The sequence below is a fragment of the Clostridium sp. AF15-41 genome (genome assembly GCF_003604095.1).
Lineage (GTDB): Bacteria > Bacillota > Clostridia > Lachnospirales > Lachnospiraceae > Coprococcus.
Genome location: NZ_QTMQ01000014.1, coordinates 1 through 57,671 on the forward strand (window position 1 = coordinate 1; position 57,671 = coordinate 57,671).

A 57,671-nucleotide genomic window follows, 5' to 3' on the forward strand; every position below is an offset into this window, starting at 1 on the left:
TTTTTATATTCAGTTGTAACACATGTATTGTAATCCTACATATGCGTAGGAGAAGGTCGATGAGAGGACTTGGCTTATAGTCGGTTCTGTGATAGAATAAATGATATCTGCGGATATTTAAAAGAATCGGCAGGAGAAATATACAGAAATGGAAAAGGCGTATCAGCCGGGGTGAGAGATGAGATTTCGTCCGTGTATCGATATACATAATGGAAAAGTAAAACAGATCGTTGGCAGCAGCCTTCAGGATGAAGGCAATACTGCGAAGGAGAATTTTGTATCTGAGTATGACGGGGCTGCATTTGCAAGGATGTATAAGGCTGCCGGGATACATGGTGGACATATCATTTTATTGAATCCTGCGGGGAGCGGGTACTACGAAGCGGACTGCCATCAGGCAGAGCTGGCGCTTGCGGAATATCCGGGAGGGCTGCAGATCGGCGGCGGAATCAATGCCGAGAATGCCGGACGGTTTCTTGATATGGGAGCATCCCATGTGATCGTCACATCCTATGTCTTTAAGAATGGTGAGATCAACTACGATAATCTGACTGCGATCAGACGGGCAGTCGGAAAGGAACATTTGGTGTTGGACTTAAGCTGTAGAAAACGCGAGGACGGATACTACATTGTGACAGACCGCTGGCAGAAGTTTACAAATGTGAAGATAACAGCAGATACATTGGACATGCTTTCCGATTATTGTGATGAATATCTGATCCATGCTGTAGATGTGGAAGGTAAGGCATCCGGTATAGAGATGCATATCGCAAAGCTTCTTGGAGATTGGGGCAGAATGCCTGTAACTTATGCAGGTGGTATTGCATCATTTGATGATCTGGATAAGCTCCGTGTGTTGGGGAAGAGCCGAATTGATTTTACGATAGGCAGTGCACTTGATATTTTTGGAGGCCATATGAAGTATCAGGATGTTTTGCAGTATTCAGATCAGTAATGAAGTGTTGAATGAACACAGAGTTATATGTACAGTTGAGAAGGAAGGTACATAGCAATATAGAAAACATGGAGGGACAATAAGACATGAGAAAAATGAAGAAGGTTGCAGTCATGTGCCTGACAGCAGCGATGACGATGTCGTTGCTTGCAGGCTGTGGCGGAGCAAAGAAGGATACCGATGGTTCGACTTCTGAGACAGAAGTGACAACAGAAGTATCAACCGAAGAAGAGACAACCGAAGCTACGACCGAAGAAGCAACAACAGAGGAGGAACTCGGGGTGTCAGACGGCGATAAGGTTATCAATATCAACTTTGATGATAAAGATACCGATGGTTTCCATACTTATACAAATGGTGGAAATGAAGAAATGACCAATGAAGATGGCGAACTTCGTATTAACATTAAGAAGACGGGAAGCGAAGACTATGCGAACCAGATCTATTATGACGGATTTCGTCTGTATCAGGGATGCGTCTATGAATATTCCTTCGATGTCCGTTCCGATCTGGAACGCACGATCGAATGGAGATTACAGATCAATGGTGGAGATTATCATGCATACACCAGTGATGTGATCACAATCGGTCCGGAGACGCAGCATATCACAGCACAGTTTACGATGGAGGAGGATTCCGATCCTGCACCAAGACTTTGCTTCAACATGGGAAAACAGGAAGGTATGACCGGAGACGAGGCAGAGCATAATATTTATTTTGATAATATTTTATTAGAGGCAGTTGACGCTTCCGGCGCACAGCAGGTAGAGGCAACGCCTGATCCTATGTCTATCAATGTGAACCAGGTGGGCTACATGACCGGTGACTCCAAGGTCGCTACTGTGATCGAAAAAAATGCTAAGTCATTTGAAGTAATTGATGTGGCATCAGGAAAATCTGTATATTCAGCAGATTTGCCGGAAGAAGCTACATACGATCCACCATCAGAGATGTTCTGTAAGCAGGCGGATTTCTCATCCGTAAAGGATGCAGGAACCTATAAGATCAAGACAGATGATGGAGAAGAATCAGTAGAATTCAAGATCGGTGACGACATTTACGGAGATCTGTATAAGGATGTCGTGCTGATGCTTTATAATCAGCGTTGCGGTGTGGAGCTTGATAGCAGCATTGCAGGTGAATTTGCACATCCTGCCTGCCATACAGGTGAAGCGGTTGTATACGGAACAGATAAGAAGATCGATGTAACAGGCGGTTGGCATGATGCCGGTGATTATGGACGCTATGTTGTATCAGGTGCAAAGACAGTACAGGATCTGTTCTTAACATATGAAGACAATGGATATAAGGCAGATGACATCGGTATTCCGGAGAGCGGAAACGGTGTGCCGGATGTCTTAGATGAAGCAAGATTTGAGCTGGACTGGATGCTTAAGATGCAGGATGCAAATGGTGGCGTATATCACAAGGTAACCTGTGATGTATTCCCTGAGACAGTTATGCCGGAAGAAGAGACAGCACAGCTGATCGCATGTCCGGTCTCAAATACAGCGACCGGAGATTTTGCGGCTGTTATGGCAAAGGCCTCAGTTCTTTATAAAGATTACGATGCGGATTTTGCAGCAAAATGTCTGGATGCATCAAAGAAAGCATATGAATACCTGAGCAGTAATATGGATGCTTACGGATTCTCAAATCCGGACGATATCGTAACAGGTGAATATCCGGATACGATCTTCCGCGATGAGACGATCTGGGCAGCGGTAGAATTATATGCAGCAACCGGAGATGCTTCTTATAAGAAAGCAGCCGATGCAATCATTGAGGGTAGTGATATCGTAAACTATGGACTTGGATGGGCAGATGTCGGATATTACGCTCTGTATGACTACATCAAATATGACGGCGGTTCTGCCAAGGCAAACGAATTGTTCTTCAATGAAGTAGATAAGACCATAGATCAGATTAAAGACAATGGTTTCGGTGTATGGGTATCACCAACCAAGACATTTGCATGGGGAAGCAATATGAATATTGCAAATAAAGGAATGTTACTTCTGATGGCAAATAAGCTTAAGCCAAATGCAGATTATGTAAAATATGCTTCATACCAAAGAGACTATCTGCTTGGAAGAAATGCAGTCGGCTACTGTTATGTAACAGGCTATGGTACAAGAACTCCGCTTCATCCGCACCACAGACCATCTCAGGTATTAGAGGTAGCAATGCCGGGTATGTTAGTAGGTGGCGCAGACAGTAATCTGGAAGATCCATATGCAAAGGCTGTTCTTCTGGGCAAAGCACCAGAGAGCAGATATGCAGACAATGCGCAGTCATTCTCCTGTAATGAGGTGACGATCTATTGGAATTCTCCGATGATCTATCTGATGTCAGGACTTGGCAACACGAAATAAACACACAAAATAACACACACATAAATAGCACAGCCGATCGGGATAACTGTTCGGCTGTAGCTGGTATAAGAGAGTTTTCATTATGGACAAAATAAAGAAGTTATTAGAAAAAGAAATTGTCAGATATGTAATAGCAGGTGGGGCAACTACGGTTGTAAATATTGTATCTTTTTATCTGCTGCGTCTGTTTACCGATTTGTCAAGAAGCGTAGCGAATATCATAGCTATATCACTGGCGATTTTATTCGCATTCTTTGCAAATAAGTTTTTTGTGTTCACAGAGAGCAGTAAAAAAGATGCAGGAACGCTGATACGGGAATTTATCTCCTTTGTCGGAACAAGGCTTCTTGCGATGCTGGTTGAAGTTGTCGGCACGAATCTGTTATGTGATTCGTTCCGCTACAATGAATTTATATCGAAGATCATTGTTCAGTTCTTTGTAGTCATAATCAATTATGTATTCGGTAAGTGCTTTGTCTTTAAGAAAGAAAAAACGTCAATCCGGATATTTATGAGAAGAAATTATCTTATCCTGCTTGCGGGAGTGATTCCTGCGTGCTTCCTTTTAGGGGTATGGATCGCGGAAAAGATCGGACCGTTTGGAGGAAACAGTCTGACGATGGTAGACAGTCTTCATCAGTATCTTCCGTTTTTCTCAGATTATTATGACAAGTTAAAGAATGAAGGCAGTCTGTTCTATACATGGGATATCGGACTTGGAAGTAATATGTTGGCGATCATCGCATATTATATTGCATGTCCGATCAATTTCCTTGTTGTATTATTCAAAAGAGAACATATCTATATAGCAATGAGTTTGTTCATCGGAATCAAGATCGTACTTTCCGGTATGTCATTTGCATATTATATGCGTGAGAAATGCAGGACTTATAAGACATATGATGCTGCAATCCTGATCTTCTCAACGGCATATGCGATCAGTAATTATGTGATCGGATATTCATGGAATCTGATGTGGATGGACTGTATCATGATCCTTCCGCTCATCATGGCAGGCTTTGAGCGTATGACAGAGAGTGGGGATTATAAGCTCTATGTTCTTTCTTTGTTCTATGCGCTGATGTGTAACTATTATATGAGTTTTATGATCTGTATCTTCCTCGTTATGGTCTTTCTGCTGACGAACCATAAGAGTGTGAAGAGATTCTTTACCGATGGCTTCCGATTTGCCGGATGCTCTCTGCTGGCAGCGGGTATGTCGGCATTTCTGTTGATCCCGGCATATCTGGGATTGAATACAACAGCGTCGGCGACCAGAGTATTTCCGAAATGGGAATGGTATGGAAGTATATGGGATCAGATCAAACAGCTGTTTTATCTGACGAAGCCGATCAAGAACCAGCAGTTTGACGGCGGCCTGAACATTTATTGCGGAACGATCTGTTTTGTTCTGGTATTTGTCTATCTGTTTAACCGGAACATTAAGCTGTGGGATAAGATAAAGAATGTGATCATTCTGGTAGTGATCTTTGCAAGCTTTAATAATAAGCTGTTGAATTATATCTGGCATGGCTTTCATGATCAGTACGGAATTCCGAACCGATTCTCATTCCTGTTCATTTTTCTGATGCTTGCCATGTGCTGTGAGGTGCTTCTGCTTCTGGATAAGAAAGATACCTTTGCGGTACTTCTGGCTGTAGCGTTTGGATATGGTTTCCTGATCTTATCCTATAAGAAGTGTACGATTGAGCGTCAGACCCTGATCTGGACTGAGATATTCCTAACGGTATATGCATTGTTAATACTGGCATTTACCCTGACAAAGGGAGTCTGGCGGAAGCTTGTCATATATGTACTGACCATAGCCTGTCTGGTAGAGACGGTCACAAATGGAATTAAGGGATATGACAGCAACGGATATGTCGATATCAGCCAGTATTTTGGCATGGAATCATCGATGAATCAGGCGATCGATACACTGGACTGTAAGGACAAGGCATATAGGGTAGAGCTGATGAATACAAAGGTCGTAGATGAGCCTACTTATTATAATCTTAAGAGCGTCTGTCTGTTCGGATCGACAGTGTCCGCTGATCTTGTCGATATGATGCATGACCTTGGATATTACACAGGCGCAAATGAATTTCTGTTCGATGGCGGTAACACCTTATCCAATTCATTACTGGGTGTGCGTTATCTGTTACAGAGAGAGGGCGAATATAATTATTTTGATGTCAACTATGTAACAGATGTAGACGGAGTGAACATATATGAAAATCCATATGCGTTAAGTCTTGGCTACATGGTAAATAATGATCTGTTAGATTATGATGGTACGATCGGTAACATGTTCGATACCTTAAATCAGTTCGTGAAGCTGTCAACCGGTGTGCCGGGTGTATTCTCACAGTTATATCCGGAAGTAACGATGTACAGTGATAACTGCGAGCTGTCACATGATAGTGATACCAGTGAGTATTATTCCTATACAAGAACGGACAACAGCAAGTGTGATTTTCAGCTGAGCTTTGATGTGACGGATGAGTCCGCAGATATCTATATTCTGGCAAACAGCTCTGGTATCAATAAGGTAAGGATCTATGTAGACGGAGAGGAACAGAATTATGAGAGACTTCAGAACCAGACTTACCATGTCGGACATCTGGTTCAGGGACAGACCGTAACGGTTGAGTATTGTTTCCAGAGTTCACAGGCGAACAGCGGAAGTGCCAGACTGGTCGTATCTTCCTTTAACTGGGATTCCTTCTTACAGGCATATGATATATTAAGTGCTCAGCAGATGCTGGTTGGTAAAATGGAAGATGGTTATGTAAAAGGATATATGACGATCGACTATCCGGGACTGCTGTTTACATCCATCCCATATGATAAGGGATGGACAGCTTATGTAGATGGCAAGAAGTATGAGATCGATACGGTAGGAAATGCTTTCATAGCTTTGAAGCTTGCGACCGGAGAGCATGTGATCGAGTTCAGGTATTTCCCACCGGGCTTGAAGCTTGGACTGATTTTTACATTTGCATGCTGGATCTTGTTCGGATTCTTATGCGGAAGAACACAGCTTCAGAATCGCCTGGAAGGTGCGGCATCCGGCAAGCGGAGACGCAGAAGTCGGTCAGGTGAAATTTCCGATGTAGAGCCATCAGATATAATAGAGGTATCAAAGGATGATGAGAGGCTTCCGGAGTCTGTACGGAATGAAGCTGAACCGTCGACAGATGATGATTATTACAAGCATGTAGATGAGATCCTTAAGGATGTATTTGACGATGACAAGAAGTAGAGATCGGGAATCTGAGCATCTGCAAGGCGACCATTTGAAGGCTGTAGATAGGATGTATAACATAGATAAAAAATGAGTGGCGTACATCCGGTAAATTTGTTTATATCTGACATATTATAAAAAGAAACAGAATAATGTTGTTAGTTATATATAGTAAAAAATATCAAAAAAGGCCTATAGATTTTATGAAAAATCTATAGGTTTTTTTATCATCTCGTTGACCTTAACATTCATTTATAATATAATAACATGTGGAGTCAAAGTATTAGATTCAAAAAAGTAGAAATAGAGGTGCATCAATGGAGAAAATTAAGGAGTTGGGTTGGAAACCGGTCGCAGCAGCCGGTGCGGTACTTGGTCTTCTGGCTGGTATCTTAGGTGTTGCAGGGGTAGGAGCGGGTGCTCTGATCGTTGGAATACTTGCTGCGATTGTAACATTTGGAGGCTTGTTTATCGTCTGCGGTGACAGTGCCGGAGGCAATGGTGGCAAGGGAGATAAATATAAGAAATTATTTATGAACCTGCCAATCGGATTTGCGCAGGCAAAGATCATAGAAGATCCTGTAAACGGAACCAGTTATCAGATCGTAGATGCAAACGAGATCTTTGGCGAGTACTTCAAACTCGATGTCAGTGATTACACCGGCAAGAACCTGAAGGAGAGCAAGATTGAAGTTCTTCAGGATATCAATGCATGGTTCACGGCATATAATAACTCCGGAACAAAAGAAGGAGATCTGATGGATGTCGAGATCACGATGGAATCACTGCAGAAGGTATTCAATACCGTAATGTATAAATCCGAAGCAGATTACATTAACATGGTCGTTATCGATATCACAGATCAGAAAGATACAGAGAACAAATTGTCCAAGGCAATTGTTGATGCGAATGCAGCCTATAAGACACAGGCTGAGTTCCTTGCAAATATGAGCCATGAGATCCGTACACCTATCAATGGTATTCTGGGTATGCTCCAGCTTACATTGATGGCAGATGATCTTCAGGCAGATTACAGAGATAATCTTGTAACCGCAAAGAACTGTGCGGATACATTGCTCCGACTGATCAATGATATTCTTGATATCAGTAAACTGGAAGCAGGAAAATACAAGATCAAAGAAGAAACATTTGATATCAAGCAGGCGATCGAGGAGACGGTTGCTGCACAGGTACCACTTGCAAATAATAAGGGGTTACAGCTCGACTGTTCATTTGGAAACAATATTCCAAAGCTGGTAAAGGGCGATGGACAGAGAATTCAGCAGGTATTAAACTGCCTGTTATCAAACGCGATCAAGTTCACCTCCGAAGGAAGTGTCCGTGTTAAGATCGCATCCATGGATATGGAAGGGGAAAATAAAGTTAAGATCCGTATGGCGGTTGCAGATACCGGAATCGGTATTTCAGAAGCAAACATGAGCAAGCTGTTCATCCGTTTCAGTCAGGTTGATTCTTCTGATACAAGAAGATACGGCGGATCAGGACTTGGACTTGTAATCACAAAGCAGATCGTTGAACTGATGGGTGGTAACATTCAGGTTCAGAGTAAAGAAGATATTGGTTCTACTTTCATCGTAGAAGTACCTATGAAGGTTGTAAAGGCATCTGATGATGCATTAGAAGAGGTTGAAAAGGAAGAAGAACCGGCAGTATTCTCAATCAATGCACACAGCAAAGCAAGAATCCTTGTAGCAGAGGATGAACCGGTTAATCAGCAGGTAATCGGTAAGCTGCTTGGTATGGCAGGCTTCTCTTATGATATTGCAGAGAATGGTCAGAAAGCAGTTGAACTCTTCAAGCAGAAGATCTACGATGCCGCTTTATTCGATGTACAGATGCCTGTTATGGATGGTATCGCAGCTACGCAGGAGATCCGTGAGATCGAGCAGAAAGAAAAGAGAAAGAGACTTCCAATTATCGCAGTAACGGCGAGAGCGATGTTCGGCGATAAGGAACGAATCCTTGAGAATAAACTGGACGATTACATAGCTAAGCCATACAATCTGAATGATGTTGTTGAGACATTAAATAAATATATTGATGATTAACGTAAGGAGGTCATTTGAAAATGGCAGGTAATTTTTTTCAGAATGCATTTGAAAAGACAAAGTCATTAGCCAATCAGGCAGTTGACAGTACAAAATGTGCTGCACAGAAGACGAAGATAAAAGGTAAGATCTCATCTGAGAATTCAAATCTTGACAGAATCTATACAGAGATCGGAAGATATTATTACAATCTGAATAAGGAAGAAGCGCCGGAGGAGATCAAGCATCTGTTCGACAGCGCTGCAAAGGGCTTAGAGAACATCGCAGCTCTGGAGAAGGAGTACAGAGAAGTAGAGGAACAGGAACACCGTATCATGAACAGTGGCAATCAGTATCAGCAGACACCACCACAGGGTATGTATAATCAGCAGATGAACGGAATGCCACCACAGGGTATGTACAATCAGCAGATGAATGGAATGCCACCACGGGGCATGTATAATCAGCAGATGAACGGAATGCCACCACAGGGCATGTATAATCAGCAGATGAATGGAATGCCACCACAGGGCATGGCACCACAGATGAACGGAATGCCGCCACAGGGCATGGCACCACAGATGAATGGAATGCCGCCACAGGGCATGGCACCACAGATGAATGGAATGCCGCCACAGGGCATGGCACCACAGATGAATGGAATGCCACCACAGGGTATGGCACCACAGATGAATGAGATGCCACCGCAGGGCATGGCACCACAGACAAATGAGATGCCGTCTCAGCAGAGTCCATCACCTGCGCCTCAGGCAGAGCCTGCTCAGGAATCGTCACCTGCGACAGCTCCGATATCCCAGCCGGAAGCAGTTCCACAGAATGAAGAAAATGCTTAAATAAACAGACATAAAAATATAGCCCCCATATAGCTAGGTTAGTTATATGGGGGCTGTGTTTGTGTGTTGAAATTTGTTTTTACTATGAAAGCGTTCCGGTTGGCGAACAGGTCAGTTTAACGGTCTTTGTGATTGTATTTATAATCTTACCACTGGAATATTTATTTGCTGTTGCGGTAGCAGTTCCATAATTAGAACAGCGGGTGCTGTATTTATTGGATATCTTCCAACTAGAATCCTTAATAGTAGTGGATATAGACGAAGATATGCATGTTGCGGTTGCGCCATTGTATGAGAAACGTGCAGTTACTGTTACAGACCAGAGAACAGTACCATTAGCATTCTTACAATAAGTTGTTTTGTAGCCGGTCTTTGTTTTTGCTGTATTTGATGCCATAGGAGAAAAAGAAGCAGTTTCTTCTATAACTGTCTCATAATATAAGGTATCATCTGCCAATGTTTCATTTGTTGCAGCCTGAGCAGTCATTATTGGTGCAAAAATTAAATGCAGACAAAGAATGATACCTGCGATAATACTTATTTTTTTCATTTGTATGTTACCTCTGTGTTTGTTAATTTGTTGTTTCTGCTGTTGAGTCTTCCGTTGGTAATACTGCATCTCCGGGAGGATTTCCATCTTCCCATTCGCAATCAGGAAGTTCCCCAATTACTGTTTCGGTATAAGCAAGCTGAGATTCATTCGCCATGCGGTATATATTATATTCATAACAAAGCCCTGCAAAGAGGAGAGTTAAGATCGCGATCATTAAGAGAACCAATGTAGATCTGATATAAGCAGAGGTTGAAAGATCTTTTTGCAGGGTCTCTCCATCCTTTGATGTAAGATAAGTGATCACTTGATCTTTGGGCTCTCCAAATTCTTGTTTTAATGTAGTTAAAGTGATAACAGCACCTGTCTCGGCATATTCCTCTATCGTAGAACGGATATCTGAAAGAAATTGTCGCTCCATTTTACGATACACAGGAAGTGTTCGTTTTATATCATGTAAATAACGCTTAACTGCATGTTGTTCCTGCTTATTCATGGATTTCCTCATCTCCTGTATAGTTTAAAATATTATTGATCGCCTCGTGTGTTTCCCGGTAATCTTTTAACAGAAGCTCTAAACGCTTTTTACCCGAAGCTTCCAGATGATAGTATACACGCATTAGACGTTTCCCGGCAGGCATCTTATAATCAGAGATCAAGCCTGCATCAATTAATTTGTATAGTGCCGGATACAGTGATCCTACAGGTATATCCATGACACCATTTGTCTGTTCTTTTAAAATCTGAGTTAATTCATATCCATAATAGTCTCTCAGACTTAACAGATACAGAACCATAAGTTCAACAGATCCCCTCCTGAAATTACTTTTGTTGTTGTCCATAGCAACACCTCGCTTATATTTGAATCTATTAATTCTTAAGGTTATGTGTTCCGAATATAGACTTATAGATTCCTAATATATTATAACATAGGATTTTTATAAGTAAAGTATTATATGATATAAAAGTTAAACTTATATATAGAAATACTTTATTTAGGAAAGCTAAAATATTGTTGACGAAGGGATAATGCAGAGTTAATATAGTGCGTGTAATGATACAGGGATTTATGAGCATGCAATTATATTATCTATCTGGTTACAGATTGGTAAGTCAAAAGAAGTGTACAATTTTAAGAATCATTGTGAAGACTTGTCAATAGTATTTAAATGAAGGAGGGAGGATAACGAAAAGCAAATTTTTTGGTAATGGGTATAGTAATATTCGTTAGACATAGAAAAATATTCAAAAAAATGTTTCAGATAAAAGAGGTAAAAACGAATAGTAATGAATTACAATACTAAAGAAAGGGGTATATGATAATTAATTTAAAATTATCATACAGTGTAAAATGAAATATAATTTAAAAGGTTTAATAACAATATTACTTGTAGTAATTCTTTTGTTTAATGTTACTGGTATAGTAAAGGCAGAAACGACAACTGATAAGAATACAATAGACTATCCATATACTATATTTGCGGAATCTGATGAGAACGGTGCTATTACAATTAATGCAGATAATTTTTGCATAAATGGCAATATAGCCACGAATGGCACAATTGTTTCTAGTGGCAATATGAATATTAATGGAAGTAAAAAAGAAAATGTTAATGAGAATGTAATTTATATTTTTGATAAAATTGAATCGCAATATTTTACTAATTGTAAAATTGAGAAATATACCGATGATTATATGGTTAAAGATCAAAATATAGATATTAACACACCTGTGGAGGTAAAGGGAGATATTACTCTTAGTGGAAATGTAAACATTAATGCGCCAATTAAAGCTTATAGGGATATTTCACTGCAGGGTGAAGTGAAAAATTCAAATGATTCTATAATTTATTCAAAATATGGAGATATTGTTATTGATAGTTTAAATGTAAATTTAAATGGATTAATTTATGCTCCGTTTGGTAATGTTGAGATTAAGGCTCAAAATCTTAATCTTAATAATATTGTTATTATTGCAAATAGTATAACATTTGAATGTTCAAGTATAAACGCTAATTATAATAAAAAAATAGCAAATTTTGTGGGGGTTAATTCAGAGAATTTTGTTATTCCATATGAAGATTATATTTATTTTTTGAAATCACGTAGTGATTTATATGATAACACAGAATGCGGTGATATTGATGTTGATAAGTTTATTCAATTAAGTGATGATATAAGCGAGTATGCAAATGTAGATATAGAATATGATGGAATGCAGGTGAAGAAATATATTACAGATTTGGATGAAATATATGGTGATAGCATTACATCCCTAACTGGTTTTAGCTATGAAGAAATTGCTAAAAAAGTACTTTCTATGCAATATGGAGTTGATAAGGGTCAAGTTGTATTGGGAAAATCTATAAATCTTTTAGATGCGAATAATATAAACACATATAAGGGCTTTAACTATGTTATAGAAGGAAATAAAGGCTATATTACAGTTGCAACACATTCAAAGGAAGCTTTAATCAAAGATGTTGTTGAGGGAGAAATTTTACCAGAAAAATATGGTGATTTATATTATTTATCATCTGGTGAATTATATTATAAAAATATAGATTATTATACATTAGATGGTGTGTGTATAGATAAAGATGAATTTTCTGAATTTTTAAGAGAAAGGAAAGAACAGTATTACAATCTTACTTTGAATTTGCTTGCTGACTTAGAGACAGAATGTGTTTATCAGTTAAATAATCTTATATATGTTGATAATTATAACTATGATGATATGTTATTGCAAAAAAGATATGATGGACAATCTGGTTCGGGATATGGTGGTATCGATAACTGTGCCAAATATTTGAAAGATAGATATGGCGGAACTATAACTAAAACATCTTCAAAATCTTTAACAATGGCAACTTTTTCACAAAGTAGTCTTGATAATGGTTCTAATTGCTCTTTAGCAGCAATAACTAGAGTGTTATATTATTATAACAAAAATGGATATACCAAAATAAGTAATGATTATAAAACTATATATAGTAAGGTTAAAAAAATTGCAAAAAAATATGGATATACATCTCGTGATGGAATTTCAGCAACAAAAATAAATAATGTCGTTAATGATGTACTTAAAGATTATGGATATAGTAAAAGTAATTGTAAAGGAATATATGTATGGAATTTTAAAAATCAGGTAAAGAAAGAAATTGATAATAATAGACCAGTAATTATGAATATAGCTAGAGGGTATTATGGTAATCACACAGTAACGGTATGTGGTTATGCAATATATAAAAGAAGTTCAAAAAAATCTAAAATCAGTTCAAATAAAACCTATAATATGATACAGGTTTATGATGGTTGGACAACATACAAAAGATTTATTGATTATTCAGCATTTGCTTATGACTTAGTAACATCAGGATTCGGTTCTTTTAATACCGTAACAATGAAAAAGTAAGGGAAAAATTATGTGGAGTTTTCATTTATTAATTATAGTGTTTATAATAATATTGATTATCACTATGGTTATGTTTTTAATAAAAAAGAAATCTGTGGGTTTAATTATGTTGATAGCAATATTAATTTTGTGTGGAGCGGGAGTAGTACTTTATAATACGGTTTTTTACAATAATTCGAAATATATTACAATTACAAATAAAAACAATAAAGAATTTACTATAAATATAAAAAACCATTTGTTGCAATATGAATACACATATGCCCAATTCAGTAGTGACGTATCTTTTGATATTCTTCAAAAAGAGTTAAAATCACATTATAATAATGCGTATTATGATGATACATTAGATCAGTATGTATTTATAGAAGATAATGTGATATATACCATTAAATATTATGAACATTCTAAGTTTTTATGGATGGACAGATATAAATATTTATTTTCGGCTAATACAATCGAAATAGAAAATGATTCAAATATTTATAAGATTTCATTTCCAAGAGAAGCAATTGCCGAAGAAGAAATATTTAGTACGCAAATGGAACTTAAATGTGGGTACGAAGAAATAAAACCATACTATAGTGCATTTACTAATGCAAAATTTATAGATAATAAAATTATATTGGACTATTATACACAAAAAATAGTACTTTCATTTAAAGATAATACTGTAAAGATTGAAATCCAGAAATAATTATAGAGTTATCTTGCGTTATATGGAGAACGGCAAACTGCAAAAGATTCGGTAGCGTGCAGCATATCTGAGGCTTTAAAAGCAAAATTTAAGATTTGATATATACCAGATGCAGAAAGATATATGCTAAAATAAGGTATCAATTTCATATTGATCACAGAGGGACATGTAAAGGCGAATTATATGAAAGGGAGAAAACATGAAAAAAGCGTTTAAATGTTTAATGAGCAGCATATTGATTTTTGCTATGGTGGTAACAACAGGTATCAGCAGTAAAGCCGCAGAGCTTAAGGATGGAACTGTTTCACAGGCTTCCGTTCAGGCATCGGAAGCAGAGTTATGTGGAAGTAATGCAAAGGGAGGCATCACGACACATTCATGGAAACGGTGGATAGCTACGAATACCACATGGCATTTTTATTCGATATATGCTGTATATGAGATACCCGATAAGCTGAAAAATGCAGAATGGACGGTATCGAATAAGCAGATTGCCAAAGTTGTAAAGACGAAGAATGGCATGGCGATCAGAACCGGTAAAAAGACAGGAACTGTAGTTGTACAGACAAAGTATAGAAGTGAGTCAGGAACGGTTGTATATAAGATAAAGATTCAGGTTGTGAAAGCACTTTCGGCATACAAGGGAAAATCTGTGAAAGCAGAGCTTGTTGAGCTTGATTCGGACTATATGATGGTTTGTTATATGCTGTATAACGGAACCAACAAAGAGCGCAGATACAACAATAACAGGAAACTCAAAAAGTATGAAAATGGCAAATGGAAGACAGTAGCAGAAAAGAATATTACATGGACAAATTGGTATGACCTGCCGGCACATAGCCGCAAATATGTTACATTCAATCTGGGAGATCATTATGATCTTTCAAAGCTGAAAAAAGGGACATATCGTTTATACGTTGGATACGGCAAAAAGTATATTACATTCAAAATCAAATAGCACAATGCGTCTATGATTCAAAATAGCACAAGTGCTGAAAATTACATATGTGTATCAGAAAAAGATCTGTTTCGGCAGGTCTTTTTTTGATGCCAGAAAATGGGTAAAGGTGAATTATCAAGGTAATGTAATGGTTTTTATCGGGAACAGATTACCGATGGAAAAATGTGCTGATTTGTGTCATGTGCGGGAATCTGTGTCAAGTTCAGAATGGTGAAATATAGTTTATTTTCTGCGTATTTACTTCGCTTTTTCAGAATGCTAACGTATGGATACGCTCTTGACGGACACGAAGATGAGTAGCTGTTCACAGGAGAAATATATAGGTCAGATGAAAGGAGGGAGAGATATCGGCAGAGATTGAGAACACAGGTATGATGCTGGTTGCGGGTATCGCAGCATTATATGACATCAGAACATGGAAGATTCCGAATTGGTTGATCCTGTTAGGACTTGAGACAGGTATTTTTATCACCGTTTGGCAGAATGGAGTTCGTACCGGAAGTATTCGTGTACTTGCAGGGATATGGATTCCAATCGGTATTCTGTATGTGATGTTTCTGGCAGGATGGCTTGGTGCGGGAGATATCAAATTATTTTCGGCTGTCGGAGCATTTTGTGGATTTATGATCTGGAAGATCGTGCTGTATGCATTTATTGCAGGTGGAATTATGTCATTGTTTTATGTGATAAATCTGCTCATCCGCAAAAAGAAACGGCGTGGTTTGGATGGCAGGGCAGAGAGACACAGGATTCATTTTTCTCTGGCTATCTGGCTGGCGTGTCTGGTGTATGTAGTATATGGATAAAGGAGGTTGCTGTATGAGACAGAGAAAGCTTGGCATCTGTGATCCGGATATCAGATATGCAGTTAGTCTGATGAACTATATTAATGCTGATATCGGAAATTCTTTTCTGGCATTTGCATTTTCAACGAGAGAGAGTCTGTCGGAATATCTTACAGGCAATCATCTGGATCTGGTACTGGTTGCAGAAGACTGGATGGCTGATGCGGCGTTCTGGGATACATACACAGAGCTGTGTGTGATAGGAATGTCGGAGCATAGTGCAGAGAATGTTATTTGTAAGTATGAAGATGCAGACAAGATCGTTCAGGATATCCTGCGCTTTTTCCGAGCCGGATGTAAGAGCCTGTCCAGTGAATTGTTTTGTTCATATGCTGTTATCTCACCGCTTGGGCGTTGTGGGAAGACAAGATTATCGAAGTGCATCTGTTATCTGGACGAGGTAAGAGGTGGTCTGTACATCGGATTTGAAGCTTATGGGCTTCCTGCAGTTATCGGAGAAGTTCAGGAGCGGTATACGATGTCGGAGCTTGCTTATCTGATCAAGACGAGGTCGGATCAGATACTTGACTATGTGGAACGGAGCGTCATTGCGGATGGGAAGATGGGGGTTATTGATTCTCCCCGATCCTATCTGGATATTCGGAATCTGGATGCGGCAGATATGTGTTGGTTCTTAGATCGGCTCTATGCATGGGGAAGATACACCACGATCGTATGTGATATTGATGGAGGCGTACTTGGTGACAGTTCGGTTCTGGAAGCATTTGACCATGTGATCGTGCCGGTGTTTGATGAAGCGTATGCGAAGGAGAAAGTGAAAGTATTCCGGAATTGCCTGAAACGGCAGGATCTTGGAAAGATCGTCAGCCGCATGAAGTGCGTAGAAGTTCCAAATGCTGAATATGACAGTGCGGAGATGATTCGTTGTGCGGGAAACCTCATGGAAGAAAATGGCAGGGAGGGTAGCAGAAGCTGTTATGGAACAGGAAATAAAGAATGAGATGAAGCAACGCATCCTTGCGGAGCTCGATATGTCACAGGAAATTGATGATATGGAAGTCAGACGGCTGGTCGATCAGTGCATTATGGAATATAAGGGAACGATAGAGCTGCCATTGCCTGCACGGATAAAACTTAGAAAGGAGCTGTTTAATACTGTAAGGCGGATGGATGTATTGTCGGAATTCCTTGAGGATGAGAGCGTGACGGAGATCATGATCAATGGCTATGACAATATCTTTATTGAGAGATCCGGCAGGGTTTATAAGGTTGATCAGACATTTGAGAATGAGGAACGCCTGGCTTCGATCATTCAGCAGATCGTTGCAGGCTGTAATCGTATTGTAAATGAGGCGGTTCCTATCGTGGATGCCAGACTGGCGGATGGTTCCCGTGTGAATGTGGTATTGCCGCCGATTTCATTAAATGGACCGACGATGACGATTCGTAAATTTCCGAAAGAGAAAATGACGATGGAACGCCTGATTGAGGTTGGGGCATTATCAGAAGATGCGGCAGAGTTCCTTAAACGGCTGGTGAAAGCCCGGTACAATATCTTTGTATCAGGAGGAACCGGAGCAGGCAAGACTACGTTTCTAAATGCATTATCTGATTATATCCCACAGCAGGAACGGGTTATTACGATCGAAGATTCTGCGGAACTACAGTTGAAGAATGTAGTAAATCTCGTTCGGCTGGAAAGTCGGAATTCAAATGTAGAGGGAACGAATGCTGTTACTATCCGGGAGCTTATTAAGTCCAGTCTTCGAATGCGGCCGGATCGTGTGATCGTAGGAGAGGTTAGGGATGCGGCTGCCATTGATATGCTTGCGGCTATGAATACCGGACATGATGGGAGCCTCTCTACCGGACATGCGAATTCTTCCGGAGATATGATCACTCGTCTGGAATCTATGGTATTGATGGGAATGGAGCTTCCGCTGGAAGCTGTTCGCAGACAGATCGCATCTGCTGTAGATGTCATTATTCATCTTGGAAGACTGAGGGATGGTTCCAGAAAGGTGCTGGAGATTGCCGAGGTGACCGGGATGCGTGAAGGACTGGTAGAACTTCATACGATATATGAGTTTGAGGAGATGGTGGCGGGAGAAGAACAGGAGGTTACAGATATGGTTTATGCGGCGGCAGGAACACTGTCGGAACAAAATGTGACAGATGGTTTTCAGCTGCAGAAGGTTACAGGCAGACTTCGGGCGCGGGCAGAACTGCTGCATCAGGAGAAGTTCCTACGTGCCGGGATAGCTTACAAGAGCGTATTATGTGCGGAGGTAAGGTCAGAAGGTGCCGGGGTGTGAGATTTTCGGAAGGATCTCCGATAAGGTTTCCGGCAGTATTTTCAGAAGGATCTCTGGTAGGGTTACCGGCGGCATTTTCGGAAGAATCTCCGGTAAGGTTACTGGCGGAAGATTTGGCAGAAAGGAAGAAAGGGATGAACAGACAGGAGGATACAAGAAGAAAAACAGATTATAGAATATACAGACTGTCTCTGCCTGAGGTGGCGGTGTGTCTGATCCTATATCTGGGGCTTGCCGGAATCATTAGTTTTCTATATTACAATTCTCCGCTTCCTATACTGATTGCAGCGCCGGGAGGTGTGGCGGCACTTCGAGTCTTTCGAAGCAGATGCATAGAGAAACGACAAAGGCAGTTGTATGTCGAGTTTAAGGATATGGTGCAGTCGCTTGTGGCAAGTATGGGAGCAGGATATGCATTTGAAAATGCATTTACGGCGGCATATGAAGAAATGCGCAAGTTATATGGAGATTCCGGTCTTATCGTGAAGGAATTGAAATGGGTGATACGTGGGCTTCGAATGCATGAAGATATAGAATATCTGCTTCAGGATATGGGAGAGCGTTCCGGAGTTCGTGAGATATCGGAATTTGCGCAGGTTGTCGGTGTGGCAAAACGAACCGGTGGCAACATGGTTCACATTATGAAAGCAACGGCGGCAGATATCAGCCGGAAGATGGAAGTGGAGCTTGAGATACAGACGATGATCGCAGCGAAAAAATATGAACAGAAGATTATGTTGATCGTTCCATTTTTCATTCTAGCATATCTGCGGATCGCAAATGGAAGCTATATACATATTTTGTATGAGAATATAGCAGGCAGACTGATTATGACAATCTGTTTGGCTGTAAGTATCCTTTCTGCTGCATGGAGTAGAAAAATGATCAGGATAGGAGTGTGACGGATGGAGTTACCGGGTGTAAGAAGATTATATAAAAGGTATGGCAGGTATCTGGATCACAGGAGGGTCAGAGCCGGTCTGCGTAAGGTTCATGTAGTATCAGAAGAACGTCTGGGACAGATATGTGAAGATTATTATACCGGGCTGATATCCAGAACTCTTATGATATTGATCTTAATGGTAGTTCTGATGATTGCCGCAGGGGTTAAAGAATTCAATCAGGAACGAAAGGTGGTGCTGGATCGCGACTCATATGGAGGAGATGAGAGCAGTATGGAATTGCAGACAGAGATCGATGGAGAACAGAAACATTTTCATGTTGCGGTACTTCCGGTCATGTATGATGCCGACAGCATAGAGCAGGCATTTGATGCGGGATTTGAATATCTGGATTCAGTGTATCTGGGAGAAAATGAGAGCGCAGATCAGGTGAAGAAGGATCTGAACCTGATTGATGAGATCGAAGACCTTGGACTTGATGTTTCGTGGGAGATAGACCGTGATGACTGTGTGGATTTTAAGGGTGCGATTCTGGATGGTGATTATCCGGAGCCGGTTCTGGTCAATCTGACGGCGACGTTATCGTATGAGGATTTTCAGGCGGTAAGGCAGTATCCGATTCGTATAACCGGGAAAGAAAAGACGAAGACGGAACAGGTTATAGATCAGCTGAAAGAGCAGATCCGATTTATGCAGCTTCAGTCAAATGACAGCCGGCAGTTAGAGCTTCCGGCTGAGTTGGACGGATATGCTATTACGACAAAAAAGAGTATTCCTTTGCCATTTATAGTGTTCTTATTATGTGTAAGCATTGGTGTTCTTCTGGTTTGCAAAGGATATTCTGATCTGCATAAGGCAGGACAGAAGCGGAATCAGGAACTGATGCAGGCATATCCATCATTTGTCGATCTGTTGTCATTGTATATGGGAGCGGGTCTGACAGTAAAAGGAGCACTTCTAAAGATCGTTACTATGACGGATAGTCGTATCCTTTCGGAGGAGATCAATTATACATTAAATGAGATCCGATCAGGCATACCGGAGACAGAAGGGTATTACAGATTGGGAAATCGACTGGAGCTTCCGGTCTATTTGAAGATGATGACGCTGCTTTCTCAGAATATCAGAAAAGGTACAAGAGATATCCTGAATATGCTTGCAGAGGAAGAGCTGTCAGCACTTCAGTTGAAACGGGAACTTGCAAAGAAGAAAGGAGAGGAGGCAGGAACCCGACTGTTGTTTCCTATGATATTACAGCTGGGCGTTGTAATGATTATCGTGATAGCGCCTGCACTGATGGGATTTTAAAGAATACCATAATTGGATCAATATTGTCGGGACTTTAAATAATGTCGGAGCAGAAAGTTCAAAACGAAAAAATAAGTTAAGTAATGAAATAAAAGAGAAGGAGGAAGGGTGCCGGATAAACCGGAACCTAAGAGAGCTATGAAGAATGTAAAACGTTTTTTAACAGATGAAAGTGGAATGGGTGTTGTAGAGATTTTGCTGATCACAGTTGTGTTGATCGCAATGGTTCTGATCTTTCAGAACAAGATTACGACGCTTGTAAATAACATATGGAAATCAATCGGTAAGAGTGCAAAGAAGATCTATTGATAAGGAGGTCAGAATGAGAAATCAGGGACAGATCACAGTATTTCTCAGTCTGATACTGATAAGTCTTCTGGTTTTGTTCCTTGCGGCTATCGGAGTGGTTGAATTTCATATGGACAGAGCAAGGGTATCGGAGGCTGCGAAAGGAGCCTCCGAGCATATCAAAGCCGATTATCAGGAGCAGATATTTGAGGAATATCATGTGCTTTTGCTGGATAAAACGTATGCAGGCAGAGGAGAGGGAGCGTTGGAAGACAGAATGCTTCGTTATCTGGATTATACACTTTCGTCATATGGATTTCAGATACAAGATGTCAGTCTTACCGGAATGAAATCTGTGATGGATTCACATTGTGCGCTGCTAAGAGAGCAGATCCGCGATTATATGACTTTGTATTTACAGGTAAAGGCAGTAAAGGATATTGGAGAATGGATGCGGTTGGATGATCGTTCGGCTGAGACTATGGCACAGGAGATTGCAACAGGGAAGCTGGAAGAAAGTGAGAAATCCGGTGACTGGCAAGGTGAAGATCCAAGAAAAGTATTACAAAGAGAGATGAAGCATGGATTGCTTGATCTGGTACTTCCGGAGAATTCCGGTGTATCAGGTGTGAAGATAGAAATGAGCGAGCTTCCGTCCCATACCGGACAAAAGGATTCGGACAGCAGACAGGATCGTGCAGATGGTGAGGATGATTGCAGCGTGGATACTTCATTTGAGGATATTGATCGTCTGGAAGCAGATATGCAGAAGATGACCCGAAGCGGCTCATCCGAGAGTGGAGAAGCCGGAAATGGTCTGTCGGAGATGACAGATGCAGGGAAAGAACTGCTATATGGGTTGACGTGCTTTGATTATTTTACAAGAACCGATGGAAAGGGACATCCGTTGCAATGCGAAGTCGAGTACCTGATCGCAGGCCGGGATAATGATTATGATAACCTGCAGGCCGTTGTAAACCGGATAGTGCTTCACAGGATGCCTGTTAATATGGCGGTATTATTGACTGACCCGGAGAAGATGGCAGAGATCGATAGTATAGCACTTACATTATCACTTGCACCGGGAATTACATATGGAGCCGCCAAATATCTGTTAGTGGCATGTCTGTCTTATGCGGAGACATTGGTGGAGATTCGCTCGTTACTTGCAGGCCATAAGATTCCGCTTGTAAAGACAGGCGCGGAGTGGACTGTAGATTTTGACAGTATCGGAAAGCTTACTGAACTTGATCGGATGGATTATTCAGGTGCGGATGGTGTTGATTACCGGACATTTTTATTCCTGTTTCTGGCAGAAAAAGGAGATGTCATATATGAGCGCATGTGTGATGTTATGCAGATGGTTGTAAGGGAAAAACAGCCGGAGTTTTTGATGAGAGACTGTATCTGTGCATACACGGCAGACCTTGATATCCGGAAGCACGGGACAAATTTCAGCATTGCTATAGAGGCTTCATATCAGGGACAGAGATAATTGCCAGAGATATGTTGAATCAAGATGTTTGCAGAGATATGTCGTATCAGGATTGGAACAAGATAGTAATGTCTTGTGACATTTGGTGATCGTTTGGACCTTGGAGAGGGTCTGAAAAAACTACTACAAAGTAAGATAAGGGGTGGTGTTATATGCTCTCTTGCTTGTCAGGCGGCATGGTTAATATGGTAGTGATACACGTAAAAAGAATAATTGTATGTATAATGTCCCCGTCTCTCCACGGAAAGTTAGATTTTGGTGCCATGCGCAGGGCAAAGAGAGTGTATAAGACCATCCCTTTAGATCAGAAACAAACAGGAAATCGGGGAAGTGCAACATTAGAAGCCATGCTGGTGTTACCGCTGTTTTTATTGGCAGCATTTGCCTGCTTCCAGATTGGGAATCTCCTTCAGACCAGAATGCTTGTATATGAAGCGATGCAGGAGACTGCACAGTATATGGCAGAGACCAAATATATGGAACTGACAGATTCAGAAGCTGACGCGAGCTTAGACGCTGTTACAGCAGGGATAGTGCTTCATACCTATATAGATGATGCGGATTTGGTTGACCGATATGTAACAGGTGGAAGTAGCGGGATACGGATAAGTCAGGCGGATTACGATACGACTGATGGATGCATCTATCTGCGGCTTGAGTATGGCTTGCAGCAGGAGATTCCATTTATCGGAATAATCAGGTGGAAGGTTTCTGAGCAGATTTGCCAGAAAGCATATGTGGGTCTGATCTTGGACGGAGCAGATAACGATGACAGTTATGTATATATTGCAGAGACAGGTGATGTCTGCCATACCAGCAGAAACTGTTATCATATCCGACTGACGATTCGACAGACAGAGTTGGAGCAGATACAGGATTCGCTATCTCCCTGCGAATTATGTGCAGAGGGAAAACATGCAGATTCTGCGGTGTATATGACAGAGACGGGTGACCGTTATCATCTATCGATAGGGTGTTCAGGACTGAAACGTACGGTGACAAGGGTTCGCAGGTCGGATGTGACTGGGCTTCCCTATTGCTCTGAATGTGGCAGATAGAAGACAGAAAGGGGATATGAATATGGAGAAGGGCAGAAAAACTCAATGTATGGCTATGAAGACTGACAAGGCGTATGAATATGGAAGTATGGTTATAGAGAATAACAGGCCGTATGAGCGTATAAAGGGTGACGCCGGTTCGATCATAGTTGAAATGTGTGTGCTTATGCCGATCGTTATCACTATTGTATTTATTGCAATTAATATGATGTTCATGCAGATCAACCGGGCAGCTGCGCGGGGAGAAGCGTATGCCATTACATACAATAAAGAAAGCTATATAGCCGGGCAGGCTGGTACAGAAGATGAGATACTGGAACAACAGATATTTCAGTCATTATCAGAATGTATGAATAATCTGGATGAATTGGAGGTCAGTGTGTCTGGGGATAAGGGCAGCAGAAGTCTGTTCTATTCTGTAGGAAAACGAAAGACTGTTGTGAAATATGAGGAAAACCATCTGGGCATAGGACTGCTGATCAATAAAAAAGTCAGTCAGAATAAAATCAAACTGGAGGAGGAGATCCGGGATACAGGGAATAATCTCAGGAGGTGGCAGCTATATGGAAAAGAATTATGACACAGATGGATTTGATGTATATATGTTGTTATCTGATGTTGTATGTCAGCCATCATATGAGATGGAGATGTTACAGAGAAATCATATAAGCGGTATTCTCGATATGCGTCTTCGCTATATAGATGGTGAGGGGTATCCCTGTTATAAGGTAAGCGGTCTTACAGAATATGTGGCCGGTATGATGGATATGGATGCAGCATTTGCATCCATGCCGGCACAGCCGACTTCGGATCCTTCGTATGCATCTATGTCGATTTCACCGGAGGAAATCATGCGGGTATTTCAGGCGGTGTTTCATGTAATATGGGAACTCAGACGTTATCTGCTGGTGATGAACGATCTGGTTCTACAGGAAGAATACATATTTTTTGATAACCATAAGAAACAATTTGTTTTTACTTATCTGCCGGGATATCAGATAAGTGTGCGGATGCAGATGCGGGTATTGATGGAACAGTACCTTGGTAGAATGGATCATACGAATCGGGTTCAGGCAGATAAAGTGTATGATCTGTATCAGAAAATAGTCGAAGAATATGTTGATCCGGAAGAGTTAGGGACAGAACTTGATCGGATCTTATCATGTGATGGTTCCTTTCAAATGTCGGGAATCGGATATGCAGAGAAAAAAGGGGGCGGATCTCAGATAGATGATGTTTGCAGGGATATGGAAGCTGTCTGGAATATGAGCAGGGAAGATTCGGAATCGGAAGATCAGGTAAGTATCGAAAAGAGTAGCCTGAGCGACTTAGGAAGCAGGGCGGGAATCAGTATGCGACATCAATGGAATATATATAAGAGCTTGATTATAGGTGGTATGATTCTGACGTTTTTAGCTGGGGTCATAATGGCTTATTTGCAATGTCGAAGATATGGACGGGTGGAACATACGAAGCCGTTATTAGGCATATGCATATTGCTGGCTGTGGAATTGCTGGCATATATAGAGCTTGATAAACGGACAGAAGATAACAGGATATACGAAGAATACCCGAAAGAACCTTTGCAGCATACAGCTTTTAGAGAACAGAAAACAGAAGACATTACGGACGATGAAATTGAGAGCGATGTAGAGAAGCTACGATTATTTGATAAATCGTGCGAGATATGTACGGACGAAAATGCAGCGGATACACAGGTGTTAAATACCGGACAGCCGTATGGGATGTTCGTCTCACTTTCCGGTTATAGTTCTCAGCCGGAAATGGTGTATGTGACCCGGATTCCGGCGTTGATCGGCAGAGGAGATATGGCAGACTGCCGACTACATGGTGAGAGTATCAGCCGGGTTCATGCGAAGCTTGCTTATGCAGATGCAAATTTTATATTGGAAGATATTGAGTCAACAAATGGAACATGTGTCAATGATTATCCATTGAAGAAGGGATATCCGGTATTGTTATTCCCCGGTGATGAGGTTTCATTTGGAAGCGAACGCTATGAGTTTCGGGTGTGTTGATTCGGGACGATTAATTATACAGACGAGGAGGAAATGATGACGCTATGAAGTTTGAAAAAGAAGAAAGAAAACGGAGAAGACGGAGGAACCGGAGAAGACGGGTGATAACAGGCATAATATGTGTGGTATTGGTATGTATATGTTTGTCGATTTATGCATTTGGCAGATCAGAAATGCTGGGTAGTTTTGCCGGTGGTGGTTTGACACTAAGACAGATAGTTATTGCAACAGGCAGTGATGCTATGGAAACGGCTGATAGTACAACGGGTGAAACCGCTGAGATGGCGTTAGCGGTACAGGCGTTACCGGAGCTCATAGAATCAGACATAGAAGAATACAGGCTTGGAAGAATGAAAGCAGAAAACAGCTGTAAGGATTACCGAATATTACGATATAAGGGCAATACTTATAGCAAACTGTTTTCTGTATATTGTGGGGACAAAGATGCACAGATGCCGTGGTATGGTGAGACGCTGGCAGATGGTGTTCATCGCAGGGGAACAAGAGCAGCCGTTTATAGTGACGATGCGGCAGATCAGTATGCACATAATGGAAGCATGTTGAATAGCAATATTCGAAAAGCATTATATCAGGGATATAAAGAGAAGAAGTCACAGACTGTTATTCAAAATCTTTTAAATTCAATCCGTCATTCTGATGCGACGATAAGTGGGACATCTCCGCTGACGCGAGCACAGGCAGAGTTGATGATCGGCGGGAAGCTTCCCGGTCCGGTAGTAACGAATATTGCACCGACATCAGCAGAAAATAGATTGAAGTATACATATAATATGAGCACAACAGAAACAGCTTATGTCAGTGATAATACCCCTGAACAGAAGCGGAAGAAAAGAACGGAGGTTATCCAGGTGTCAGGAGGAACAGAGAACGGTTTTTCAGTAAAAGTTCCTTCCGGTCAGGGCGTGACATTCTGGATATGTGTGACATGGAATGATACGGTAAAAGACAGCAAATGGAAAGCCTGTACAGGTGGAAGTACAGTGCGGTTAAAAGCGGGAGATCGATTCCTGTTTACAGCAGATATTCAGACGTCGGGAAACACTAAGATAGCAAAGACAGCAGCTGAGAAGGATGGATTTACTACATATGCGGTAGTGCCGGATAATAAAAAGATTCAGTCGTGCTTTGCAGGTGTTTTATATGAATATACATTTGCGATGACTGTTGACTGGGGAAAAAGTCTGACAGATGGTTCATTTACAGTAGAAAAGAATCCGGTAAATCCGGCAGCCGTCAGGCTTCCGTCAGATGAACCTTATTATAATATGGCAGGAATCCGCTATACTATCTATTCTGACAAAGCTTGTACGGACAAAGCGGGTTCAAACATAGTTGTATCTTATGATGGAAAGGCATATCAGGATAAGGATGGTGCAAATGTAGTATTTGACAGTGAAGCGGCAAGACAACACTATATAACAAAGTATAAATATACGCCATGCATATACTACTGGACAAAGTTGAATCTGGAAAAGGACAGTTCGTATACTTATTATTACAGAGAACGGGATACCGTTTATACCGGAGACGGTAAAGCGAGATGGTATGCGGCAAAAGGAAATACCTATGGCTATCTGGATGCAAATGTCTATCCATACGATACCGCGGGAATCGTTCATACAGGCTATCGGGTTGATTCGGAAGTTAAGAGTTTTACATTAAAAAAGAACAGCACATTTCAGGTGGATGCATCTGTCAGCGAAGATATGGAAAAGGGAAAATTGCGCCTGATAAAGACATATTTTGGAGATATATCACAGACGAAGGGAGTTCGATTCAGACTATATAAAGTTCCGAATGATAAGACTGCCTACGATGCAGAAGGAAGTTCTATATTAATAGGCGAGTATATGGTAAATGCACAGGGAAAAGGAATACCTGTCAGTCTGACATCTGAGGCAATAACACTTGGAATAAAGAGTGATTATAAGGGCGAAGACATTGACCAGTCATTATGTCGGGATATTTATGATCTTCCGCTTGGCTGGTATGTGCTGGTGGAGGATGCTGTGAGTGCAACGGAACGAGGATTCCGTCCGGCACAAGCTGTTTATCATGAGATTACAACGCAAAGTTCGGAGTACGAATTTCAGGTTCATAATTCTAAGATTAATTTATCGGTGAATAAAACGACCGATCAGTTATATGCCGCACACTCATCCGAGTATTCTTTTGCAGGAATCCGTTATCGTTTATATATGGCGGATGTGACAGGAGGTTGCTCTGTGGAGGATGCTCGATATGCAGGAGAATTTGAGATACAGGAGGATGGAAAGGGCAAGGTGACAGATATAAATAAAGGATTTGCCCCGACCGACGGAGCAACGATTGCTCTTACGAGGAAGGATGAATATACATTAGACGGACTACCGGCTGGTATCTATTATCTGGTCGAAATTTCGGGAAATGCATATTTTGAGAAAAATTTGACACCTCAAAAAGTAGATATGTCCTTAGAGAATCGTGATCCAAACGATGAGGGCAGTTATCGGTATGAGATAACCGTAGCGGATACGGCTAAGACCGGAGAATTAAGGCTTGAAAAAGTAAGCGAAGCTCCGGAGATAACAGACCATGATACCCGTTTCTCACTTGAGGGTGCTGTATATGAGGTATATATGGTAATCGGCAAAAATCAGCCGTATGATGAACGGTATAAAGTCGGAACCTTTACGACGAAACTCAGACAACAGACGAATAATGAGACATTGACAGCAATTGGAATTCCGGAGATTTTAAATTCCTGTGGTGTGGAAAATCAATTTCGTATGCCGGATGACAGTCTGGTTGCGATTTCAGCAGATCAGGAAGAATGCGTATTTTCAGGACTTCCGTTTGGATGGTATGCGGTTGTGGAGGTGAGGGAATCGGAAGGCTTTGCGCTTGATCCTGTAATATATTATAAGCACCTTACACCGGAGCATCCGGAAGAAAAAGTAAGACAGACGATACTTTCAGTAGAAACAACGACGGAGACGACAACCGAGGATACAACCGAGACAACGACCGAGAATACAACCGAGACAACGACCGAGGATACAACCGAGGATACAACCGAGATAACAACCGAAAACAGTACTGAGGTAACGACGGAGAACAGTACTGAAATTACAACCGAAAACAGCACCGAAATAACAACTGAGAATACCACGGAAGCAACCACTGAAGATACGGAAGAGCTTACTGCAGAATTGACGACTCAGACGACCGAACAGATACATGAATCAGAACCCCCGAAGACAGGTGATCAGACCAGCCTCTTATTGATTGCCTGTATCGGAGCAGGAGCTGCTCTTTTGGCAGCCATGATATTATTGATCTGTAGAAACGGAAATAAGAAACGAAAATAAATAGGATAGAAAAAGCCCAGCACCTTGAAAACTAATAATTGCTATCAATCACCATTTCGGATATAATATCTTTAGTTGTATTTTGGAGGAAATCGTCATGTCATATATGGCATTATATCGAAAATGGAGACCGGATACTTTCGAAGAAGTAAAGGGTCAGGATCATGTTGTAACGACACTTAAAAATCAGATCATAAATAACAGGATCGGACATGCATTTCTGTTCTGTGGAACCAGAGGAACCGGAAAGACATCCATAGCTAAGTTATTTGCAAAGGCAGTAAACTGTGAGCATCCGATAAATGGCAGTCCATGTAATGAGTGTACGGCATGTCGTGCGATCGCAGATGGATCATCCATGAATGTGATCGAGATTGATGCGGCATCTAACAATGGTGTAGATAATATCAGACAGATCCGTGAGGAAGTTCAGTATTCTCCATCGGAAGGAAAATATAAGGTATACATCATCGATGAGGTTCATATGCTGACACAGGGAGCGTTTAATGCTCTGTTAAAGACGTTGGAGGAACCACCGGCTTATGTCATCTTTATATTGGCAACAACAGAATCACATAAGATTCCGATTACGATATCATCAAGATGTCAGAAGTATGAATTTCGCAGGATTTCAGTAGAAACGATCAGTGATCGTCTGATGGAGCTGCTTGGCAGAGAGCAGATCGAAGCTGAGAAGAAAGCAGTTGATTATATCGCCAAAGCGGCGGATGGCTCTATGCGAGATGCACTTAGTATTCTGGATCAGTGTATAGCCTTTAATATAGGCAAAGAACTGACATACGAGAATGTTCTGGATACGATCGGTGCAGTCGATATCGATGTATTTGCCAGATTGCTTGAATGTGTGATAAAGCTTGATGTTGTCGGTGCGATCGATCTGGTAGATGAGGTCGTATGGCAGGGACGTGAGCTGTCCCGGTTTGTATCAGAATTCACATGGTTTCTTCGAAATGTACTGTTGGTGAAGGTTTCACCGGAGGCAGATCAGAAGCTTGATATGTCAGCAGAGAATCTGGAGCGGTTAAGACAGCTTGCAGCACAGATCGATACGGATGCACTCATTCGTTATATCAATATATTCTCGGATACATCGGCAAATATCAAATATGCGGTTCAGAAGCGTATCGTTCTGGAGCTTGCAGTGATCAAATTATGCAAACCGGAGATGGAGACAGATTACAGTGCACTGCTTGACCGGGTCCGAGTTCTGGAACAGAAGTTAGAGAGTGGATCTGCCGGATTAGTGGTTGCCGGGAACAATGGTATAGGAAGCTCGGTATCAGAAGGTGTTACAGCATCGGCAGGAGCAACAGTGCAGGGTGCCGGAGCAGTATCACAGGAATTGTTGGATCAGATCTGCACAAGACTGAAGCAGGAAGGAATGCAGATAGGAAATGCACCTGCAATGGGAGAAGCAGATATAGAAGCAGCATCGAAGAAACTGTCAGAACAGCTGAAGAAAGAACTGCCGGAAGCGAATTATAATGAATTAAGAGAGTTCGTAGAGCAATGGGATATCATCATGGATGGATATCAGAATATTACGAAGAAATTTTTGGAGAAAGCAAGGATCAATATTAATGAAGCCAAGGATGGTCTGTATCTGGCATATGTTCAGAATGAAGATAATAAGCAGGCAATCGCTTATTTTGAAGGAAAAGAACGAATGGCAGCATTACGGGAGCATATAGAGAAAGTGACCGGAAGACAGGTAAAGATCGAGTTGAAGGTTGTCTCAAAGAACAGTGATGCAGCACAGGAGATCGAGGCGAATGATCTTACGAAAATCAATTTTGCTATTCAGTATGAATAAAAACATAAAAAAGAGTTAAGAATCAAGGAGGACATATAAAATGGCTAAAAGAGGCGGCTATAATATGGGTATGATGCCTGGTAACATGAACAACTTAATGAAACAGGCACAGAGAATGCAGAAACAGATGGAGACAACTACCAAGGAATTAGAAGACAAGATATATGAATCTTCTGTAGGTGGCGGAGTTGTTACAGCAAAGGTTTCCGGTAAGAAGGAATTAATGGAGATCAAGCTGGATCCTGAAGTTGTTGATCCTGATGATATCGAGACATTAGAGGATCTGATCATTTCTGCTGTCAATGAAGCATTCCGTATGCAGGATGAAGATTATCAGGAGAATATGAATAAGATTTCCGGCGGTATGGGTCTTGGAGGCTTACCGTTCTAATGGATATATATGGTGGTGAAGTAAACCGTCTGATCGAAGAACTTGGCAGACTTCCGGGTATCGGAGCAAAGACAGCACAGAGACTGGCATTCCACATAATCAGTATGCCGGAGGAACGTGTGCAGGCACTGGCAGATTCAATCGTAAATGCAAAGAAGAAGATAAGATACTGCAATAACTGTTATACGATTACCGACAGTGATCTCTGTCCGATCTGTAGATCGGCAAATCGAAACCATAAGGTGATCATGGTTGTTGAGACTCCGAGGGATCTGGCAGCATATGAACGAACGAATCAGTATGATGGTGTGTATCATGTACTGCATGGAGTGATCAATCCATCTCTGGGAATCGGACCGGCAGATATCAAGATCGCAGAATTGATGAAGCGGTTACAGGGAGATGTAGATGAACTGATCATTGCAACAGGATCGGGACCGGAAGGTGAAGCAACGGCGATGTATATATCGAAGCTGGTCAAGCCGGCAGGCATCAAAGTGAGCAGGATAGCCAGTGGTGTACCGGTAGGCGGAGATCTGGAATGCATTGATGAAGTGACGCTTCTTCGGGCATTAGAAGGCAGAGTATATTTATAGGGACAATTAAATAATGTTTTACATATAAAAGACGAAAGAGGTGTTTAGGAATGTTGCGAGTTGGATTACTTACCAGTGGCGGCGATTGTCAGGCACTGAATGCAACCATGCGTGGTGTAGCAAAGGGTTTGTACGAGTTATTTGATGAAGTAGAGATTTATGGTTTCCTGAATGGATATAAGGGCTTGATGAGAGCACAGTATATCAAGATGCAGCCGGATGATTTCTCAGGCATTATGACAAAGGGTGGAACGATTCTTGGTAGTTCCAGACAGCCATTTAAACTTATGGGAGAACCGACAGAGGATGGTCTTGATAAGGTGAAATCCATGAAGGACACATACAAGAAGCTGAAGCTGGATTGTCTGTGTGTATTAGGAGGAAATGGTTCGCAGAAGACAGCAAATCTGTTAAGCGAGGAAGGTTTAAATGTAATCGGTCTTCCAAAGACGATCGATAATGATCTTTGGGGAACCGATATGACATTTGGTTTCCAGAGTGCTGTTGATGTGGCAACACAGACGATTGACTGTATTCATACGACAGCAGCATCCCATAATCGTATCTTTATTGTAGAGATTATGGGTCACAAGGTTGGATGGATCACATTACATGCAGGCATTGCGGGCGGCGCAGATGTTATCCTGATCCCTGAGATCCCATATGATATCAAGAAAGTATATGAAGCAATCGATAAGAGAACGAAGAACAATAAAGGCTTTACTATCGTTGCAGTAGCAGAAGGAGCAATCTCCAAAGAGGTTGCTGAGCTTCCAAAGAAAAAGAGAAAGGAAGTAATCGCAAATTCTCCGTATCCATCTGTTGCATATGAGATGGCAGACAAGCTTAAGGAGTTCACAACACAGGATATCCGTATCGCGATTCCCGGTCATACACAGAGAGGTGGAAGCCCATGCCCATATGACAGAGTGATCTCATCCAGATTCGGTGCAAAGGCTGCGGAGCTGATCAAGGCAAAGGATTTCGGAAAGCTCGTTGTATTCAAGGATAATATGGTAACTGCTATTCCATTATCAGAATCAGCAGGAAAGCTCAAATATGTATCTCCGGATGACGATATTGTACTGGCGGCAAAAACGCTTGGAATCTCATTTGGCGATTAAATTCAGAGAAAAACAGTTTTTCAGTAACATAAGTCTCTCTGTCTGCATATATACTAATAGTAATTAAGATTGTAGACAGGGAGATTTGTATGCAGAACGAATTCAAATACATTCCATATGACGGTAAGGATACGAATATAAGAGGATTGATAAAGAATGGAAATGTATATAGTCTGACAAGAGGTATGTCAGGTCTGCTCCTGCCGGATGATCCAAATGAAGATCTCAGCCGTGCGGAAAAGGACTGGGCATATCTGAAAGAGATGTACCCTGAACGGGTACGGCGCATCAGTGCAATGGTAGAAGAAGAATGTGATAAATTGGAATATGCCGGAAGTCCGATGTTTGCGGAATATCCGGATGCAGAGGTTATCCGTAAAATAGCAAGAGATGTCTATGCGGAACTTCCCGATCGGGATATTGATATCCACTTGGATATGGAAGCGGCACCATCAGAACCTCCGTATGTACCGAGGGGAAATGGTTGTGGTAACTGTATGATGCGTAATTTGATAGAAACATTGATCTGTAATGAATTTTACTGTAGACGTGAGCGCTACAGAAGATGTAGGAGACGATTTTACCTGTGAAGAAAATAGGAACACTTATTATGAGAATAATAGTAATGGCAGTTTTCTTTGTGATTACTATTTTTTTAGTTGATAAATTTCAGAATAGACAATATAAGAATCTGGCAATGGAAATGGAGAATGCCACATTGCCTTTAGTATATGTAGACTATGAGGGCAGATATATTAACTGCCTTCATGGTTATACAACGGTAGTTGATACCACTCTGTTCAGAGACTGCATTACCCCGGTTACAGATGATAAGAAGGTGCGGCTTGCAGTAGATGATAAGAATGGTTATGCAAAAGATTATAGCTATGAGCTTCGATCGATATCGGGTGACTCATTGATCGAGAATGGTGATCTTGAATCGGATGGGGAAGAAAACGGCTATCAGATGTTTGATATCGAGATTCGTATGGATATAAAGCCGGATACAGAATATATGCTTGTATTCAAGCTTGACGGAAAGGATGAAGAAACGGTTCGATATTATACAAGAATTGTGATCAATGATAATTATCACGCAGATGAGCTTCTTGATTTTGTACAGAAATTCAATGCTGCAACATTTGAGTTTGATACTTATGAAGAAGCATCCCTGATCTATCCGTATATGCAGGCATATAAAGGACAAGATGATGATAGCGTATCTATGGGACATATGAATCTGAACAGCAGTTATAAGGATCTGATCTGGAGCGGAATGAACCCGATTCGTATTACATCGATCATTCCACAGATTAAAGAGATTGATGTAAATTATGCCGTGATCGAATTAGACTATGTAACGATGACAGAGGATTCAAACGGAGAAACAGATTATTACTCTATCAGGGAATACTATCGTGTGAGTTACAAAGAACTGCAGCCGGATGACACGACAGTCGGTGCGGAAACCGGTGATATGACTGGTGCCGGAGCAGAGGACTCAACCGGAGATACAGGCTCCGGAGATGGCGAAGCATCTGCTGATGAGGGTACGATCTCGGTTATGAACTTTGACCGGTATGTGGATGAATATTTCAACAGAACCGGTGTCGATAATAAGAATAATGTCTATGAGATCGGTATTGTTCTGGATAAGAAATTAGACTACAAATACAGTTCAGATAATAAGAAAATCGCATTTGTAAGAAATGGACAATTGTGGTTGTATAATTATTCTGAAAATCAGATATCTATGGTATTTGGTTTCTGGATGGATGATGTAGAGAATGTTCGAAACACATATGATCATTATAATATTAACATTATATCGATGGATGATGATGGAAATATCAAGTTTGCGGTATATGGTTATATGAACCGTGGCGCACATGAAGGCAAGCTTGGAATCAGTCTGTGTTCTTATGATGCTGCAACTATGGAAGTGACTGAACTGGTATTTGCTGAATGCAATGAGCCATATGCAGCAATGAAGGATGAAGTATCCAGACTTACCTATTATGATGGTACTAACTTTTATTTTATGCTTGGAAATAAAGTGAATTGCATTAATGTGGATCAGAAACAGTTATCTTATTTTATAGATCAGGTATCACTCGATCATGTATATGTATCAGATAATATGGAAGTGATCGCATATGACAGTTCTGATAACAGTACGGATAATTCCGTTCTTACAATGGTGAATCTGAAAACCGGACAGACATATACTTTTGATTCCGGTGCAGGTAAGAGTCTGATATGTTATGGCTTTAAGAATTCAGATATGATTTATGGAATCTGTGATGTGGCAGATAATTCTATGCAGTTGGATCAGGAATCATTTGCAAAGGCGGGACTGGCAGAATCTGTATACAGCAAGATACCGTCTTATAAATTGTTTATTGTGGATGAAAATGGAGAACAGATCAAAGAGTACGAAAAGGGCGATACTTATATTGTAGATGTTCGGATTGAAGATAATCTGATCTATATGACCAGAGGAGTGAAGTCAGGAGAAAATTTTAAGCAGACAGACGATGATTTCATCACTTTCAAAGAAGATGATGCTGTAGCAAGAATACAGACTGTGACAAGAAGTTCATCCGGTGGTATATCAAAGCTTTATTTTACGGTTCCATCGAATATTTATCTGACATATGTGCCATATCTGAATATAACGAAGAATACTGTAACGAATCGTTCCTCAGATATGCTTATTACAGTTGAAGATGAGTATGCAGGATATATGGTATATGATAACCTGGGGCTGACAGGTATTTATGATAAGGCAGGAGATGCAATCAATCGGGCAACAAAGATATCGGGTATCGTAGTATCCAAAGATGGCGAAGTCGTGTACAGACAGTCAGAGACACAGGAGTATAATACGATTGCATCGTCAATCTATCATCAGAGCTCAAAAAGTGTGGAAGCTTCCATTTGGGATTGCGTTTATATGACACTGATCTATGAGGGCGTTACAGATCTGACATACGATGAGATGAAGGCATCGTATACAGATCCGGTAGAGACACTCACTGTACTCGGTAAATATCCGGGTGCAGATATCTCCGGTATTTCATTAGATCTTGTATTTGGATATATCGGCAGGGGTATTCCGGTTATCAGCAGGATAAATGACGGAAGGTATGTATTGATCGTCAGCTATAACAGTGAGGCGGTCAGATACTATGATCCTGTACTGGATGAAGAAGTGCGGGTGTCAAGAAAAGAATATGAAGCCTCTATGAGTAAGGGAAATAATGAACTTTATTCCTATGTTCAGGAGTAGAATTGAAAAGATATACAGAAGGGGTCAAAGACATTACACAAAAGGTTTGAGTTCTGCCGTATATAAAATAAAAAGAAAAGCTGCCGATTCCGGCAGCTTTTCTATATTATGATAACAACGTTCTGTGTGGATATTACTCCTCTGAAATTGTTCCAACAGGACATGAACCTGCACATGCGCCACATGAAATGCACTGTGAACCATCAATAACGAAAACACCACCGTTATCGCTAATAGCTCCAACTGGGCATGAACCTGCACATGAACCACAACCGATACATGAATCACCAATTACGAATGCCATATGATTGTCCTCCTTTTAGTAATAATAATCACATCTCGTTACCTATTCTAAATCAAAAAGTTTTTTATATCAAGTGAAATGAAGTGATTTGTAAAAAATTAGTCTGTGCTAACTTGAGTTTGCCTAGTTTTTTTTCATATAAAAGGATAGACAATTAAAATTGTGTATACTATAATAATGAAGATATTTTTGGAATCGAAAAATGTCATAAAATCAATGAAGAATACAGGAAACAGGAGGAAATATCCACATGGCAAAGATCAGTAAAGATATGCTTATAAATGATATTTTAGCGGTAGATGCAGGAAATGCTGCAATTCTTATGGCGGCAGGTATGCATTGTATCGGATGCCTTGCAGCAGCAGGAGAGACATTAGAGGAAGCAGCAGCCGTTCACGGTTTAGATGCTGCAGAGCTGGAAGTTGAGATTAATGATTATCTTGCAAAGAAAGAGGAGCAGCAGGCATAGTGATTTGTAACAGCCCGAGCAGCAGATCTGTAAAAAAGAAACCATTCCCGAAAGAGTATTGACAGGAATGGTTCTTTTTTTGTACAGAAATTCGGATGTAACAGAAAATGCTGTATCTGAATCTTTTCAATTGTAAAAATATACAGGAATCAAGCTTCCCTTGAATAAATATTTATAGAGCAGACAGTGTCTGTACTGCCTCATCTTCAATAACCATCTTATAATGTTCTTTGAAATGATAAGGTGTCGCTGACGTCATCTTTTGAGATGAACCGTATTCACCAAGTATATAGCAGACACGATTGAATTCCGGTATGGTATTCTGGTCGTTTGTGAACAGAAGATAGAAGCGCTTATCTACCGGATTCTTATATAATGTGTTGGTACTGAAATAAAAGCCAGCAATCTGCTTGGAGGCTTGGATCACAGTATTCAATGAATCAAACACGATAAGTCTTGTCAAGGCTTTCTGTGTTTCTTCTTCCTTTGATTCAGGAGTGGATGCAGGGGTATCAAAATTCGTTGTGATCTCTGCATTATTACCTGCGATACTTGATAAGCTGTTTACGAAGCCTTCCAGAGCATTAAAGATTGCTTCCGGTACCTGAGAAGAATCTCCGTTGATTCCGATATTGATCTGACCGGATATGACGTTATCGTCGTCATCGGAGGAAAAAGTAAGATCTTCGTCATCGTAATCATCTTCTTCATCGTCATAGTCGGTATCATCAGCATCCGTATCTTTTGTGAATCTTGAGAATCTGGTATCTAATTCCTCCGGATCCTCAACCTTGGTTACGATCAATATAAGGCATTCTGATGAGATTGGGATGGCCTCGATCATCAGAGGTATATCATCAACTTCAAATCCGAGTTCGTTGGATGCTTGCTGCATCATTTCGCGAAACAGCTCCTTTGCCTTTGGAGAACCATATGCGAGTTCGGATATTTTTAATTGTTTGTCTGCTAAATCTGCTTTATTCAATGTGCATCTGATCTGATTTTCACTTAAGCGTTCAATTTTCAATAGGATCACCCCATTTCTGATAGTTACCCGGATGGGTAGAAAACAAGTCATGCAATTGTGTATTAAAACGCACCTATAGTTTACCATATTTGACGAACAAGTAAATAGGGTATAATGTGAAAAAATATGAAATAATTTATAAAAAATCTGTGTGTAATGAATAAAGATATATCCACAGTATAAATTATGTAACAAAAGGAGATTGGGTTCATAATTCATATATTTGACTGCGGTTTGACCATAATTTTAAAAAAATGGGTTGGCAAACGGCTTCAGATAGGGTAATATAAATACAGACATCTTATGAACCTTTCATGTGGTTCGGCACGGGTGTTTTTTTTATGCCTGTGAATATCCGTTTAATGATCTGTATATGACAAATGCTGTTTATGCCTAAAGGGTTGTCCATGATATGATTAATATTCACACATCACAGTTTGATTATGTAAGAATGCACATGGGAATCGGTGGGCAGACAGAGTCAATTTTCCATATAAGAAAGAAACTTTAACCAAATAAATCAAAATAGATATCAGCAGATAATTTGTAGAAGATTACAAAAAGAAAAATTTGCTGATATGACCATGCACAAAATAATTGAAGGCAGGGCGCATATAAGGTGTCCCTGCCTTTTTTCTATTCTGTCAGTGTATCGCCGTATTCTGTTATAAAATACCAGATACCTTCAGCTATCGCAGCGGCCATGGCATCCTGATAATCGGCAGAAGTAAGTGCTTTACATTCATCTGGGTTACTTAAGAAGCCGCACTCAACAATGACGGCAGGACAGGGGCTTTTTTTCAGGATCATGTATTCGGCATTTCCTTTTACAGGTCTTTCATTATCGGGATCGATATTGGATTGAATCGAGCCGTGGATACTTTCGGCGAGCAGCTTCCCCTGTTTTGAGTCTGTTAAATAGAAAACCTGAGCACCATGTACTGAAGGATCGGTGAAACTGTTTTGGTGGATACTGATGAACAGGTCAGACTGATGTTCTGCAACAATCTGAATACGATGGTTCAGGTCTGAGGTTTTCATCGTTCCTGTTGCCTTGGTATTCAGGGAACTGTCATCCTCTCTGGTCATATAGACGACAAAGCCCATGTCGGTCAGTTTCTGTTTTAGGGCAAGGGTGATCCGGAGATTGATATTCTTTTCCTGAGAGCCATCTAACCCGATCTTTCCCGGATCGTAACCGCCGTGTCCCGGGTCCAGGGTAATGATATATTTGGATGACGTATCATTTGTCTCTGAAGTATCAGGAACTATTTCGGGAACCGGCGCTGACTGATTATCTGTATCAGGAGAAGTATCCGGCTTATAATAAAAAAGCAGGAGAACCGATAAGGAACAGAAGAAGATCAGACCGAATACAAGTTTGCGATTGATTTTTCTTAGGATAGAGGCATTTGCTGGCTTCATGGAAATCACCCGGTATACGCTGTTATTCATATCTATGCAGAGAATAGGGAGTACATGACAATATAACGCAAATAACAGGATATTTGTTGACATTTGGCAGGGCAGGAATTAAGATAAAGCATGTAAATTTCATAATGATAGAATCTGCTCAGATGCAGTCTTTTTCGTATCTGATCAGGGGGAAATTCGGTGAGAATCCGGTGCAACCGCCATTACTGTGTTAAGGCATCAGCCTTTCAGTCAGAATACCCGCAGATTTCATGAGATTTTTCCGCCACCTGTATAAGACAGGAACCAGATCGGCGGAGATGGGCAGTAAGACATTATTGCCTATACAGCTTTTGGGCGAGGGAAAAGCAGATGATGAAGAATAATAATCCCCTGCTTGGAACCAACAATTACATATTTATAAAGAAAGGAATCTACGAAATGAAACGAATCAGGACACTGGTGCTTTCGTTTTTATTTGCGTGCGCAGTTTTATTCGTGCCATTTGCAGTAAATGCAGGTTATGGTATTCAGAATGTTGCGGCAGCGGAAGAAGATGAAAGTACGACCGATTACAGCACAAAATATGTTGTGCTGTCTCTTGAGGGCTTTACGATCGGACAGGGATTTTATATCACACCGACTCGTATGTCTTATGAAGAGATTGGAAATGTCTGGAAACAGGAAGGGATAGACATTGATCTGTCTAAATTGACCGTTTCACAGGCAACTTATGCATTTTTCAAGAAAGCAGGACTTCAGACAGAGCCTGCAGGATCAAGTGCCTACAATGACAGCAACTTTTATCTGGCAAATATCAAAGGCATTGATAAAGGAACTGTAAAAGTTCCAACAGCACTCTTGGATGCATATAAGACACGTAACAATGGAAATGATCTGGAGCTGGATGACAAAACCGGTTCCGGACTCGGAGAATTTGATTACACATCATGGTCAGGCTGGATGATCACAGATGATAATGTATCTTGCAACACAAGTGCAGGAGCATATCTTGTAGACCAGGGAACCGGAGCAAATACCAATGTTCTTCGTTGGCAGTTTACACTTGCCGGTTATGGAGCAGATATTGGATGTGGATTTGAAGGAAATGAGGCATATTATGTAACACAGGATAAGACTGATCTGTATACATTATATGCAGAGAATGAAGAAGAAATTGCCAAAGATGCATCATTAAATGCAGAGCTTCTGGCAGTTATGACAGACCTGAATGCATCAGCAGATGATGTTGCAGATGCGGAATTGAAAATCAAAAAACTTAACGGAAATCTTGTATCAATCAAAATGAATAACGATGCACCATATATGACTCTTACAGATGCAGATGGAAAGACAGTGGCGGCTGGACATCCGGACAGTAATCATGTATATACAGTTGGACTTGAAAAAGGAACATATCGTTTATCAGGTTATAAATTAGTGAATGATAAAAAGGTAGATATGGGTTCAATCGATCTGGTTGTTACCAATGATGCTAAGCAGTCATATACATTATATAGCGTAACAGGAATTGCCTGTACAAATGCAGACACAGTTGACGGTTCAAAGGTATACTGGACAGAAGGCAAAGATTATACAATCACATCTAAGGTTATGTCACCGGATAGTGTAGATCGTCATGCGTCTCTTGGACTGATGCAGGCAGCAACTGCAACTGATTATGCGAGATATGCAGCACTTTGTTATGCTGCTGATATGGTTGAGGTGACGGTTACACCTTTAGGAGAGCATGTGTCAGCTTATGCTTCGAAAGTGGTATCCAATACAATCACTTCAAGCCGTTCCTATGGATATTCTATATCCGCACCGGTAGCAAGAAAGGTAACATTTACTGTACCGGAAGGAGCTGAGCTTCGTGTCGGAATCCTGTCAACCTATTATATTTACAGAGATGAAACAGGTACAAAGATAGAATCTGACGAAGAAGGTTATGATACATATGAGTATAATCTCGGAAGTGGTACTACTTATTATTATCGTGTATCCGGTGCAGGCGGTGTAACTTACTGGAACTGGGTTTCAACAAGTCAGGATGCAGATTATACAGTTACAAAAGCAGATATGTATATTGGGGATGATTCCTACAATCCGGATACTGTATATCATGATCTATCCAAGAACCTGTATGATGTTGCAGATATTTATCTTACATCAGATGAGCGTGGATATCTTTCTATGAAGAAGGGTGAGAAGTATAGTCTGGAATGTTTCCGTAACTGGCAGGCGATTGAAAGCTTTATGAATTCTAAAATATCAGAACCGGATTTCCATTATACAGTTATTGATGAAAATGGAAACCCTTCCAACGATGTAATTTCAGTTACACCGGGAGCCCATTCCGAGGTCGCAGAGATTCAGGCGAAATCCGAAGGAACAGCACTTCTTCTGGTAACATATGATGCAGAGATCAATATGGCAAGCAAAAATATGGGCGGAACAAACTTCAGTGCGATCTGGCCGGAAAATACAGGTGTTGTTGTAGTAACTGTTGATCAGGATGGAACCGGCATTCAGACCAATATGACAATCAACGAAGGAAAGAATTCAGAAAAGGCAAAAACTGCAGCAGACGGAATCGATTCACAGCTTGATGTTCTTTATTATCTGAAGGGAACAGAAGGTGCAGAGTATACATTTGCACCGGAAAGCGGAGTATCTGTATCCGTTCTTCGTCCGGAGATCGTTGGTGGAAAACTGACATATGGTGGTTTCTCGGCAAAAGATATTACAGAGAATGAGGATGGAAGCTATACGATTGCAGGACTGACAGAAGGTCCTAATGTTGTTAAAGTTACAAAGAACGGAGTTAGTACCTATCAGGTAATTCGTGCAAAAGAGGTAGAGGTTTCATATACCTATAAAGATGCCGATGGAAATGATATAACTGCGGATAAGCTTACAGCAGGTGATTCTATTGTGATTTCCTATGGTGAGAGAACAGAAGACGGAAAGCGTTCTTATAATGGTACATATATTCCTGCTAACAAACTGGCAGGTGTATATAATATGTATGGTACTATCTATCTGACAGATGATGAGGGTAATGTATATAAGGGCAAGACAACTCAGTATCCATATGCGGCTACTCCGGCTGCACAGACAGTAACAGTTACTGTTCCAACTTATTATACAGAGGATACATTTACTTTAGACGGATGTCTTCTTGAATCAGGATTTGGTTCAGTCTATGGTTCACACAGACAGATCAAACATTCTGTTGGAAAACCTATGCAGATGGCAGCCGGTACAGGTACCGCATATATGGGCAGACTTCCAAAGATGGAATTTAAGCTTGCAGATGCAGGATTTGTAAATGTTTCATTAAGTGTTAATGACAGAAAGACACAGAATGAGATTAAAGATTACACAATCAGCGTAAAGGATGAAAAAGGAAATGTTACAACTGTAACAGACGGCGCATTCAAGGGACTTGTGGGCAGAACATATTCATATGCTATTAAGGCTGCAGGTTATATGTATAAAGAAGGATCTTTTGAGATTCCGGAGGATACAACAGGCGGTCTTGTGCAGAAGTTGTACCTGACTCCATCTTCTGAACTTGCATGGGATGGAACGACAAAGACAGAACCAAAGCAGGTTGATGGTGTATATCAGATCGGAAGCGGAGCTGAGTTCTACTGGTTTGCAAATGAAGTAAATGTGAATAAGAAGGCTTCAATTGATGTAGTGTTAACGGCAGACATTGATCTTGCAGGTTATCAATGGACTCCGATTGGTGATTTTAATACTATTTATGCGGGCTCTTTTGATGGACAGGGTCATACGATTAAGAATCTGTATCAGAATGATACATCTTATTCAGGAATCTTTGGACTGGAAAAGGGACAGGTACGAAACCTGACAGTAGAAGGTAATATTTATATAGCTACCAAGACAGCTGCCGGTGCGATTGTTGGTTATCTCAATCAGGGAACAAAAGATAATCCGGCATTGATCTCAAACTGTGTTTCTAAAGTAAATATTACATACACAGGAACAAATTCTTACGCTAATATTGGTGGAATTGCAGGATATTGTAATACAAGCAGCTTAACGAATTCAGTAATAGAGAATTGTGTAAACTATGGTACGATCAAAGCTGAGAATGGTGGAACTGTAGGTGGTATTTTAGGATCCATGTCCAGCTGCAATATTACGATAAAGAATTGTACAAACTATGGTACTATTACAGCAAAGAACAGAGTGGGTGGTATTCTTGGTACTCATGATGAATACAATGCATTTGCTCCTGGAGACAAGATTATTAACTGCTATAATGCAGGTGAGATTTCCGGTAAGGAGTATGTTGGAGGAATCGCAGGTATCTTCAATGGTAAAGAATCAAATAATGCCAGCACAGAGATGACAGGATGCTACAGTGCCGGAACGGTTACAGGAAGCGGTGCTACAACAGATGTTACAGCATTTGCAGGAGAGGCAGAGGATATGATAATATCCGGATCTGTATATTCATGTACGAATGAGGTAGGAAATACATATACTGAGGATCAGGCTGCTTTTGTAGCTGCTTCTGATATAGCAGCGGTAAAAGCACTGACAACAGAGACTGTTTCCAGAGCTTCAGATAAAGAATTACTTGATCGTGTTGCTCCTGTTATCGGTATTCTTTCAAAGGTTCTGACAACACAGGATGAACAGGCATTTATAAAATTATATAATGATTTGAATGAAGCTATCGATAAAGTAAGAACTGTTAAGGTCGGTATATATGATTATACCGCAGTAAATGCAGGAATTGAGGGAGCATCTTCTGATGGTGTTGTCCTTGATGAAGTAAAAGTTGATGCAGCGACTGCAGTGGATGCTGTCGAAAAGGCATTAAAGGAGAACAATATTCCATATGTTCTGACAGATACAGGATATGGACCATATATGGAATCTATTAATGGACTGACTGTTCAGGCTGAATATACAATGTCAGGCTGGATGTTCTCATATAACCATGATGATTTTACAAATAGTGGATTGGGAACAGTTACATTAAATGATGGAGATACACTGGAATTCCATTATGAGCTTACAGGTGCGGATGTAGCATCTGCATATGCAGGACTCCCGGTATTAAAAGAACTTACAGTTGAGAATAATACATTTGCATTTGAGACAGAGACAGCATATGATGACAACTGGCAGCCAAGTTATACTTACAAGGTAAATGGTGAGGCATTTGCCGGAGCCGGTACAGAAGCAGATCCATTTGTTGTAAAGATTAAGTCAGATCGTATAACTGGTTCAGATATTACGAAGTTAGCAGTTAATTATAAGACAGAAGCAGATTCTCATTATGTAACAGTAGATGGTCTTTCAGACAGCGTGGATCTGACAGATGGAGTTGTATTCCATATCACATCCAGAGCAGGAAGAACCGCTTATTATAAGCTTGCAATAGAAAAGGTATTGACAACAGACAATACAAAGATTGAAGTTGCAGAAGCTGTTTATACAGGAGAAGAAGTAAAACCGGAAGTAAAGGTATATCTGGATGATAAGCTGTTGGCAGCAGAGAACTATGATGTGATATTTACCGATAATGTAAATGCAGGAACTGCTACCTGTACGATTAAAGGTAAGAATGAATATAGTGGACAGGTTCAGACAACCTTTGAGATTAAAAAGGCAAAGCAGGAAATCGTAGTTGCATCTACAACGCTGGAAGTAGTAGAGGGTGCAGAACCATTTGCTCTTGCAGTTGAGGCTAAGGGTGCACTTACATACACTATTTCAGCGGATGATATAGCTTCTGTAGACGAGACTGGTCTGGTAACAGTAAAGGCAGTTGGTACTGCTGATATTACGATCAAGGCGGCTGAGACAGATAATTATGAGGCAGCAGAACTGGTTATAAGTCTGACTGTTAAGAAGAATGAGGGCGTTCAGATTACTGCTGAAAATACAGTAGTCACAGTTTCGGATGTTACATATACCGGCAAAGAACAGGAGCCGGCTGTTACAGTTACTGTTGGTGGCAAAGAATTATCAGCAGATGATTATACTGTAGAATATTCTGATAACAAGAATGCAGGAATTGCAAAAGTAGTTGTTACAGGTAAGGGTAGTTATACAGGTACAGCAGAGAGTACATTTGTGATCAAGAAGGCATCACAGACGATCTCATCACAGACAATCTATGTATATAATAAATATATTGCATTAAGACCATCTGTTAAGGGTACAGTTACTTACACATCTTCTGATAAGAAGGTTGCAACCGTAAACAAGAAGTCCGGATTTGTTACAGCTAAGAAGCCGGGCAAGGTACAGATCAAAGTAACAGCCGCAGCAACAGCTAATTACAAGAAGGGAACAGGCACGATCACGCTGATCGTTGTACCTGCAACACCGACTGTACAGAAGGCTGCAGCATATAAGACCAAGGCAATCAAGGTTTCTTATAAGAAAGCTTCCGGCGCAAGTGGTTACCAGATCACATATGCAACAAATAAGTCATTCAAGAACGCTAAGAGCGCATCAGTAAGCAGTAAGAAGACAAGTGCTGTTATAAAGAACCTGAAAAAGGGTAAGAAATATTATGTAAAGGTAAGATCATATAAGAAGATCGGTGGCAAGAAGTATTACAGCGTTTACAGTAAGGTAAAGACCGTAAAGACAAAGTAATACGGAATTGCAAATGATTGGATCATAATATAAGATCATAACAGGATCTTGATACCGGCTGTCATAAGTTGGATATACAAATCTGACGATGTGACAGCCGGTATTTATTATAGAAAGAGCAATTGCGCAAAAAAGGAGACATATTCATTTTATGGCTGACAGATTTACGACGAGAGAAGACTGTATAGAAATGCTTCAGGAAGCTTATAAGAGGTTGAACAGGTATCCGAAGAAATCAGATTTTACGGTAGAAGAAGTTGCGGCGATCAAATCATTTCTTGGACCATGGCCGAGAGCCTTGGAAGCCGGTGGGATTCTTCCCGACCATTCGGCTGAGCGGGAAGCCGAAAAGAAACAGAAAAGGATCGCAGCGAAGCGCAGACAGACGCAGTATAAGATTGAGCGTCAAAAAAATAACAGGAAAGATGAGACCGTAAATGAAGATGATAAATGAAAAACTCCAGATGCCGGGAAACGCATCTGGAGCTAGTCTGAAATATGAGGGGGCTCAAGAGATTATAGGATAGTACCTTTGAGCAAAATGGCAACAAACAAAATAAAACAACATGTTGCAAAGATACCAAACTTAACTTTGAGATAATTGCAGCGGGCGAAAGACCTCTCTGTCTCAGCGTAAGTGCTGCACTCATTCCTGTTCTGTTCTCTGCTTGAATACTTCATAAGCACCATCCCTTGTCTTGATGATGTTACTATAAAACCTCTATGCATCATAATCTGCAAAAAAATGCATCAATTCTGCATATTTCTTATAAAGAAGTATTAAGCATCTGTTAATTATAAAAATATCGGTTCATCTGGTAGAAGAACAATCCGTTTTTCATATAAAAGTTGTATTCTTCTGTTGTATCGGCTTCTAATTCCATACTAATCTCCGTAGTGTAAGTATAATAGGTATGAGCGGTCAGAGGTGTTCCTGTCAGCTTTTCAAATAGCTGCAGATCAGAATCCGGTATCTTTGTTGGAGTCATACCTGCACCGCTTCCGGATCCTTTCTCAAAGCTGAGCTCATAATAAGAGGCTAATATATCGTATAGAGTGTCAAAACAAGTGTCACTGAACGTAGTTGAATTACCGACATGGCTTCCTAAAAAGTTATACAGTGGAAGTATATAATCATTGTAATATTCCAGTTCTACCAGACTTCCTTCATTATAGAAAGTGTTGGAATTAGGATCCAGATTCATTGTAAATGTAATCAGTTTGTTTGTGTCATAATCCAGGAAGCAATTCATTTCAAATCCAAAATAGTAGATATTAACCACCCATATCGTAAAACTGCGGTAAGAATCTTCGTCTGAGGTTGCGAGATATTTGGATATATACATCTCGTAGATACCATTTACAGTAAAATCACAGGAGAAATAATCGGAGAAATACGATGTCAGTTCATTTACGGTTATATCATGAATCTCACTGTAGGAATGCTTGTCCGTATAATCAAAGTTCAGATCGGTGTAATAACATTCTCCGTTTATGATGTTGATCTTCTCAAGCAGTGTCAGTTTATTTGTTACATCGAGATTGTTCGGACTGATCTCATGGCTGGATACGGAATTCAATGTTTTCCTGTCCTGAATACGAAAATACAGATTCGAGGCAATGATACAGATCACAAAAATTGCAATGCATATTATAAACCAGAGAAGATTCTTGTATAGGAAATGAAGAATACCGCGTGCTTTCCCGGTATGTTCGACAGAGGAAACAGTACCTTCTTCACTTTCATTTATCATATCATTTACTTCTGATTCAGAGATGTCATCGTCTTCCTTATGGGCAGCGGTCAGTTCATAGGAAGCAATGACAGATTCTTTATTTTCTTCGTTACTCATGATGTGCCGCCTCCTTTATATTTGGTAATGTAATAGTGACAACCGTACCGCGTCCGACGGCACTCTTGTATTTGATCTTAGCCTGATGGATCTCTGCGATCTTGCTGCAAATAGCAAGTCCGAGTCCGGCACCGCCCTGCGCACGGGATCTGGATTTGTCGATTCGGTAGAAAGCTTCACTGATTCGTGTGATTTCTTCCGGTGGCATTCCCCGTCCGTTATCTTTGATAATGATTACATAATTATCATCCCTTACAGTTCCTGCTACATGGATAAGTCCGTTGTCGTCGATCGCTTTTCTGGCATTATCAATGATATTGATGATCAGAGACTGAAAGAGGTCAATGTCCATCATACAGCAGCCCTTTCGGCAGCTTGACTTTAATGTGATATGTTCCTTTGCCAGCTCCGGCTTCATAACATTGATTACATTTCGGATCGCAAGGGCCGGATCAGTCGGTGTCAATATAGTTTCCTGATTCTTAACGACCAGCAGATCTAGTAATTTCAAGGATAAGCTCTCCAGACGTTTTCCTTCTGAGAAGATATAGTTGGCTGCTTCATTTGTTTCGTCTTCACTCATATTCTGGCTTCGCAGAAGGTCGGCATAACCGATGATCGAAGTCATAGGAGTCTTTAATTCATGTGCGAAGCTTCCCATAAACTGTTCCTGTTTTTCCATAGAGAAATGAAGCTCTGAGATGTTATCTTCGATAGTATCTGCCATGTTGTTGAAATCATTTGCGAGTGCCTCAATCTCATCGCCGGAGTGGATGTGCAGACGGGCAGAGTAATCACCGTGGGAGATATGCTGCGCAAGTGATGATAATTTTTCCAACGGCTTTGTAAGCAGGCTGGCTGCGATCATGGATGTGATACTTCCAACAACGAAGATCGCGATCAACAGCAGACGGAATGTATTCTGTTCCTGCGCACGAGCAGCATACACGGAAGTGATGTCATAGACAATGTCCATCTGTGAAATGTCCAGATTTTCTGTATTGATATCCATGGAACTGCATAATTGCAGATAGTAGTTATTATTTTCTCTCCAAATGATCGAATTACAGGTATTTTCATCCGATGGTTTCATTTCTTTATATGTAAAGGATGAATTCATGATGCTTACGACTTCCATATCCGAATTTCGAAGAATGATATTCTTGCGATTGGAGTTGCCCTGGGCGGAAAGCTGGTTAATGATATTAGACATGTCGATATAAGATGATACAGAATTTGTATCAACAGCAATCAGCAGAGTACTCTGAATACTCTCATAATTTAGCAGGTCACTGTCGATGGTGGAAGATAACGAGGTTTTGAATGATCGGTGGATCAGTATGGTTCCTCCCAGACCGAAGGACAGTCCCAGAAGTACAACCATACATAATACCAATTTATGCTTAAATTTCATAGAAACTCCTTTTTAGATCTCCAGACGATATCCAATCTTGTTAATGGTTTTTAAGCAGTCCTCCAGTCCGAGCTTTTTACGCATACGCTGAACATGGAGCGCAACTGTGCGGCTGTCACATGGATAGTCGCCGCCCCAGATACGTTCATAGATCGTTTCACGATAGAGGGCAACGCCCGGATTCTGTGCAAATAACAGCAGCAGTTCATATTCCTTGTTTGTCAGAGGAATCTCCCTGCCGTTTTTGGTAACGCTCATTGCGACAGTATCGATCATCAGATCACGTATGGCAATCGTTGTATTCAGCTTATTATATCTCCGGAGTACAACCTCGATCCTTGCAAGAAGCTCGACGATCTCAAATGGTTTCACGATATAATCTTCAGCTCCCATCTTCAGACCCATAACACGGTCGTTTAAGGAATTCTTTGCTGTGATAAAGATTACAGGGATTTTTAACGGCTTTATATATTCAAGGACATCATAACCGGATGCACCCGGAAGCATGATGTCGAGCAGAACCAGGTCAAACGGATTTTCTTCTAATATATCGGCTGCAGCCAGACCGTCATAGATACAGGTACAGGAATATCCCGCCTTTGTAAGACTCATTTTGATCAGATTGGCGATTGGCTTTTCGTCTTCTACTACTAAAATATTAATCATAAATACATAACCTCCTGCGGGTCGACCTTAAATGACCCCATACGAATTAATTCTACTATATTTTAGAAGAACATAAAAGAGAATAATGCTGAAAAAATGAGATTTAAGGTTTTGTCCTGCCCCCTCCCGGCTGTCCACCACCCCCCACTTCATGTCTGCTCCCTTCCGGCCGGATCCTTTGCATATAAACTCGCATATTTTCTATGAACTGTACCTGCCTTATTTGCTCATGCTCCTGTGCAAACTCGCCTTCGGCTCAAACATGCACCCGCATTCGCTGGCAAGGTACAAGTTCATAACGAAAATGTTGCTTTATGTTTATATGCAAAGGATCCGGCCGGAAGGGAGCAGACATGAAGTGGGGGGTGGTGGACAGCCGGGAGGGGGCAATGCGGAACATTGGGTAGTTCACAAGATGTTGTTTAGATGGTATATTAATAAAGATTGGATGTAAATGGATACACTGTGTGGTTAAAAAGGGCAATATTTCTTAATAAAGGACAATGATGAATTATGACAAAGGATGAACTTCAGAGATTGGAACATAAGATAATGGATGGATATCGTATCAGCAGGGAGGAAGCAGAACTGCTTATCGATGTAGATCTGACAGAGCTTTCTGAAGCAGCAGACCGGATTCGACAGCATTTTTGTGGAAATGTCTGTGATGTCTGTTCTGTGGCGGCGGTCAAGGTAGGACAATGCAGCGAGGATTGTCTGTACTGTGCACAGTCAACAAGAGCAAAGGATAAAGTTCCGGCAGAATGTGTGCTGGGCGAGAAGGTATTGACGGATATAGCGGTTCAGGATAAGAGCAGAGGCTCTTATCGTTATGGACTGGTGTCTGTTGGCAGGCGACTGTCGAAAAAAGAGGTAGAGCTTGCTGTTTCAAATGTTGCGGATATAAGAAAAACTGCGGATATCCATGTGTGCGCATCCCTTGGTATGTTGGATAAGGAGGATTTCACGAAGCTGCATGAAGCAGGGATGACGATGGTTCATAATAATATGGAGACATCGGATGAATTCTTTAAGACCTTATGTACTACGCACACCTCAGATGATAAGAGAAAAAGCATCCGTGCGGCGAAAGCAGCCGGCATGAAGGTGTGCAGTGGTGGACTGATCGGACTGGGAGAGACACTTTCTGATCGAATTGATCTGGCATTTTCCTTGAGAGAGCTGGATGTGGATTCTGTTCCGATCAATATGTTGAATCCGATTCCGGGAACTTATTTTGAGCATCAGGAACCGATGAAAGAAGATGAATTTCTTCGTACGGTTGCAATCTTTCGGTTTGTTCTGCCGGATACATTTATCCGCTTGGCTGCCGGAAGGGCATTTTTGCCTGATAATGGAAAGGCGGCACTTCGAGCCGGTGCAAATGCGGTTATCAGCGGTGACTTTCTGACAACGACAGGAATTACATTTGAGACAGATCTGCAGATGATACGTGAGCAGGGGTACGAGGTCGGAGCACCAAAGCCCGGCACCCGCATGGACTTTTAATCGATATTGTTTCGTCCCACTGGCCGACTGAATACTCTGTATTAGACTCGCATATTTTCTATGCATTGCACTTGCCTGATCCGCTTATGCTTCAGTGCAAACTCGCCTTTGGCTCGGACATGCACCCGCATTCGCTGGCAAAGTACAATTCATAACGAAAATATTGCTAATGTCTATATACAGAGTATTCAGTCGGCCGGTGGGACGAAATAGTGTCGGTATGTAAGATTTAACTGCGGTTGTTGAATTTTCGGGAAGAAAATTATATTATAAAAAAGAATGAAAATAAGATCCGGCATAAAGGATTTACGGACAAATAATGTGTTTTAAGAAGAAAGAGGTACAACATGAATATTTATGACAGAATGATGGCGATTGGCACGAAGATGACAGAGATGGATGCCTCCACTTATCAGGGAGCATTTATCGGGAAGATATCATATATGGCAGAGGAGGAGCAGGCAGGACAGGCAGGCAGCATCCGCTACGAATTCGGAGCCGTAAAGGAGAATGCATTTATGTATATTCTTCCGATCCTTGGTTATGTAGATGGTGTAGAGTCACCTGTAGAGAAATTTACGGTAACTCTGGTAAAACCATCTGATAAAGAGAAAGAGTTGAAGCGAGTGGAAGCGGCTTCTTATGATAATGCAGAGGATTTTCATACATTTTCAAAAGAAGAGGTTTACAGCTTCAGTAAGGAGACGGGTGATCAAAACAAGATTCATCTGACCGACCATCCGGTTGTACAGGGGATGCTTCTCCTTCGTACCGCCGCTGTAAAGGCAGATGATGTGGCGAGAATCGATGTGAAGTTTGTGGAACCATCATATGCAGAAGAAGAACTGAAATGGGCATTTGATGGCAGGGATTATGTATTGTTTGCAGATGGATATGTGAAGGCAACATTCCGTATCAAATAATATCTGACATGGAGGGTGTATGAAGGTAAATAAGTTCAGCCGGATGTATCTGGTTGGCATGATCTGTATACTTTTGTCCGGTTTTTTTCCGTATTTCAGATATCGTTTTACGATACAGGATGTAGAGACTTTGAAGCAGGGGTATCCTTTATTGAATCTGAAAAAGCTGGCAATACAATATAGCGGTATGGGAGAAATCAACTTTTTTACGCGTGTTGTGCCATATTTTATTTTGCTTGCGGGAATCGCCGGAATTGTATTGATATTGATCTATTTTGCGGGAGACCATGATACATGGAATATATTTAATCTGAATATGTTTATTCCTGTCGTAGCTTCGGGTGTTGGATTATTTATTATAAGACACCATCAGACGATCCGGGCGATTCGTGAAATATTGAACGACACTACAGAGAGTATGCGCGAAAGCGGTTATACAGGATCTGCCGGATACGGAGCAGGATTTTATCTATTGGCAGCGGGCGTTGTGATCAGTCTGGTGAGTGCGGTATGCTTCTTTGCACTTGATAAATAATTGAGGTATGAGAGATGGCAAATGAAAAGATTTTGTTGGTGGAAGATGATTTTGCACTTGCAATGGGAACAGAATATACATTAAAAACTGAAAATTACGAAGTCGTGAAAGCCTCGAATCTGGCAGAAGCGAAAGCACTGTTACAGCCGGACATCGATCTTGTATTATTAGATGTGATGCTTCCGGATGGAAATGGCTATGATTTTTGCCGATATATAAGAGAACATGATAATTATGTTCCTGTCATATTCCTGACGGCGGTTTCTGATGAGGTGAATCTGGTACAGGGGTTGGAACTTGGGGCAGATGATTATATTGCAAAGCCTTATCGCGTAAAAGAACTTCTGACAAGGATTGCAGTTATCTTGCGTCGGCAGAAATATAATTCCGATACAAAAGAGAAGAAGGAAGAAACGGAAGCGGACATTATATTCGGACATACAAGACTTGATAACAGGCTTTATAAGATTTATCAGAAAGAACGAAATGTAGACTGTACACCGAGCGAATTCCGTTTATTAAAAGAACTGGTGACACATGCGGATCAAGTACTTACCAGAAAACAGCTGATTGAACGGCTATGGGATGTAGATGAAGCATTTGTAGATGATAATACCTTATCCGTCTACATCAAACGCCTGCGTGATAAGCTGGAAGAAGACGCAGCCTACATCCAGACAGTCCGCGGTGTCGGCTATACCTTTTCATTAGGCAATTCAACTAATAAATATAATTTATAAATAAAAAAGATGTCATTACTATTATGAAGCAAGCCTTATCCGAGGCTGGTACTTAAGCAGCGTATTTTGCTGCTTTATGTACCACTGCACGAGGATTAGAACGGAAGTGTCTTGCGTAATAATATGTAATAGCATCTTTTTTATATATAGCTGTCTGCTTATTAGTTGAATTGCTTATTTAAGGTTTACATAGTCTGCGGACACATAGCCGGTGTAGCTTTTGCGTCCCTTTTTAAAGGAAACCTTATACCAGTTTGTGCCGCGGCTTGTGCGGATGCCCTTTACAGTGAGCGTTTTGCCGTTTGTAACGGTTGTCAGGATCTTGCTGCTTGTATTTGCACCCTTTCTTACATTTAATACACCGCATGCAACTTTAACCTTCTGAGTTGTTTTTACAGTTGAAGCGGCAGCGGAACGCTTTCCTTTATATACAGTTTTTCCGATCTTGTTAAATGCAGTAACATGATATTTATATTTGGATGATGCCTTTGCATTTATACAGTAGATGAACTGAGTTCCATTGTTGATCGTTTTGATCTTCTTATATTTCTTTGCTTTAGTATCATAACGATAAATGTAGTAGCCATTCACACCTTTGATAGGTTCCCATGACAGGAGTTGTTTGGAGCCATAGCTCTTAACCTTAACATTTGTTACCTGCTGAGGAATTATCTTTGCGGACGTTGTAGCACTTTCACCTGTGTATGTCTTGCCGTTATATTTCCTGTATGACTTGATCTGGAACTTGTAGCCGTTATTGGATGTAAGACCACTCTGTGTAAATGTTGTAGTTTTTGCAGATGTGATCGTTGCGATCTTTGTCCATGAAGAACCGGCTGCATCTTCTTTTACATACAGACGGTAGCCGTCGATATTGCTTTCCTTCTTCCATGTCAGCTTCACGGTGTCAGCCTTGATGGTTTCGGCTTTGAAATTCTTAACAGCTGCCGGTTTGGTCAGTACTGTTACGGAATCGGAACGATCGGTGTTTGTATTTTTGCCGCTCTTTGTATAGTAAGCAATGACGGAATAAGTATATTCTTTATTGCCGGTTAAACCTGTGTGTGTGAAGGATGTTGTATTTTTGTTCTTGATCGTTTTGAGATGTGACCATTTATTTGCATCGTTTTTCACATAGATCTTATAGCCGGATACATTTACCTGTGGATTCCAGCGGATTGTAGCGGAATTCTTTGTTGCAGATACCGTTACATCGGATACCTTGCCCGGTTTTGTGTTTCCTGTTGCGACATTTGAGTAATCAAAATAAGCTTTTTTGCCGTCTTCTACATAGTAGGCACGAACCTTATATGAATAAGAAGTACCACAGTTAAGATCTGTGTCTTTCCATGTGTTTGAAGAAGCGCCCTCTACATAGGCAGCGGTTTCATATTTTCCGGTTGACGCATTCAATCTGGAGATCCGGTAGCCGCTGACTTCTGTCTGCGCGTCCCATGTTATTGTGAGGGATGTCTCTGCCTTTTTGGATACAGCTGCATTTGTAACTGTCTTTTTCTGTGTGGTTGCATGTACCGGAGTGGAATATGCACCATAATAGTTGCCATCCTTCAACTTATAATAAGCGCGGACCTGATAACTGTATAAAGTATTGATCTCGAGATCCTTGTCGATGTAGGTCGTCTTTGAGGCACCGGTTGTTTTGCCGATCTTCTCATACTTTCCGGTTTCTTTATTCAAACGATAGATCTGATAGCCGTAAGCATATGGAACCTTATTCCATTTCAAAGTTATACTTAACATGCTGGCGGTCTTTCTTGTCAGGTTCTTGACAGCGGCAGGTTTCTTGACATAACGGAAGTTCATATCGACTCTGCCTGCGATTCCATCGACGGAACCGGAAGATGTGTACTGCCAGTAGGAGTACTTACCATCAAATGATGCATGAATGCTTCCGGTCGCACTGTCCCATCCCGGATACTGGGCGAGCCAGATCTGGTAGTTCTTTGCGATCGCATTTGAATTCACATCATTTGTAAGTAAGGATTTGTTGGCATATACCATAGCGGTATAATTCTTGCTTTCCACCTCTTTACAGAAAGCATTGCAGATCGTTGTTGCCTGAGCAACACTTAGATGTGCGCGTGCAAGTCTGCCGGTGTTGCCTGTATAATATTCAAAATCCATAACAATAGGAAGGTTGATGTCATAACCCTTGAGCAGGTTCATTGTAAAGTCAGCTTCCGCTTTGGCTTCCGCTGTGCTGATTGCCTGTGAGTAGATATAGACGCCTACATCCAGACCCGCGTCGATAGCACCTTGTAAGTTTTCCTTATATAATGCATCTGCTTCCAGTACACCGGATTCTGTTGTGCGAAGCGCTACACGGATGATCGCAAATTTGACACCATCTGCTTTTACTTTTTTCCAGTCAATTTTTCCTTGCCATCTGGAGATGTCGATACCATCGATCACATCGTAGCCGTCGAACTGGCTGTCATGGGAATAACTGCCGGTGTTGATGGCTGCGAGAGATGGACTGCTGTTATAATCTGACTGTTTCTGCAGTTCGCTGAATGCCTCAGGATCTTCGCCGTATTTCTGATTGATATATGCAACCTGTGCATCCGTCAGGGACGAACGATCAAAGGTTCCGTTTGCAACCATAGTGTTGATTGCGTCTTCATAAGATGAGTCCGTATGGCTGCCGGAAGCGGAAACGCCGGATTGTGATTGATAGGTATAAGCTGCCTGTGCGGATACATGTCCGGCATTTTTTGGCATAGAGAATGCTGCAAGACCGGTAAGCATACCGCACAGGATGGTTGTGACTAGTTTTTTCAAGATAAATAACCTCCCATTTGTTTTGAGTGAAAATGTTTTATAAGCATATGTAAAAATAAATCCTTTGCTATTGTAAAAAAGACGTTTTTGTATTTTTACATACAGAAACATAATATTTTTTTTACATACAAAAGTCAATATATGGACGTGATTTAAGATTTACAATATAAAGAAAAGCTGCGTTTGTAAAACATATGTCAAGAGTCTTTACTGAATATTTACCCAAAAGACGGATTTTTTTAGTGAAAAGATGATCGGATGATGTTATACTTGTAATATCTGTGGAATAAAACGACAAAATAATTGATACGGAAGGGAAAAACACATGGAAGAAAAAGTAGGTTTTTTTAAGACGGTTGCCGGAATGTTCAAAGGCCTGGTTCGTCCGTCGGAATATATAAAGACAGGAAGGAAAAGCTCTTGGTTTGCTATACATGTGCTGGTTATTTGTGTCAGTATTTTGCTGCCGATGGTTGTTTTCTATATTCCTGTGAGTAAAAAGATCGGATATAATCGACTGGCAGATGCAATTGATGACAGGATTGCTTATTTCAGTGTTAGTCAGGACGGTTTTTACTGTAAGAAAAAGTATGAGATGAAGCGACCGGGTGGTGCTTATATCCGGATTGATTCTACTGATTATGATACAGAATCAGATGAGATCGATGAGCTGTTGGAAGAGGGACATTATAGAACAATGGTTGTTGTATCGAATCAGGAGATTCTTTTATACAGTGATGATGCGCCTACTCGTATCAGCTGGAGCAGCGTATACAGTCATCTCCGGTCAATCGAGAAGAGGGATATATATGATAAAGAGATTCTGCTTACGTTTACAAGACGCTATGATACACCGTTTCTGATAGGTATTACGCTTGTGATGGCAGTATTGTTAATATTTATTTATTATATTGCAACTCTGATATGGGGATTTATCATAAATGCAATAAAACGAATATTTGGTATAAGTGACGAGGTCAGTTTTTCAGATATTGTAAAGGCATCAACGCTTGTCAGAACCCCATGGTTTGCGGCTGCTGTTTTGATCGCCGGATATGTATTAAAAGGTCAGTTTGTATTTATGTATATTCTGTGTGTGATCATAACATTTGTTTATTTGATAGCAGCAATTAAATTATATGCAGATCAGATCCTGCGGATACCGGAGAAACCGGAAACAGGAGCGCAGGAAGAACATGTACCGGATGAAGATTATTATGGAGACTGATAACAGTTTCTCATTATATTATAAAATAACTATTAGGAGGCAGTATGCGTAAAACAAAAATTATATGTACATTAGGACCATCAACGGATGATGATGATATTTTAAGACGGCTTATGATCGAGGGAATGAATGTTGCTCGATTTAACTTTTCACATGGAGATCATGCACAGCATAAACGCAATATGGAACGTATTATGAAATTCAGAACAG

Annotated in this window: 45 protein-coding genes and 1 riboswitch (1 of these 46 running past the window's edge); of the genes, 35 read left to right on the forward strand and 10 right to left on the reverse strand. The window is 40.9% G+C overall.

Annotated features, from left to right (window positions below; genetic code table 11):
* Positions 1-178 precede the first annotated feature (178 nt).
* The 5 genes from hisA (at position 179) to DWW43_RS09875 (ending at position 9,479) form a co-directional block, all read left to right on the forward strand.
* Positions 179-955: a phosphoribosylformimino-5-aminoimidazole carboxamide ribotide isomerase gene (gene hisA / locus DWW43_RS09855; RefSeq protein ID WP_119963465.1), complete on the forward strand. Its 777-nt coding sequence runs from the start codon at positions 179-181 to the stop codon at positions 953-955.
* Between the two features lie 86 nt (positions 956-1,041).
* On the forward strand, positions 1,042-3,330 hold the full coding sequence (locus tag DWW43_RS09860; protein ID WP_119963466.1) for a glycoside hydrolase family 9 protein: 2,289 nt from the start codon (positions 1,042-1,044) through the stop codon (positions 3,328-3,330).
* An 82-nt stretch (positions 3,331-3,412) separates the two neighbouring features.
* A complete protein-coding gene (locus DWW43_RS09865; protein ID WP_119963467.1) occupies positions 3,413-6,595 on the forward strand; it encodes a GtrA family protein in 3,183 nt (1,060 codons plus the stop codon).
* A 299-nt stretch (positions 6,596-6,894) separates the two neighbouring features.
* On the forward strand, positions 6,895-8,646 hold the full coding sequence (locus tag DWW43_RS09870; RefSeq protein ID WP_008400436.1) for an ATP-binding protein: 1,752 nt from the start codon (positions 6,895-6,897) through the stop codon (positions 8,644-8,646).
* Between the two features lie 20 nt (positions 8,647-8,666).
* Positions 8,667-9,479 carry a hypothetical protein gene (locus tag DWW43_RS09875; RefSeq protein WP_119963468.1) on the forward strand — a complete coding sequence of 271 codons (813 nt, stop codon included), beginning with the start codon at positions 8,667-8,669 and terminating at the stop codon, positions 9,477-9,479.
* Positions 9,480-9,561: 82 nt separating this feature from the next.
* Here the strand turns inward: DWW43_RS09875 and DWW43_RS09880 are convergent, their stop codons facing one another.
* From DWW43_RS09880 to DWW43_RS09890, 3 genes are read right to left on the reverse strand one after another with little or no spacing between them, the layout of a single operon-like run.
* Complete coding sequence (locus tag DWW43_RS09880) at positions 9,562-10,029, reverse strand: hypothetical protein (RefSeq protein WP_119963469.1); 468 nt, start codon at positions 10,027-10,029, stop codon at positions 9,562-9,564.
* Between the two features lie 22 nt (positions 10,030-10,051).
* A complete protein-coding gene (locus DWW43_RS09885) occupies positions 10,052-10,525 on the reverse strand; it encodes a DUF6120 family protein (RefSeq protein WP_119963470.1) in 474 nt (157 codons plus the stop codon).
* On the reverse strand, positions 10,518-10,871 hold the full coding sequence (locus DWW43_RS09890) for a PadR family transcriptional regulator (RefSeq protein ID WP_008400431.1): 354 nt from the start codon (positions 10,869-10,871) through the stop codon (positions 10,518-10,520). Before DWW43_RS09890 ends, DWW43_RS09885 begins: the two co-directional genes overlap by 8 nt.
* Before the next feature lie 509 nt (positions 10,872-11,380).
* Here DWW43_RS09890 and DWW43_RS09895 point away from each other — a divergent pair.
* The 21 genes from DWW43_RS09895 to DWW43_RS09990 all read left to right on the forward strand — a co-directional run bounded on the left by DWW43_RS09895 (position 11,381) and on the right by DWW43_RS09990 (position 35,921).
* Positions 11,381-13,444 carry a C39 family peptidase gene (locus tag DWW43_RS09895; RefSeq protein ID WP_008400429.1) on the forward strand — a complete coding sequence of 688 codons (2,064 nt, stop codon included), beginning with the start codon at positions 11,381-11,383 and terminating at the stop codon, positions 13,442-13,444.
* 106 nt (positions 13,445-13,550) lie between these two features.
* Positions 13,551-14,141 (forward strand): hypothetical protein, encoded by a 591-nt coding sequence (locus DWW43_RS09900; RefSeq protein WP_133302415.1) that lies wholly within the window; start codon positions 13,551-13,553, stop codon positions 14,139-14,141.
* A gap of 199 nt (positions 14,142-14,340) precedes the next feature.
* On the forward strand, positions 14,341-15,099 hold the full coding sequence (locus DWW43_RS09905; RefSeq protein ID WP_008400425.1) for an immunoglobulin-like domain-containing protein: 759 nt from the start codon (positions 14,341-14,343) through the stop codon (positions 15,097-15,099).
* Positions 15,100-15,473: 374 nt separating this feature from the next.
* Positions 15,474-15,908: a prepilin peptidase gene (locus tag DWW43_RS09910; RefSeq protein WP_119963471.1), complete on the forward strand. Its 435-nt coding sequence runs from the start codon at positions 15,474-15,476 to the stop codon at positions 15,906-15,908.
* Between the two features lie 13 nt (positions 15,909-15,921).
* Positions 15,922-16,908 (forward strand): hypothetical protein, encoded by a 987-nt coding sequence (locus tag DWW43_RS09915; protein ID WP_119963472.1) that lies wholly within the window; start codon positions 15,922-15,924, stop codon positions 16,906-16,908.
* Positions 16,886-18,223 carry a CpaF family protein gene (locus DWW43_RS09920; protein WP_119963473.1) on the forward strand — a complete coding sequence of 446 codons (1,338 nt, stop codon included), beginning with the start codon at positions 16,886-16,888 and terminating at the stop codon, positions 18,221-18,223. The genes DWW43_RS09915 and DWW43_RS09920 overlap by 23 nt, the downstream gene beginning before the upstream one ends.
* Positions 18,210-18,398 carry a hypothetical protein gene (locus DWW43_RS12110; protein ID WP_165853059.1) on the forward strand — a complete coding sequence of 63 codons (189 nt, stop codon included), beginning with the start codon at positions 18,210-18,212 and terminating at the stop codon, positions 18,396-18,398. The genes DWW43_RS09920 and DWW43_RS12110 overlap by 14 nt, the downstream gene beginning before the upstream one ends.
* The gene (locus tag DWW43_RS09925) at positions 18,358-19,125 is read left to right on the forward strand and encodes a type II secretion system F family protein (protein WP_165853060.1); all 768 of its coding nucleotides are present in this window, start codon (positions 18,358-18,360) and stop codon (positions 19,123-19,125) included. The genes DWW43_RS12110 and DWW43_RS09925 overlap by 41 nt, the downstream gene beginning before the upstream one ends.
* Before the next feature lie 3 nt (positions 19,126-19,128).
* Entirely contained in the window at positions 19,129-20,433 is a 1,305-nt protein-coding gene (locus DWW43_RS09930) for a type II secretion system F family protein (protein ID WP_119963475.1), read from the forward strand.
* A 108-nt stretch (positions 20,434-20,541) separates the two neighbouring features.
* Entirely contained in the window at positions 20,542-20,742 is a 201-nt protein-coding gene (locus DWW43_RS09935) for a Flp1 family type IVb pilin (RefSeq protein ID WP_347475262.1), read from the forward strand.
* Between the two features lie 13 nt (positions 20,743-20,755).
* Entirely contained in the window at positions 20,756-22,216 is a 1,461-nt protein-coding gene (locus DWW43_RS09940; RefSeq protein ID WP_119963476.1) for a DUF5702 domain-containing protein, read from the forward strand.
* 281 nt (positions 22,217-22,497) lie between these two features.
* Positions 22,498-23,274, forward strand: a complete 777-nt coding sequence (locus tag DWW43_RS09945; RefSeq protein WP_165853061.1) for a TadE family protein — start codon at positions 22,498-22,500, stop codon at positions 23,272-23,274.
* A 22-nt stretch (positions 23,275-23,296) separates the two neighbouring features.
* A complete protein-coding gene (locus DWW43_RS09950) occupies positions 23,297-23,854 on the forward strand; it encodes a hypothetical protein (RefSeq protein WP_119963478.1) in 558 nt (185 codons plus the stop codon).
* On the forward strand, positions 23,838-25,313 hold the full coding sequence (locus DWW43_RS09955) for a DUF6382 domain-containing protein (protein WP_008400319.1): 1,476 nt from the start codon (positions 23,838-23,840) through the stop codon (positions 25,311-25,313). The genes DWW43_RS09950 and DWW43_RS09955 overlap by 17 nt, the downstream gene beginning before the upstream one ends.
* A gap of 44 nt (positions 25,314-25,357) precedes the next feature.
* Entirely contained in the window at positions 25,358-28,684 is a 3,327-nt protein-coding gene (locus tag DWW43_RS12355; protein ID WP_243104462.1) for a hypothetical protein, read from the forward strand.
* A gap of 97 nt (positions 28,685-28,781) precedes the next feature.
* Positions 28,782-30,518 carry a DNA polymerase III subunit gamma/tau gene (dnaX, locus tag DWW43_RS09965; protein ID WP_119963479.1) on the forward strand — a complete coding sequence of 579 codons (1,737 nt, stop codon included), beginning with the start codon at positions 28,782-28,784 and terminating at the stop codon, positions 30,516-30,518.
* 40 nt (positions 30,519-30,558) lie between these two features.
* On the forward strand, positions 30,559-30,909 hold the full coding sequence (locus DWW43_RS09970) for a YbaB/EbfC family nucleoid-associated protein (protein ID WP_008400312.1): 351 nt from the start codon (positions 30,559-30,561) through the stop codon (positions 30,907-30,909).
* The gene (recR, locus tag DWW43_RS09975) at positions 30,909-31,505 is read left to right on the forward strand and encodes a recombination mediator RecR (RefSeq protein WP_119963480.1); all 597 of its coding nucleotides are present in this window, start codon (positions 30,909-30,911) and stop codon (positions 31,503-31,505) included. The genes DWW43_RS09970 and recR overlap by 1 nt, the downstream gene beginning before the upstream one ends.
* A 50-nt stretch (positions 31,506-31,555) precedes the next feature.
* Positions 31,556-32,629 carry a 6-phosphofructokinase gene (locus DWW43_RS09980; protein ID WP_008400309.1) on the forward strand — a complete coding sequence of 358 codons (1,074 nt, stop codon included), beginning with the start codon at positions 31,556-31,558 and terminating at the stop codon, positions 32,627-32,629.
* Positions 32,630-32,718: 89 nt separating this feature from the next.
* Entirely contained in the window at positions 32,719-33,219 is a 501-nt protein-coding gene (locus tag DWW43_RS09985) for a hypothetical protein (RefSeq protein ID WP_008400307.1), read from the forward strand.
* A gap of 20 nt (positions 33,220-33,239) precedes the next feature.
* Positions 33,240-35,921, forward strand: a complete 2,682-nt coding sequence (locus DWW43_RS09990) for a hypothetical protein (protein ID WP_243104463.1) — start codon at positions 33,240-33,242, stop codon at positions 35,919-35,921.
* 133 nt (positions 35,922-36,054) lie between these two features.
* On the opposite strand, the gene DWW43_RS09995 is transcribed toward DWW43_RS09990, so the two are convergent.
* Positions 36,055-36,225 (reverse strand): 4Fe-4S binding protein, encoded by a 171-nt coding sequence (locus DWW43_RS09995; RefSeq protein WP_004852414.1) that lies wholly within the window; start codon positions 36,223-36,225, stop codon positions 36,055-36,057.
* A 250-nt stretch (positions 36,226-36,475) separates the two neighbouring features.
* On the opposite strand from DWW43_RS09995, the gene DWW43_RS10000 reads away from it, so the two are divergent.
* On the forward strand, positions 36,476-36,694 hold the full coding sequence (locus tag DWW43_RS10000; RefSeq protein WP_008400300.1) for a DUF1858 domain-containing protein: 219 nt from the start codon (positions 36,476-36,478) through the stop codon (positions 36,692-36,694).
* A 172-nt stretch (positions 36,695-36,866) separates the two neighbouring features.
* On the opposite strand, the gene DWW43_RS10005 is transcribed toward DWW43_RS10000, so the two are convergent.
* Together DWW43_RS10005 and DWW43_RS10010 are read right to left on the reverse strand one after the other, a co-directional pair.
* Entirely contained in the window at positions 36,867-37,721 is an 855-nt protein-coding gene (locus DWW43_RS10005) for an adaptor protein MecA (RefSeq protein WP_347475263.1), read from the reverse strand.
* Between the two features lie 636 nt (positions 37,722-38,357).
* Complete coding sequence (locus tag DWW43_RS10010; protein WP_119963483.1) at positions 38,358-39,146, reverse strand: N-acetylmuramoyl-L-alanine amidase; 789 nt, start codon at positions 39,144-39,146, stop codon at positions 38,358-38,360.
* Between the two features lie 127 nt (positions 39,147-39,273).
* A riboswitch (cobalamin riboswitch) is annotated at positions 39,274-39,418 on the forward strand.
* An 88-nt stretch (positions 39,419-39,506) separates the two neighbouring features.
* Between DWW43_RS10010 and DWW43_RS10015 the strand changes: the two genes are divergently transcribed.
* On the forward strand, positions 39,507-45,791 hold the full coding sequence (locus DWW43_RS10015; protein WP_119963484.1) for an Ig-like domain-containing protein: 6,285 nt from the start codon (positions 39,507-39,509) through the stop codon (positions 45,789-45,791).
* A 151-nt stretch (positions 45,792-45,942) separates the two neighbouring features.
* Positions 45,943-46,245, forward strand: a complete 303-nt coding sequence (locus DWW43_RS10020; RefSeq protein WP_119963485.1) for a hypothetical protein — start codon at positions 45,943-45,945, stop codon at positions 46,243-46,245.
* 337 nt (positions 46,246-46,582) lie between these two features.
* Here the strand turns inward: DWW43_RS10020 and DWW43_RS10025 are convergent, their stop codons facing one another.
* From DWW43_RS10025 to DWW43_RS10035, 3 genes are read right to left on the reverse strand one after another with little or no spacing between them, the layout of a single operon-like run.
* Positions 46,583-47,644: a hypothetical protein gene (locus tag DWW43_RS10025; RefSeq protein ID WP_119963486.1), complete on the reverse strand. Its 1,062-nt coding sequence runs from the start codon at positions 47,642-47,644 to the stop codon at positions 46,583-46,585.
* Positions 47,637-49,058, reverse strand: a complete 1,422-nt coding sequence (locus DWW43_RS10030) for a HAMP domain-containing sensor histidine kinase (RefSeq protein WP_119963487.1) — start codon at positions 49,056-49,058, stop codon at positions 47,637-47,639. Before DWW43_RS10030 ends, DWW43_RS10025 begins: the two co-directional genes overlap by 8 nt.
* A gap of 12 nt (positions 49,059-49,070) precedes the next feature.
* The gene (locus DWW43_RS10035) at positions 49,071-49,724 is read right to left on the reverse strand and encodes a response regulator transcription factor (RefSeq protein WP_008400283.1); all 654 of its coding nucleotides are present in this window, start codon (positions 49,722-49,724) and stop codon (positions 49,071-49,073) included.
* A gap of 513 nt (positions 49,725-50,237) precedes the next feature.
* On the opposite strand from DWW43_RS10035, the gene bioB reads away from it, so the two are divergent.
* The 4 genes from bioB to DWW43_RS10055 all read left to right on the forward strand — a co-directional run bounded on the left by bioB (position 50,238) and on the right by DWW43_RS10055 (position 53,431).
* Complete coding sequence (bioB, locus tag DWW43_RS10040; RefSeq protein WP_119963488.1) at positions 50,238-51,233, forward strand: biotin synthase BioB; 996 nt, start codon at positions 50,238-50,240, stop codon at positions 51,231-51,233.
* A 347-nt stretch (positions 51,234-51,580) separates the two neighbouring features.
* Positions 51,581-52,156 (forward strand): hypothetical protein, encoded by a 576-nt coding sequence (locus DWW43_RS10045; RefSeq protein WP_119963489.1) that lies wholly within the window; start codon positions 51,581-51,583, stop codon positions 52,154-52,156.
* A gap of 19 nt (positions 52,157-52,175) precedes the next feature.
* Positions 52,176-52,691 (forward strand): hypothetical protein, encoded by a 516-nt coding sequence (locus DWW43_RS10050; protein ID WP_119963490.1) that lies wholly within the window; start codon positions 52,176-52,178, stop codon positions 52,689-52,691.
* Positions 52,692-52,705: 14 nt separating this feature from the next.
* On the forward strand, positions 52,706-53,431 hold the full coding sequence (locus DWW43_RS10055) for a response regulator transcription factor (protein ID WP_119963491.1): 726 nt from the start codon (positions 52,706-52,708) through the stop codon (positions 53,429-53,431).
* A 174-nt stretch (positions 53,432-53,605) separates the two neighbouring features.
* Here DWW43_RS10055 and DWW43_RS10060 read toward each other — a convergent pair whose 3' ends face one another.
* On the reverse strand, positions 53,606-56,233 hold the full coding sequence (locus DWW43_RS10060; RefSeq protein WP_165853062.1) for a GH25 family lysozyme: 2,628 nt from the start codon (positions 56,231-56,233) through the stop codon (positions 53,606-53,608).
* Positions 56,234-56,558: 325 nt separating this feature from the next.
* Between DWW43_RS10060 and DWW43_RS10065 the strand changes: the two genes are divergently transcribed.
* Positions 56,559-57,461, forward strand: coding sequence for a DUF1189 family protein (locus DWW43_RS10065; protein WP_008400271.1), 903 nt, complete (start codon positions 56,559-56,561; stop codon positions 57,459-57,461).
* 44 nt (positions 57,462-57,505) lie between these two features.
* Positions 57,506-57,671 carry the 5' end (the start) of a pyruvate kinase gene (gene pyk / locus DWW43_RS10070; RefSeq protein ID WP_119963493.1) on the forward strand. It continues 1,571 nt past the right edge of the window, so the window shows 166 of its 1,737 coding nt (coding positions 1-166); its start codon is at positions 57,506-57,508; its stop codon lies beyond the right edge, outside the window.

Excerpts from the sequence above, each read along its gene's own strand:
- hisA (WP_119963465.1), top strand. The coding sequence starts at position 179 with ATGAGATTTCGTCCGTGTATCGATATACATAATGGAAAAGTAAAACAG.
- DWW43_RS09860 (WP_119963466.1), top strand. The coding sequence starts at position 1,042 with ATGAGAAAAATGAAGAAGGTTGCAGTCATGTGCCTGACAGCAGCGATG.
- DWW43_RS09865 (WP_119963467.1), top strand. The coding sequence starts at position 3,413 with ATGGACAAAATAAAGAAGTTATTAGAAAAAGAAATTGTCAGATATGTA.
- DWW43_RS09870 (WP_008400436.1), top strand. The coding sequence starts at position 6,895 with ATGGAGAAAATTAAGGAGTTGGGTTGGAAACCGGTCGCAGCAGCCGGT.
- DWW43_RS09875 (WP_119963468.1), top strand. The coding sequence starts at position 8,667 with ATGGCAGGTAATTTTTTTCAGAATGCATTTGAAAAGACAAAGTCATTA.
- DWW43_RS09880 (WP_119963469.1), bottom strand. The coding sequence starts at position 10,029 with ATGAAAAAAATAAGTATTATCGCAGGTATCATTCTTTGTCTGCATTTA.
- DWW43_RS09885 (WP_119963470.1), bottom strand. The coding sequence starts at position 10,525 with ATGAATAAGCAGGAACAACATGCAGTTAAGCGTTATTTACATGATATA.
- DWW43_RS09890 (WP_008400431.1), bottom strand. The coding sequence starts at position 10,871 with ATGGACAACAACAAAAGTAATTTCAGGAGGGGATCTGTTGAACTTATG.
- DWW43_RS09895 (WP_008400429.1), top strand. The coding sequence starts at position 11,381 with ATGAAATATAATTTAAAAGGTTTAATAACAATATTACTTGTAGTAATT.
- DWW43_RS09900 (WP_133302415.1), top strand. The coding sequence starts at position 13,551 with ATGTTGATAGCAATATTAATTTTGTGTGGAGCGGGAGTAGTACTTTAT.
- DWW43_RS09905 (WP_008400425.1), top strand. The coding sequence starts at position 14,341 with ATGAAAAAAGCGTTTAAATGTTTAATGAGCAGCATATTGATTTTTGCT.
- DWW43_RS09910 (WP_119963471.1), top strand. The coding sequence starts at position 15,474 with ATGATGCTGGTTGCGGGTATCGCAGCATTATATGACATCAGAACATGG.
- DWW43_RS09915 (WP_119963472.1), top strand. The coding sequence starts at position 15,922 with ATGAGACAGAGAAAGCTTGGCATCTGTGATCCGGATATCAGATATGCA.
- DWW43_RS09920 (WP_119963473.1), top strand. The coding sequence starts at position 16,886 with ATGGAACAGGAAATAAAGAATGAGATGAAGCAACGCATCCTTGCGGAG.
- DWW43_RS09925 (WP_165853060.1), top strand. The coding sequence starts at position 18,358 with ATGAACAGACAGGAGGATACAAGAAGAAAAACAGATTATAGAATATAC.
- DWW43_RS09930 (WP_119963475.1), top strand. The coding sequence starts at position 19,129 with ATGGAGTTACCGGGTGTAAGAAGATTATATAAAAGGTATGGCAGGTAT.
- DWW43_RS09940 (WP_119963476.1), top strand. The coding sequence starts at position 20,756 with ATGAGAAATCAGGGACAGATCACAGTATTTCTCAGTCTGATACTGATA.
- DWW43_RS09950 (WP_119963478.1), top strand. The coding sequence starts at position 23,297 with ATGGAGAAGGGCAGAAAAACTCAATGTATGGCTATGAAGACTGACAAG.
- DWW43_RS09955 (WP_008400319.1), top strand. The coding sequence starts at position 23,838 with ATGGAAAAGAATTATGACACAGATGGATTTGATGTATATATGTTGTTA.
- DWW43_RS12355 (WP_243104462.1), top strand. The coding sequence starts at position 25,358 with ATGAAGTTTGAAAAAGAAGAAAGAAAACGGAGAAGACGGAGGAACCGG.
- dnaX (WP_119963479.1), top strand. The coding sequence starts at position 28,782 with ATGTCATATATGGCATTATATCGAAAATGGAGACCGGATACTTTCGAA.
- DWW43_RS09970 (WP_008400312.1), top strand. The coding sequence starts at position 30,559 with ATGGCTAAAAGAGGCGGCTATAATATGGGTATGATGCCTGGTAACATG.
- recR (WP_119963480.1), top strand. The coding sequence starts at position 30,909 with ATGGATATATATGGTGGTGAAGTAAACCGTCTGATCGAAGAACTTGGC.
- DWW43_RS09980 (WP_008400309.1), top strand. The coding sequence starts at position 31,556 with ATGTTGCGAGTTGGATTACTTACCAGTGGCGGCGATTGTCAGGCACTG.
- DWW43_RS09985 (WP_008400307.1), top strand. The coding sequence starts at position 32,719 with ATGCAGAACGAATTCAAATACATTCCATATGACGGTAAGGATACGAAT.
- DWW43_RS09990 (WP_243104463.1), top strand. The coding sequence starts at position 33,240 with ATGAGAATAATAGTAATGGCAGTTTTCTTTGTGATTACTATTTTTTTA.
- DWW43_RS09995 (WP_004852414.1), bottom strand. The coding sequence starts at position 36,225 with ATGGCATTCGTAATTGGTGATTCATGTATCGGTTGTGGTTCATGTGCA.
- DWW43_RS10000 (WP_008400300.1), top strand. The coding sequence starts at position 36,476 with ATGGCAAAGATCAGTAAAGATATGCTTATAAATGATATTTTAGCGGTA.
- DWW43_RS10010 (WP_119963483.1), bottom strand. The coding sequence starts at position 39,146 with ATGAAGCCAGCAAATGCCTCTATCCTAAGAAAAATCAATCGCAAACTT.
- DWW43_RS10015 (WP_119963484.1), top strand. The coding sequence starts at position 39,507 with ATGATGAAGAATAATAATCCCCTGCTTGGAACCAACAATTACATATTT.
- DWW43_RS10020 (WP_119963485.1), top strand. The coding sequence starts at position 45,943 with ATGGCTGACAGATTTACGACGAGAGAAGACTGTATAGAAATGCTTCAG.
- DWW43_RS10025 (WP_119963486.1), bottom strand. The coding sequence starts at position 47,644 with ATGAGTAACGAAGAAAATAAAGAATCTGTCATTGCTTCCTATGAACTG.
- DWW43_RS10030 (WP_119963487.1), bottom strand. The coding sequence starts at position 49,058 with ATGAAATTTAAGCATAAATTGGTATTATGTATGGTTGTACTTCTGGGA.
- DWW43_RS10035 (WP_008400283.1), bottom strand. The coding sequence starts at position 49,724 with ATGATTAATATTTTAGTAGTAGAAGACGAAAAGCCAATCGCCAATCTG.
- bioB (WP_119963488.1), top strand. The coding sequence starts at position 50,238 with ATGACAAAGGATGAACTTCAGAGATTGGAACATAAGATAATGGATGGA.
- DWW43_RS10045 (WP_119963489.1), top strand. The coding sequence starts at position 51,581 with ATGAATATTTATGACAGAATGATGGCGATTGGCACGAAGATGACAGAG.
- DWW43_RS10050 (WP_119963490.1), top strand. The coding sequence starts at position 52,176 with ATGAAGGTAAATAAGTTCAGCCGGATGTATCTGGTTGGCATGATCTGT.
- DWW43_RS10055 (WP_119963491.1), top strand. The coding sequence starts at position 52,706 with ATGGCAAATGAAAAGATTTTGTTGGTGGAAGATGATTTTGCACTTGCA.
- DWW43_RS10065 (WP_008400271.1), top strand. The coding sequence starts at position 56,559 with ATGGAAGAAAAAGTAGGTTTTTTTAAGACGGTTGCCGGAATGTTCAAA.